This is a genomic window from Paracoccus sp. UBA889 (assembly GCA_002294185.1).
Lineage (GTDB): Bacteria > Pseudomonadota > Alphaproteobacteria > Rhodobacterales > Rhodobacteraceae > Paracoccus.
Map to the genome: position 1 here is coordinate 210707 of DBFD01000050.1, position 44117 is coordinate 254823.

The window sequence follows — 44117 nt, forward strand, 5'->3', positions numbered from 1 at the left end:
CGGCCGTGCTGGGCGCGGCCATCGAGGGTATCAGGGGCGGCCGGATGAAGGCCATCTCGCTGATCGATACCAAGCCCGCCGAAGCCCTGCCCGAGGTTCCGGCCCTGGGCGAGACCAATCCCGAATATGCCGATTACCTGCCCTGGGGGCCGTTCTTCGGAGTCTTCGTCAAGAACGGCACCCCCAAGGACGTGGTCGCCAAGCTCGTCGATGCCTATGCCAAGGGCGCCGAAAGCGAGGATTTCGTGAAGCTGATGGGCGATCGCGGCTATGTCATCGAAAGCCTGTCGGGCGATGCGGCAACCCAGTTCCTGTCGAAATGGCAGTCGCTTACCACCTGGCTGATTGCCGATGCCGGGCTGGCCAAGAAGTCGCCCGAGGAATTCGGCATCCCGCGGCCCTGATCTGCGGCTCGCGATGCGATCTTTCCCGGCCCACGCGGCCGGGAAAGTCCCTGCAATGACCTTCGGGAGGATCGGTCATGCACGACAAGCGCCACCGCAGCGCGGGCGAGATCGCCTTCAACGCGGTTCTGTTCATCGTCAGTCTGGTCCTGCTGTGGTCGGCCTATGCCATCGCGGGATTCGAATCGCTCAGCTCGCCCGGTGCGCTGCCGATGGCGGTCGCGCTGGCCATGGTCGTCAGTTCGGGCCTGGTCCTGCTGGATGGCTGGCGCCACACGCAGCGCGACCAGACGGGCTTTCTGAAGGACATCCTGCCGCCCGCGGTCATCGTGATGATGCTGTTCATCGCGGGATATGCCCTGCTGCTGGTCCCGCTGGGCTTTCTGCCGACCTCTTTGCTGTTTCTGACGCTCTCGATCCTGTATCTGCGCCGGGGCGGGCTGATCTTCGCGCTGGGCGTGTCGGCCTTTGCGCTGTTGCTGGTCTATATCGTGTTCCGGCTGATCTTTACCGTTCTGATGCCGTCGGGGATCGTCCCCGAGGCCGAGATGCTGGCCGCCTTCGGCCAATTGTTCGGAGGGGCCCGATAATGGAGGCCCTTGGCTATTTCCTGACCCCCTGGCTGGATCCGAAACTGCTGTTCCTGGTCGCGGCGGGCACCTTCGCGGGTGTCTATGTCGGCGCCATCCCCGGCCTGTCGGTCACCATGGCGGTGTCGATCCTGATCGGCTTTACCTTCACCTGGGACGTCTATCCGGCGCTGTGCCTGATGGTCGGCATCTTCATGGGCGGGGTCTATGGCGGATCGCGCACCGCGATTCTGCTGAACATCCCCGGCGCGCCCTCGGCCATCGCCACGGCGCTGGATGGCTATCCGCTGGCGCAGAAGGGATTGGCGGGCGAGGCGATCGGGATTTCCACAGTGATGTCTTTCGTCGGCGGGCTGATCGGCATCATCGTGCTGGCCGTCGCGGCACCCGCGGTCAGCGATTTCGCGCTGACGTTCCAGCCTCGGGACTTCATGCTGCTGGCGATCCTGGGCATCCTGCTGGTCGGATCACTGTCGGGCGAAAGCCTGGTCAAGGGCATCTTTGCCGGCGCCCTGGGGTTGCTGATCGGCACCGTGGGCATGGATCCGCTGACAGCCGAGGAACGCTTTACCTTCGGGTTCACCCAGCTTTGGGGCGGGATCAGCTTCATCGCCGTGATGATCGGCATGTTCGGCGTCAGCGAGGCGCTGGCGCAGTTGCACCATGTCGACAAGACCGCGGTGAAGCAGACCATCAGCCGCATCGTGCCGACCTGGTCCTCGATCCTGAAATACCTGCCGCTGTCGCTGCAAACCTCGTCCATCGGCGTGATCATCGGCGCCTTGCCCGGCACCGGCGGAGACATCGCGGCGCTGATGGCCTATGACCACGCCAAGCGCGTGACCAAGAACCCCGAAGTGCCCTTCGGCCAAGGCGCGCGCGAGGGTCTGGTCGCCCCCGAGACCGCCAACAACGCGGCCGTCGGCGGTGCCTTCATCCCGATGCTGACGCTGGGCATTCCGGGCGATGCGGTGACCGCGATCATGATCGGGGCGCTGTATATCCACGGCCTCAATCCCGGCCCGATGCTGATGATCGATCAGCCGCAGATGTTCTGGTTCATCACCGGCGCGCTGGTGCTGGCCAACATCTTCATGCTGATCTTCGGGCTGACCGGCATCCGCATCTTTACCAGGATCGTGGAAATGCCGCGCACCGTGCTGCTGCCGCTGATCCTGCTTTTGTCCATCGTCGGTGCCTATGCGGTCAACAACGCGATCACCGATGTCTACTGGATGCTGGCCTTCGGGGTGCTGGGCTATTTCATGAAATCCTATGGCTACCAGCTTGGCCCCGTGATCCTGGGCGTGATCCTGTCGCGGCTGCTGGACGAGAACTGGCGCCGGGCGATCATTTCCGAACAGGGCAGCGTCGCGGGCCTGTTCAGGGGCATCGCGACCAGCCCGCTGTCGCTGGTTCTGGCGGCGATGGTGGTGATGATCTTCGTCAGCCAGACCCCGGTCTGGCGCAGGTTTCGCCGCAAGATCGGTCTGGAAAGGATCGAACACGACCAGGACGCCCCCGGCTCGGGCGCGTAGGGAGGCTGGGAATGAAAACGGGCATTGCGACGGTTTCGATCGCGGGCAACCTGCGCGAAAAGCTGGCCGCCATCGCGGCGGCCGGCTTCGACGGGCTGGAGATTTTCGAACAGGATTTCCTGCAGGATGCGGCCAACCCGCGCGAGGTCGGCCGGATGATCCGCGATCACGGGCTGGAGGTGATGCTGTATCAGCCTTTCCGCGATTTCGAGGGGCTTCCCGCCACGCTGCGCGCCCGCGCCTTCGATCGTGCCCGGCACAAGTTCGACCTGATGGCGGAACTGGGCGCCGAGCTGATGCTGATCTGTTCCTCGGTCCATCCGCAGGCGATGGGCGGGATCGACCGCGCCGCCGATGATCTGGCCGAACTGGCCGAGATCGCCACCCGGCGGGGCCTGCGGATCGGCTACGAGGCGCTGGCCTGGGGCCGTCACGTCAACGACCACCGCGACGCCTGGGAAATCGTGCGCCGGGCCGATCATCCGGCACTGGGCCTGATCCTGGACAGCTTTCACACGCTGGGCCGCAGGATCGACCCGGACACGATCCGCCGCATTCCGGGCGACCGGATCTTTTTCGTCCAGCTTGCCGATGCGCCGATGATCGACATGGACCTGCTGTATTGGTCGCGCCATTTCCGCACCATGCCGGGCGAGGGCGATCTGCCGGTGGTGGATTTCATGCGTGCCGTGACGGCGACCGGCTATGGCGGGCCGCTGTCGCTGGAAATCTTCAATGACCAGTTCCGCGGCGGCAGCCCCGAAGGCATCGCGCGCGACGGCCATCGTTCGCTGATCTGGCTGATGGATCAGGTCCGCCGCGCCGAACCGGCGCTGCATGTCGATCTGCCGCCGATCCCGGAAAACCTCGGCGTCGAGGGCGTCGAGTTCATCGAATTTGCCTCGGACGCGGCAGAGGCCCCGGCGCTGGAAGCGGCGCTGACGCGGATGGGCTTTCACCGCGAAGGCGTGCATCGCAACAAGCGCGTCACCGTCTGGCGGCAGGGCGGCATCCGCATCGTCGTGAATACCGAGGAAACCGGCTTTGCGCACAGTTTTTTCCTGAACCACGGCACTGGCGTCTGCGATATCGGGCTGCGGGTCGAGGATGCGCAGGCCACCGTCGTCCGCGCCGCGGCGCTGGACGCCAGACTGTTCCACCAGCCGCCCGGCCCCGGCGAACTGGACATCCCGGCGATTCGCGGCGTCGGCGGATCGGTGCTGCATTTCATCGACGCGAAAAGCGGCCTCGATGATGTCTGGCGGATCGAATTCCAGGCCACCGGCGACAGCGCGACCGATTTCGGCCTGATCCGCGTCGATCATCTGGCCGAGACGATGAATTACGAGGACATGCTCAGCTGGACGCTGTTCTACACCGCCATCTTCGACATGGACCGCCGGCCGATGATCGACGTGGCCGATCCCGACGGGCTGGTGCGCAGCCAGGCCATCGCATCCCGCGATGGCGCCACGCGGATCACCCTGAACGGCGCCCAATCGCACCGCACGCTGGCCGGCGGTTTTCTGGCCGACAGCATGGGATCGGCCGTGCAGCATATCGCGCTGGCCAGCCGCGACATCCTTGCCAGCGCCCGGGCGATGGCGGGCGCGGGGTTCCAGCCGCTGGAGATCCCGGAAAATTACTACGACGATCTTCAGGCGCGCTATGGGCTGGACGACGACCGCATCGCCCGCCTGCGCCGCTGGAACATCCTCTACGAGGCCGAGGGCGAGGCCGAGTTCTATCAGTTCTACGGGCGCCCGCTGACCGGGGGGCTGTTCTTCGAGATCGTCGAGCGGCGCGGCGGGTATGACGGCTATGGCGCCGCGAACGCGCCCTTCCGCATCGCCGCGCTGAAGCGGCTGTTGCGTGCCAAGGACATGCCGCGTGCGTGATCGGGGCTGCCCCACCGGCCTCGCCCCCGCCGGCGCAGCCCCAACCCCGCCGGCCCCCTGCCAAACCCCGACGGCCCCGCCCCGCCTTTCGGCAATGTGTTCCCGGCACGACCCGATCTTGAACCGATCCTGAAGGACAGGAACCGATGATCTCTGGCCATACCAAATTGATCGCCCATCTTGGCGTGCCGACGGAAAGCTTCAAGGCGCCGATGATCTACAACCCCTGGTTCGAGGCCAGGGGCATCGACACCGTGGTCGTGCCGATGGGATGCGAAACGGCGGACTTTCCGGCCTTCATGCCGCTGCTTGCGCGCCTGCGCAACTTCGCGGGCGCGCTGATCACCATGCCGCACAAGGTCGCGGTCGTGGACCTGCTGGATCAGGTCAGCACCGCCGTGCGCATCTGCGGCGCCTGCAACGCCGTGCGCCGCGACGAGGCGGGCGCCCTGATCGGCGACATGTTCGATGGCGAAGGCTTTGTGCGCGGCGTGCTGCGCAAGGGTCGTGCGGTCGCGGGGGCCTCGGTCCTGGTCGTGGGCACGGGCGGCGTGGGCTCGGCCATCGCCGCCTCGCTGGCGGGCGCGGGTGCGGCGCGTCTGGCGCTGTTCGACATCAATGCCGCCTCAGCCGACCGCCTTGCCGCGAAGCTGCAAGAAGCCTGTCCCGCCCTGCGGGTCGAGACCGGCCGGAACGATCCGGCGGGTTTCGACATCGTCGTGAACGCCACGCCGATGGGCATGGCCGAAGGCGATCCGATGCCGATGCCGGTCGAGCGTCTGTCGCCCCGGACCTTTGTGGGCGAGGTGGTCATGAAACGCGAGGAAACCGCCTTTCTGGCCGCCGCCCGGGCGCGGGGCTGCCTGACCCAGATCGGCACCGACATGCTGTTCGAACAGATCCCCGCCTATCTGGAATTCTTCGGCTATCCGACCACAAGCGCGGACGAATTGCGCAGGCTGGCCAGGATCAGATACTGACTGCCGGGTTGCCTGCCGCAAGCGGGTTCTGTTCAATCCCGCCGGCACGGCAGCCTCAGGAGACAGCGCCATGACCCGATCCGAGGGCGATCGCGTCCTGACCGACAGCGACATCGCGGAACTGATCGCATGGCGGCGCGATCTGCATCGCCGCCCGGAACTGTCCGGCGATGAACGGCAGACCGCCGCGCGGGTGGCGGCGGCGATGCGCCATGCCGGGGCGGACCGGATCGCGACCGGGCTGGGCGGGTTCGGCGTCGCCGCGATCTTCGAGGGTTTGTCCAGGGGCTGCACGGTCATGCTGCGCTGCGAGCTTGACGGGCTGCCGATCCAGGAACAGGGGGCGCACGACTGGTGCTCGCAATCGGCGGGCAAGGGGCATCTTTGCGGGCATGACGGGCATATGGCGATCCTGGCCGCCGTCGCGCGCTGGCTGGGGCGGAACAGGCCGCCGCGCGGGCGTGCCATCCTGCTGTTCCAGCCCGCCGAAGAGGATGGATCGGGCGCGGCGAAGGTGATCGCGGATCCGCAATTCGCCGGCCTCGTGCCGGATTATGCGCTGTCGCTGCACAACATGCCCGGCGTGCCGCAGGGTCACGCGCTGCTGGCCGAGGGGCCGATGAACTGCGCCTCGCGCGGCATGAAGATCGCGCTGACCGGCCGCACCGCCCATGCCTCGCAGCCCGAACACGGCGTCTCGCCGGCCATGGCGCTGGCCGCGCTGGTCCCCGCGCTGACGGCGCTCGGGTCGGGCGGCCAGCAATCCGATCCCGCCTTCTCGCTGGTCACGATCACCCATGCCCGGCTGGGCGAGCCGGCATTCGGCATCGCGCCCGGCGAGGCGGAATTGCGGGCGACGCTGCGCACGCAGAGGGATGAGGGGATGGCCCGGCTGGTCGCGGCAGCCGAACGCACCGTTGGACAGGCGGCCGCCACCGCGGGACTGGCCCATGCGATCACCTGGCACGACGTGTTCCACCATTGCCAAAACGACCCCGAGGCGACCGCGATCCTGTCGCGCGCGCTTGCCGCCGAAGGGTTCGTTGTCGGCTCGAATGGCCTGCCGATGCGCGCCTCCGAGGATTTCGGCCGTTTCGGCGGCTGTTCCCGCGCCGCCATGTTCCTGCTGGGCGCGGGCCGCGATGTCGCCAGCCTGCACAATCCCGATTACGATTTCCCCGATGACCTGATCGAACCGGGCGCCCGCATCTTCATCCGTGCGCTGAGCGAGGTGCTGGGCTGAGCCAGGCTACAGCCGGAAACCCAGGGCCTCGATCTGCCGGGCATAGCCTTCGGACGCGCGCAGTCGGGCCAGCCTTTCGGCATGGCGGACCGTGATCAGATCCTGGGCCGCGCGCACGGCGGGCTGTTCCATCAGCGCCGCGCACAGCGCCCGCACCCGGCCCGCCATTTCGGCCGCGCCCTCGTCGCGCAGGCTGTTCTGATCATAGGTGCGGAAATAGGCGTCGTCATATTTGCCGTGATTGTTCAGGATATCGCCGCGCAGCCGGCGCATCAGGAATTCCTCGCCCGATTTCACGCCGTAATGGTTCAACTGCGCCAGTCCATAGCCTGCCTCGTCCATCTTCTGCTTCCATGCGATCCTGCGCCCGTTCAGCACCTCGCCCGAGCCATTCACCCAGCGCAGCTGCTTTTCGTCGGTCTTGAGGTATTTCGGCTTCAGATGCGGGCGGTGAATGGCCAGCTTCATCCATGGCTGATGGGTATAAAGGGTCTTGACGCCGTAGCCCTTGGCAAAATCGTCGTCGGCGGCGGCGGTAAAGCGCGTGGTCACGAAATCGTCCCGATAGCGGGCCTGCCCGTTCGATCCGAAAAAGCGCCACGTCACCGGCATCGCCGTCGCGCCGTTGGTCTTGATCACGTCGATCAGCGAATCGACCGAACCATCGCCCGTCCTGATCTGCAAGAATTCGTCGAGGTCGATCAGCAGGTGCCAGTCGGCACGGGCGAATAGCGGGTGGTTGCCGATTCGCGCGATCCCGCGCGGTTGCGGCGGCTTGTCGCGCCAGGCGCCGTTATCCAGCCGTGACAGCAGCCCCAGCCCGGCCAGCGCGTCCAGCATCTCGTCGGTGCCATCGCTGCAATCATTGGTCAGAAAAAGGATGTCGGTAAAGCCCAGCAGGTGATGATAGGCGACCCATTCCAGCAGATAGGGGCCTTCGTCCTTGGCCATCGTGGTCAGCACCACATTTCCGTGGCGCGAGGTATTGGCGGGGATCGGCAGGTTTTCCTGGCGCCGCGCGAGGTCGGCGAAAAACGTCGTTTCGTCGATCCGGTCCAGCTTTTCAAGCGGTCCCGCCCTCTTGCGCGCGACGGTCCTCGTGGCCTCGGCCTCGATCGCGTCGTAGTCGACAAAACCTTTCCGTTCCAGATAATGACCGATCCAGGATTTGCGCGGTGGCACCCCGCCGCGCGCCTTGCGGGTATGCTTGCGCATCCAGCGCGAATAAAGGTGGACGGCCAGCGCGCCGCCGTCCTCGATCAGTTCGCGGGCTCGGGCGTGATTGACGTTCTCGATCAGCAGCTTGCGTTTCTGGAAGCTGATCGGGAAAAACACATCGCTGGGCTGGGCATAGATGATCTCGCCGGTTTCCTGCGCAAAGTGCGTCAGCGCCCGGGGACCGGTCGTGCCCCAGGGCAGGGTGCCCAGATCCATGTCGCCGCCGCGATCGCGTTCAGCCTGCATCCGTCCGCGACGGTGGCCGGGCAGCCAGGGCGGAATCGGATAATCGGAGGTGAGGAATTCGGCCAGCAGATCCTTGGTCCGCGATTCGGGCGGAAATCCCATGACGGCATTGCCCAGCAGCAGCTTGTCGTCGCGTTCATGGCCGAGAAACCAGGTCATCCCGGCGCGGAAGGGCTGCATTGCGATGACATCGGTATCGACCCAGACGCGCGGCGTGTCGCGCACCATGACGGCGCGGAAGACATCGGCATGGATCGCGGGGCTTTTCGCCTTGGCATGGACGATGATGTCGTCATTGGGCCAGATCTCGCGGGCATCGCGCAGCACCGCGCCATCGGGCAGGTTCGGCACATGGCCGTAGGTATAGAGAACGAAATCGTGACCCAGTTCGACAAAGCTGCGGATCGAGGCGATTTCCAGCCATGACAGCGGCCCGTCGATCCACAGCGATCCGATCTGCGCAAGCTGGTCTTGGGTGCCATCAGGCGGCATGCGCTGGTCCTTCTGCTGTGTTCTCGTGCCCGGCCCGGTCGGAATTTGCCTACCATCGCTTTGTGGACCGGTCTTTCCACGGGGAACAATTTCAGCCGCCGGCGCTTCCGCCTGTCATGGTTCGCCAGGGCGCGATTTTGTCGATCCTTTCCGACACTGATGGGCCATCGAGACAAGTTCAAGCCCTGCCTTCGGCACCTATCCGCCCGGTCAGTTTTTGCGGTGTTTTCCTACCGCGCGAGACTCGGCTCTTCGCGCTATGGTTGCGATCTGCTCACCCCTTTTGATGAAGGAGGCTGCCATGCCCCGCGTACCGTCTTTCGGCATTTCAGCGGATCGCAAACCCGTCTTCGCGCCCGACGACATTCTTGCCAGCGACCGCTGGTCCGACTTCGACAAGGAGGCGATCGTGCTGGAGGCGATCGTCATCGACAACAATATCTCGGGCAGCGATGCGACGCTGCAGGTCCGCGCCCATGACGGCATGAACTGGACCATCGAACTGGGCCGCCGCGCCCGCAACATGGCGGCGGGGCTGACCCCGGCGCAGGCGTTGCCGGGCGATCCCGTCTCGGTCCGCGGCCGCCGCCTGCACCGTTTCGGCGAGAACCGGATCAAGGCGATGCACCTGACCATTGCCGGGCGTGATTTCGATCTCTATCCGGCCAGTCTCGAGGCATCGTGATCCCGCAGGGCCGCATGCCGGGCCGCGATGGAAACTGACCAGACGGCAGGCCGCCTCACGCCCCGACTGCGCGCCGGTCGCGTGGCCGGGGCGGCAGATCGGTCCCGTGTGACACCAGCGCCTCTTTCCAACCGTGCGCGCAGGCACTAGCTTGCCGCCATGCGCTGGACAATCCCGAATATCCTCACCCTTCTGCGGCTTGCCGCGGCGCCCGCCGTGCCGCTGATGTTTCTCTATTTTCATCGGCCCTGGGCCGATTGGGCGGCGCTGGCGATCTTTCTGGTCGCGGCCGTGACCGACTGGTTCGACGGCTATCTGGCCCGCGCCTGGAAACAGGAAAGCCGGTTCGGCGCGGCCATGGATCCGATTGCCGACAAGGCGATGGTGGTCATCGCCATCATCGTCATCACCGGTTATTCCGGCATGAATCCCTGGCTGATCCTGCCCGCCACGGTGATCCTGTTCCGCGAGGTCCTGGTGTCGGGCCTGCGCGAATTCCTGGGCGCGCAGGCGAAGCTGCTGAAGGTTACCAAGCTGGCCAAGTGGAAGACGACCTTCCAGATGGTCGCCATCGCGGTCCTGTTCCTGGGCACGGGGCTTGCCTTTGTCGAACACGGCGAGCCGCCGCTGGTGGGCGAGGGCAGGCTGCCCTGGTCCGACAGCTGGTCCGATCTTGCCAATCAGGTCGGGCTGGTGCTGATCTGGATCGCGGCGGTGCTGACCGGTTGGACAGGTTGGGATTATTTCGTCAAGGCGCTGCCCTATCTGAAGGATCCCGCGCATGATGCTTGATGTCCTTTATTTCGCATGGCTGCGCGAACGGATCGGCCAGCCTCGCGAGCGAATCGAGACCCGGGCCGCGACCCTGCGCGATCTGGTCGCCGAACTGGCCGACCGCGACGAATGGCACGCGTCGGCCTTTGCCGACATGGGCGCCGTGCGTTGCGCGATCGATCAGGAACTGGCCGATCTTGATGCGCCGCTGGACGATGCCCGCGAGGTGGCCTTTTTCCCGCCCATGACCGGGGGCTGACCCGTGTCGGCGCGTGTCCAGGCCGGTCCCTTCGATCTTGCCGCCGAGATGGAGAATTTCGGTCGCGGCGCCGGCGCCGTCGTCACCTTTACCGGCATCGTGCGCGACGATACCGGCCGGATGCTGGCGTTGGAGCTGGAATATTATCCCGGCATGACCGAGCGTGTGCTGGCCGAATACGGCGCCAGGGCCGCCGCCCGCTTCGGCCTTGCCGACTGGAAGATCATCCACCGCCATGGACGCCTGAACCTGGGCGAGCCGATCATGATGGTCGCCACCGCCGCCCGCCACCGTCGTGCCGCCTTCGAGGCCGCGGATTATCTGATGGACTGGCTGAAATCCCGCGCCCCCTTCTGGAAGCGCGAGATCGGCCCGGACGGCGCCGGCGCATGGGTCGCGGCGAAAGACAGCGACGAGGATGCGCTGAAGCGGTGGTGACCTTCGGCCTGCCGATATCCAGCCGCTTCGTCCGCCCGTGATCGCGGTCGCGCAATCGCAGATCGCGCAGGCGCTGGATGCGCTGGCCGACCGCGCGGAAGGTCCGATCTTCCTGCCTGCCAACCTGCTGGAGCGCGGCATCGGTGGCGATCATCCGCGCGCCCTGCATCTGTGGCGCAATGCAGGCTGGACCGCCTTCCTCGGCCTGTCGAATGCCGGCGTCTGCTTTCCGCAGATGCGCGATGCCGATTCGCAGGACTGGGACGCGCTGCCCGCGGTGCTGAAAAATCTTTCCATCACCGGTCTCAACGGCGAGGCCGCGCAGATTGCCCGCATCCTTGCGGCGCTGCGCCTCGACCGTCATCCGACGCGCCTCGACCGGATCGAACCGTGTTTCGCCCTGGCGCTGAACGATCTGCGGATGCCCGACGCGGCCGGACTTTCGATTCGCGCGCCGCGCAAGGCGGAACTGCCGCTTCTGATCGACTGGCGCGCGGCCTACCGGATCGAAATCATGGGTGACGACCCTGCGCAGGCGCGCGACAATGCCGTGGCCGAACTGCCGCTGTGGCTGGCCAGGGATTCGCTGCGGCTGGCCACCCGCGACGGCCAGCCGGTCGCGCTGACCGGTTTCAACGCGCGGCTGCCCGAGATCGTGCAGGTCGGCGGCGTTTATGTTCCCCCGACGCTGCGCGGTCAGCGTCTTGCCCGCCGCGCGCTGGCCCTGCACCTGGCCGAGGCGCGCGCAGCAGGCGCCGGCCGCGCCTTCCTGTTCGCGGCGTCGGAGGCTGCCGCCCGCACCTATACCGCGATCGGCTTTGTACCGGCGGGGCGGATGCGGATCGTGATCTTCGAACAGCCCGCCGAGGTCGCGCCCCGATGCGGCCGCTGATCCGCCCCGAGATTGCCGCGTGGCTGTCGCGCTGGTCCGAGGTTCTGGTCGCCGGCGCCATCGCGCTGGCGGGCCTGTGGCTGACGCTGCGCGGCGGCTGGTTCTTCGCCGCGCTCGGGCTTGCGATGCTGCTGGTCGGCGCGTCGCTGGCCATCGGCGCCCGGCGCAGGCTGCCCTTTCGCCGCCCGATCGAGGCGCCTGGCGTGGTCGAACTGATCGAGGGCGCGATCCGCTATTACGGGGCGACCGATCCGGGCGGCGAGATCGCGCTGCGCGATCTGGTCGAGATCCGCCTTTTGCGGCTGAACGGGCAGGCGCATTGGCGGCTGCGCAGCGCCGGAGGCGAGGCGCTGCTGATTCCCGTCGATGCCGCCGGGGCCGAGGTCCTGGCCCACGGCTTTACCGCGCTTCCGGGCCTTGACATGGGCGCCGTCTCGCAGGCGCTGGCGCATGTCAGCGAACAGCCCGACGCGACGCGGCTGGTCTGGCGCAGGCCCGATCACGGCGGGTTGACTTGACGGTCCGCTGTTGCCACCTGTGACCGACCGGCAATCCGCGAAAGGTCCGTCCGATGTCGATACCCCAGCAGGGCGGTGGCCCGATCGAAAGCCGCGATCAGCTTGCCGCCTATATCGCCTCGGGCGAGAAGCCGCGCGAGGCCTGGCGGATCGGCACCGAGCACGAGAAATTCGGCTATTGCAAGGATCACAAGCTGCCGCTGCCCTATGAGGGCGATTGTTCGGTCAAGGCGATGCTGACCGGCCTGCAGGAACGCTTCGGCTGGTCGCCGGTCCTAGAGCAGGGCAAGATCATCGGGCTGGAACGCGACGGCGCCAATGTCAGCCTGGAACCGGGCGGACAGCTGGAATTGTCCGGCGCTCCGGTCGAGAACATCCACCAGACCTGCGACGAGGTGAACGGCCATCTGGCCGAGGTGAAATCCGTGGCCGATGATATGGGCGCGGGCTTCATCGGTCTTGGCGCCGCGCCGATCTGGTCGCAGGAGCAGATGCCGATGATGCCCAAGGGGCGCTACCGGCTGATGACCGACTACATGGGCCGGGTCGGCACGCTGGGCACGCAGATGATGTATCGCACCTGCACCGTGCAGGTGAACCTGGATTTCGCCAGCGAGGCCGATATGGTCCAGAAGCTGCGGGTCGCGCTGTCGCTGCAACCGGTGGCGACGGCGCTGTTCGCCAATTCTCCGTTTCTTGACGGCAAGCCCAACGGGATGAAAAGCTGGCGCGCCCATATCTGGCAGAACCTTGACGAGGCGCGCACCGGGATGCTGCCCTTCGTGTTCCAGGACGGCTTCGGATACGAGGCATGGGTGGATTACGTCCTCGATGTGCCGATGTATTTCGTCTATCGCGACGGTCGTTATCTCGATGCTCTGGGCCAGTCCTTCCGCGATTTCCTGAAGGGCGAATTGCCGGCCCTTCCGGGCGAGATTCCCACGCTGTCGGATTGGGCCGACCACCTGACGACGGTTTTTCCCGAGGCGCGGGTCAAGAAATTCATCGAGATGCGCGGCGCCGATGGCGGGCCGTGGCGCAGGCTATGCGCGCTGCCGGCGCTGTGGGTCGGGCTGACCTATGACCAGCAGGCGCTGGACGCGGCCTGGGATCTGGTCAAGGGCTGGGACCACGAGACGCGCGAAGGGCTGCGCCGGGCGGCCGGACGCGAAGCGTTGCAGGGCGAAGCCGGCGGCATCCGCCTGCACGATCTGGCGCGCGAAGTGCTGGCCATCGCCGAACAGGGCCTGAAGAACCGCGCGCGGCAGGGCGCCGGCGGGCTGATCCCCGACGAGACGCATTTCCTGAACGCGCTGAGGGAAAGCGTCGAGACCGGCCGCGTTCCGGCGGACGAATTGCTGGCGAAACATCACGGCGAATGGCAGGGCGATCTGTCACGCATCTATGCCGAATACTCCTACTGACGATTGCGTGATCGCGCATCGCGTGTCACGCTGATCGGATTGTCAGCCCCGGAGTATTTGCAGATGCGCGATTTCTTCATCCGGTCGATGGAATGGATCGTCAACATATTCATCACGCTGGGCGCGATCGCGGTGGTGGTCAGCGGCCTTGTGGTGATGTTCAGCGATCAGGGCGGCTTCCTGCGCGGCCTCGCGGTTCTGTTCGGCGGCGCGATCTATCTGATCGTCGTGGGCGGGATCATCTATCTGGGGCTGGGCATCTACAACAACACCCGCCGCACCGCCGAGGCGGTCGAAGCACTGGTCAGCCGCCAGACCCCCTGAATTGCCGCCGGCGCGTCTGGCCCGGCTTTCGCCGTCGTCCGAAACCCTGCAGGGTTCGCGGTGGGCCGGCCGCCATCCGCCTTCCGATCGGCGCCGCGGCGCACGACAATATGACCTCATTCGCCGCCCGCCTTGCTTGAAACGGGCGGCAAGCGGTGGCAGGTCGGAAGCAAAGCAAGAAGGGGGCAGGCGATGCGGGCGGATCTGATGACATGGGTGCAGCGGCTGGTCGGTCTGGTCTTCGTGATCGGCCTGATTGCGCTGTCGGGGGCGGTCTTCGTGCAGATCCGTCAGTCCGAAGGCATTCCGCCGCTGTCGGTCTTCATGGGTCTGGTCGGTCTGTCGGTGCTGATTCTGCTGGCGGGGGCGTGTCTGTCGCTGATCTCGCTGGCCGGATCGGCCCGGCGCGGTGCCGATGCATTGCAGAAACTGGCCTGGCAGGGCGGCGGGATCAGCCCTGCCGCCGTGGCCTCTGCCACCACCACCAGCGCCGCATCGCGGCCGTTCACCACCGCTCCGATGGCCGACATCGCGACCCAGCCAGAGCCGCAGCCGCAGGGCCCCGTCGCCCCGTCGCGGCCTCTGCGCCCGTCCGGCCGCAGATTGGTGGCCGAGCGCTAGAACAGGATGATCCTGTTCGTGAATCGGCTGCGTTGCGCTGCATGTATTCCGGGCTGGCGAAGAAACGGAGTCGGAACAGGGTTGCGTCGGGAATCCGCCGAAGGATTCGGATGAGCGTCGCCTCGATCCAGGTGGTGACGCGGGCAAAGAAAAAACCCCCGCGCGATTGCATGGGGGTTCGTTCGTCTTGTCTGCGTTGAAGCCTTAGAAGCCGCGCGCAATCCGCTCGATGTCGCCGCGGCACAGACCGATATCGTCCAGCTCGCGATCCGACAGGCGGCTCAGCTCGCGCCGGGTCATGCGGGTGTCGTTCCACCCCGAGACCAGCGCGGCGATGCGTGCGACGACGTTGCCAACACCTCCGACAGCAAGGCTGCGGTTCGTTTCTATGGCCGACATCATATCACCTGCATTTCCAGTTTGCCCTCTCACAGGGCAGTGTTTCGGATGCCGGGTAGATAGGTCGCGCAAAGGCGGAATACCAGCCATGCGTCCCGCAAGGCCGATATGCAAGAAACGCAGGGATTAAAGCGGCTTGGGCGGTCCCGATGGTCGCAAAACGGTCACGGAATGTCGCTATGCCGGGTTCTTTTTCTGCCTGTCTGCGCGCCAGTCCCCCAGGGCGGCCTGCCACAGCGCGATTGCCGCAACGGCAGCGGTATCCGCGCGCAGGATCCGGGGGCCCAGGCTGATTCGGTCGACAAAGGGCGATGCCGCCAGACGCGATCGCTCGGCTTCGGAAAACCCGCCCTCGGGACCGATCAGGATGGCCCACGACCCCTGCGGCAGACCGGCCAGCGTCTCGGCCGGGCCCGCCATTGCCTCGTCCGCCCACAGGATACGGCGCGCGCCATCCCATCCGTCCAGAAGCCGCGCAAGGGGCTGAAGATCCGCGACCGGCGGCACGAAGGTACCCCCGCATTGTTCGGCCGCTTCGATGGCGTGGGCTTGCAGACGGTCCTGCCGGATGCGTTCGGAATTGGTGAAGTCGGTCTGCACGGGCAGGATGCGGGCAACGCCCAGTTCGGCGGCCTTTTCGACGATGAAATCGGTGCGTGCCTTCTTGATCGGCGCAAACAACAGCCACAGATCGGGCGGATCGCGCTGCGGGGCGGTCTGTTGGCCGACATCCAGCGTTCCGCCGCGCTTGCCCGCCTGCGCGATGCGGGCCGCGAATTCGCCATCGCGGCCGTTGAAGACCGCGATTTCCGCGCCCGCGCCCAGTCGCATGACCCCCGACAGGTAATGCGCCTGCGCGGGCGCCAGCGGCACGGCTTGCCCGGGCGCCAGCGGGTGATCTATGAACAATCTGATCCTTGCCATGATGGGCCAGACGCTATGCAAAGCCGGACCGAAAGGCCAGATGCCGTCATCGACGCGCCGAAGGGCAACTGGGTGGACCGATACGCGCCCGAGCGCTGGCGGCCCTGGCTGCGCCTCAGCCGGGCCGACCGGCCCATCGGGACGTGGCTGCTGCTGCTGCCCTGCTGGTGGGGCGTCGGGCTGGCGATGATGTATGATGCGCCGCGGCTCTTCGATCTTTGGATCGTGATCGCCTGCGCCATCGGCGCCTTCGTCATGCGTGGCGCGGGCTGCACCTGGAACGACATCACCGACCGGGACATCGACGCGCAGGTCGCCCGCACCCGGTCGCGGCCCCTTCCCTCGGGCGCCATCAGCCTGCGCGGCGCCTATCTGTGGCTGCTGGCACAGGGGCTGGTCGGGCTGGCGATCCTGCTGACACTGGGCCCGGCGGCGATCTGGATGGGCGTCATCTCGCTGGCGCTGGTGGCGATCTATCCATTCGCGAAACGCTTTACCTGGTGGCCGCAGATCTTCCTGGGTCTTGCCTTCAACTGGGGGGTGATGCTGGCCTATGCGGCCCATGCGGGCCAGGTCGATCTGGCCCCTGTCGTGGCCTGGCTGGGCGGCATCGCCTGGACCATCTTCTACGATACGATCTATGCCCATCAGGATGTCGAGGATGACGCCCTGATCGGGGTCAAATCCACCGCGCGCCTGTTCGGCAGAAACAGCCCCCGCTATCTGGCGCGCATCGCGATGCTGGCGGTCGCCCTGCTGGGGCTGGCCATCCTGCTGAGCCATCGCAATCTCTTGATCGCCGCTATCGGTCTGGCCGGCTTTGCCGCGCATCTGGCCTGGCAGCTGAAGAATTTCAAGCCGGATCATGGTGATAGCTGTCTTCGCCTGTTCCGGTCGAACCGCGATGCCGGGCTGATCCTTGCGCTGTTTCTCGCCCTTGCCGGGCTGAGCTGATTGCACGCCCGGCGGGCCGACGCTAGAGGGATGCGACCCGCAACAGCCGAAGGCCCATCGCATGGCACCCTTGCGCCGCAGGATTTCCCCGACTTTGGCCACGATCCTCGTCCTCGCTCTGGCGGGCGGGCTGAGCTGGTGGGGCGCGCGATCCACGGCGGCTTTCATCGAAGATCGGTCGTTGCAGGATGTCCAGGTCGCGCTGCGCAGCGCAGGATATGACTGGGCCGGGGTCGAGACTGACGGGTTGCAGGTGCGGCTGACAGGCACCGCGCCAAGCGAGGTGGACCGTTTCCGCGCCATGACGCAGGCCGCCACGGCAGTCGATTCCAGTCGCATCCTGGATCAGATGACCGTCGCCGCCGCCGAGGCGCTGGACCCGCCCGATTTCAAGGTCGAATTGCTGCGCAACCCGCAGGGCATTTCGCTGATCGGGCTGGTTCCGGCCTCGACCGACCGCAACGCGCTGCTGCGGTCGCTGCGCAGCGAAACCTCGGCGCCGAAAGTGACCGACCTGCTGGAGACCGCCGATTACAAGCTGCCCGAGGGCTGGCAGGCGGCGCTGGATTACGGCATCCAGGCTGCCCAGATGGCCGGCAGCGCCAAGATCTCGATCCAGCCGGGCGCGGTGACGGTGGCCGCGATCACCGACAGCCGCGCCGAAAAGGGCCGGCTGGAAACCGCGCTGAAACGCGCCGTGCCCAAGGGCGTCAGGCTGACCAGCCAGATCACCGCGCCGCGTCCGGTCATCGCGCCGTTCACGATGCGATTCGTCATCGACGGCGACGGCCCCAGGTTCGAGGCCTGCTCGGCCGCAACCGAAGACGGGCGACAGCGGATCCTTGAGGCGGCGCTGAGCGCGGGGTTGCAGGGCAAGCCGGGCTGCACCCTGGGCCTTGGCGCACCAAGCCCGGATTGGGACGAGGCCGCCGAGCAGGCCATCGCGGCGGTGGCGCGGCTGGGGCAGGGAACGGTCACGATTTCGGACGCCGACGTGGCTCTGACCGCGCCCGAGGCGGTGACGCAGGTGCGCTTTGACGAAGCGGCCGGTCGGCTGGAACAGGCCCTGCCGCGCGTCTTTTCGCTTCATGCCGAACTAGAGCGTGAATCCGGGCAGGATGCCGGGCCGGCGGAATTCATCGCCGCGCTGAGCGGCGACCGGGCGCTGTCGATGCGCGGCCGGATCGCCGACGTGCCGATGCGCGAGGCGGTGGACAGCTTTGCCCGCGCCCGCTTTTCCGAGGTGGACAGCAGCCTGCGCAGCGATGCGGCGGTGCCGGATGGCTGGACGGTGCGCGTGATCGGCGCGCTGGAGGCGATGGCCGTTCTGGAAAGCGGGACCGTTCAGGTCACTCCCGACATGCTGCGGATGGCCGGCACCTCGGGCGATCCGAATGCCGCCGAAAATGCCGCGGCCGCCCTGTCGAACCGGATCGGGGCCGGCGCGCGCTATGCCCTGTCGATCCGCTATGACCGCCGGCTGGACCCGGCGCTGGACCTGCCCGATGGTCAGGAATGTGTGCGGCGGCTGAACCTGATCATGTCCGAATCCGAGATCGGATTCGAGCCGGGCAAGTCCACCATCGCGGGCGATCCGCAGCCGACGCTGGCGCGGCTGGCCGAGGCGATGACCGAATGCGCGGATTTCCAGATCGAGGCCGGCGGGCATACCGATGCGCAGGGATCGCAAGGGTTCAACGCCGATCTGTCGCGTGCCCGTGCGCAGGCGCTGGTGGCGGCGATGGCCGAGGCCGGGATCGACACCGCCAACCTGACCGCACGCGGCTATGGCGAAAGCCAGCCCATCGCCAGCAACGACACCGAGGCCGGGCGCGAGGAGAACCGGCGCATCGAGTTCCGTCTGTTGTCGGAGATGCCGATCCGCAATACCCCGCTGCCGGTGCCGATCCTGCGCGAGGGTGTCACCAGCGAGCCGGTCGCGCCGCTGCAGGGACCGCCCGCGCCGGACATCGCGACCTCCTCGGGAATGGCGCCCGAAGGCGGCGCGGCCACGTCGATCGATGCCGTTCAGGGACCGCAAAGGCCGCAGGCGGGCGAAAGCCGTGCGGTTCCGGCGACCGTCGGGGTCAGCGAACAGGTTCCGGCACTGGACGATCGCGACGAAACCGTTAGGCTTCCGGTTCAGACGCCCGGCGCCGACACGCCCCGCCCCTCGCCCCGGCCCGAGGATGCCGCGACATCCGCGACCGGGCAGGAACAGCAAGACACCACCCCCGCGCCATAGCGAAAACCAGAGCGACCAGAACCAGAGCGCATGAACCGAACCGAATTCATCACCGTCACCGCCATCATCCTGTTCGGCGCCTTCCTGCTGGGCTGGATCGCAAGCTGGATCGTCCATCGCCTGACCCGGCGCACCCGTGCCGACATGTCCGAATTGGACCGAATGGCCCAGCAATTGCACGATACCGAAGAACAGCGCGACCAGGCCGTCGCGCGCCTGGAAGAGGTCGAGGCAGACCTGTCCAGCCGCCTTGCAGGGACCGAATCGGAACTGCAGGCCGCGATGGACGGGCTGCGCGAAAGCCGCGCCGAGGTCGAGGAACTGCGCGACTATATCGAGCGGAAACTGGTCCGCCGCTGAGATCGGTCGCGCAAGCCGGCGAGCCGTGCCGCCGATCCTCGCCCTGCGCGCCCGTCGTCCCAACCCGGCCTGCCGGCGTGCTGAACAAGGCGATGCGCATCAGGATCGCGCCTTTGCGACAAGGGCGGCAGCCGCCGATCGCGATCGTGACGCGCCCGCCGATCGGGCGGTTAGCGGAACATGACCTTGATGTGCAGGGAATGGCTTCTGCTCGACTGCTTTTCACCCAATGGATGCAGCCAATGTTTCAAGAAGGCAGGATACGTTTCGACCTGGAATCATACCGCTTTAGACCGCAGCCCGCCTGCGCGCCTCTGCCCTGATGTTGAAATAGTTTCCCGTCAGGATCAGCGTCGCGCCCAGGATGACCAGAGGTCCGATCGGCTCGTCGTAAAACACCATGCCGACCAGCGCGATCACCGGCAGGCGCAGGAAATCGAACGGCATGACCAGCGTCGCGGGCGCCAGCCGCAGGGCGTTGGCGATGCAGAAATGCGCCGTCAGCCCGGCCCCGCCGATCAGCGCGATCCACAAGGCCGTCTGGCCCGAGGGCAGGGCGACATCCCCGTCCAGCCCGGCAAGGAGAAAGCCCAGGACGGCCTGCATGACCGTCATCCACCACAGGATGCAGGCGACGCCGACCCGCGCGGTCAGCTGCTTGGTGAGGATATAGGTCAGCGCGAAACCCACCGCGCTGCCCGCCGCCGCGATCAGGCCCGGTGTCAAGGGCGCCGCGCCCGGCCGCGCCACCAGCAGGATACCCGCGAACCCCAGGGCGGCGGCAATCATCCGCGCCTGCGTCCACCGTTCGCCCAGAAAGAAGCGCGACAGCACCAGCGCCCAAAGCGGCGCGGTGAATTCCAGCGCGAAGACCTGCGCCAGCGGGATCGAGAAGATCGCGAAGAACCACAGGTTCTGCGCCGTGAAATGACAGATGTTGCGGGCCAGGTGCAGCCCCGGATCGCGCAGGTTGACGACATGCCAGCGGCCGCGCAGCGTGATCAGGCCGCCGACGATCGCGATCCCGACCAGCGAGCGCCAGGCCATGATCTCGAACGTGTCCAGCGACAGCGACACCGCGCGCCCGGCCACCGCCATCGAGGTGAAGGACGCGACCGCACCCAGCATCCAGACCGCCGCGACCAGCGGATTGGCCGGGTGCGGCGCCGGAATATCGGCCCGCGCGCTCATCTCGTGATCTCCGGCATCGGCCCGCATCCCCCTGGCCCGCATGGCTAGCGCGGCCTTGCAGCCGATGCAATCAGGCCGGCCCGGCCGGCCGGCGGGTCATCGTCAATGTGACCCATTCGCCCAGATCGTCGCGCCGGTCCAGCGCAAATCCCGCCGCCTCATAGGCCGCGATGACATCTTGCCCCTGATCGCCGAGGATCCCGGACAGGATGATCTTGCCGCCGGGCGACACATGGCGCGCCATTTCGGGCGACAGATCGATCAGCGGTTGTTTGAGGATGTTCGCCAATACCAGATCGAAGGGCGCGGCCTGTTCCAGGATCGGATGATCGAAACCCGTGGCCTCGATACATTCCACCCGGCCGTCCAGCCCGTTTGCGATCACATTGGCCGCCGCGGTATCGACCGCCACGCGGTCGATGTCGCCGGCCACGACCGTGACCGGCCAGATCCGTGCCGCCCCCATCGCCAGAACCGCCGTGCCGCAGCCGATATCGGCAATCCGATGCGCCTGGTAGCCGTCATCGGCCAGCCGGTCCAGCGCCTCCAGACAGCCCTTGGTGGTGCCGTGGTGGCCGGTGCCAAAGGCCATCGCGGCCTCGATGCACAGGGCCTCGACGCCCTGGGGCACCTTGTCGGCATCATGGGCACCATGGACGAAGAAGCGACCCGCCTCGACCGGTGTCAGTTCGCGCCGCACATGGGCCACCCAATCGACCTCGGGCAGTTCCGAGATCACGAAAGGCTCGGCCCGCCATGCGGCGGCCAGCAGCGCCAGGGCCACCTCGTCCGGGGCTTCGAGGAAATAGAGCCCGACCTCCCAGCGATCCGATCCGTCCTCGATCTCGAACACGCCGGCGCCGACGGGTTCGGGGGTCAGATCCTCGCAGGCCTCGGCCAGCGCCTCGGCGGGTTCGCGGCCGGCAAGATGGGTCAGGGCGGTGAAGGTGGGCATCAGATCGGGTCCGGGTTGGGCAGGGACGCCTCTACCCCTGTCCCCTTCAACCCGCAATAACCGTCGGGATTCTTTTCCAGATATTGCTGATGCGCCTCGGGGGCCGGCCAGAACGCGCCCTTGTCGATGATCTGCGTGGTGATCTTGCCAAAGCCCTCGACCGCCAGCCGGTTGCCGTAATCGATCTTCGAGGCCTCGGCGGCGTGTCGCTGGCTGGAATTGAAGACCATGATCAGGCTGCGATATTGCGGGCCAACATCGTTTCCCTGCCGGTCGCCCTGCGTCGGATCGTGGTTTTCCCAGAACAATTGCAGCAGATGATCGTAGCTGATCAGCGAACTGTCAAAGACCACGCGCACCACCTCGGCGTGGCCGGTATCGCCCTTGCAGACCTGCTCATAGGTCGGGTTCTCGGTCGAGCCGCCGGCAAAGCCTGCCTCGGTCAGCCAGACACCGTCCTGTTGCCAGAACAGCCGTTCGGCCCCCCAATAGCAGCCCATCCCGAAGATCGCCTGATCCAGGCCGTGCGGCACCTCGGCATCCATCGGCCGGTTGAAGATCGCATGAGTCGTCATCGTCGCATCCTTCTGATCGTTGTGCCATAACGCGCCTGCCCGCGCGCCGGTTCGCCGCGACAAGGCGCGATCTTTCCCCTGCCTTCAACCCCCTGCGAGGCGCGACGGCCCCGTGGCGTCGCGCCGGAAGGTGCAGGCCAGGACATGGCCAGCGGCGCGCGGCGGTTCAAGCCGCCTGACGGTTCCACCGGAAGCGGCGATGCCGCGGCCGCTAGCGGCGCGGATGCGCCGCGCGATAGACCGCCATCAGGTGCGCGTCGTCCACGCCGGTATAGACCTGCGTGGTGGACAGGCTGGCATGGCCCAGCAATTCCTGGATCGTGCGCAGATCGCCGCCGGCGGCCAACAGATGTGTGGCGAATGAATGGCGCAGGGCATGTGGCGTGGCACTGGGCGGCAGGCCCAGCGACGCCCGCGCCCGTCGCAACGCCCCGGCGATCTGGTCCTGTCCCAGGCGCCCGCCGCGCACGCCCCGGAACAGGGCCTGATCGGGCGCCAGCCGCCACGGGCATTGCGCCAGATAGGTTCCGACCGCCGCGCGCGCGGCCGGCAGGATCGGCACCTGCCGCTGCCGGCCTCCCTTGCCGGTGATGGTCAGCGCCTCGCGAAAGGGCCAGTCGCGCCCGTGCAGCGCCAGCGCCTCGGAAATCCGCAATCCGCAACCCCAGAGCAACGTCATCACCGCCACGTCGCGGGCCGCGACCCAGGGGCTGCCATGCCCGTCGGCCACGACTTCCAGCGCGTCCCGCGCCTCGGCCGGCGACAGCGGCCGGGGCAGCGACCGGGCGTATTTCGGGCTGCGGCTGGACAGCGCGGGCGACAGGTCGAACCCCTCGCGATCCGAGATCCAGCGCAGAAAACTGCGCACCGCCGATTGCCGCCGCGCAAGCGACCGTGGGCCCAGTCCCCGCGCCCGTTCGGCGGCGGCAAAGGCCCGCATGTCGGTCTGTCGCAGCGCGGCCAGCGATTTCGGCGTGGCGGGCGCGCCCTGATGGCCACCCAGGAAGGCCAGGAAGGCCAGCAGGTCGGCACGATAGGCCCGGATCGTATGATCGGAGCGGTCGCGCGTCGCGGCCTCGGTTTCCAGCCAGCGCGCCAGGGCCGCCGCCATGGCGGGGGCAAGGGCCAGCGGGCCGGGCGCCGCGGTCACGATTTCAGGCGGCCCAGCAGGATCAGCCGGAACACCTGCCCGAAAAAGCGCAGCAGGTCGGTGCCCTGCGCGGGCATGAAGCGCGCCGGATCGGCGCTGCCCATGACCAGCATCGCCCGCGGCCGCCGCGCGCCCAGATCCAGCGGCAGCAGCGCCTCGGACGCCACGTCGCGGCCATGGATCGGGCGGGTGATGGGCGAGGCCGGTCGCAGCACGATGTCGTCGCCGCGCGGCACCCGCCTTCCCGCAGTGACAATCCGGCCCAACGCGCCTTCGGGGGCGATCACCACATCCTCGGGCAGATGCGCGATCTCGGGTTCTTCCTCGACCACCAGCCGCAGGGTTTCGACCCGCAGCAGCGGCGCGATATCGGCCTGGAGACTGTCCACCAGCTCGGTCAGATCGGCCGATTCCATCAGCCCGACCACGGCGCGATGAACGACCGCCGTGCCCGACTGGTTGTCATAGGCGGCGGCGATGACGTTCTCGTGCTGCGACTCGAGCCGGTCCAGCCGGGTCTCCAGCGCCTCCATCGCACGGCCGCGAATGTCGATCACGTTCTCGCCGATCTCGGATTCGCGGGCGGCGACCAGCGCCCGCATCAGGTCGCGATCGGCCAGCAGGATTCCCGGATCGGCCAGCAACCGGTCTCGGGTTTCCGGATCCAGACCCGGATCCTGCTGTGCCTCGGCGGTCGATTCGACGCTCATTCTGCCCCTTTCCGCCGCCTTGCCGCGGCTGTTTCAGCCGATCTTCTGACCGGTCTTTTCCCAATCGGCAGTGAACTGCTCCAGCCCCTTGTCGGTCAAGACGTGCTTGGCCATCGCCTTGATAACGGCCGGAGGTGCGGTAATCACGTCACTGCCGATCTTGGCGACCTCGATGATGTGATTGACCGAACGGATCGAGGCGGCGAGGATCTGCGTCTCGTAGCCGTAATTGTCATAAATCTCGCGGATATCGGCGATCAGGTCCACGCCATCCAGGTGAATGTCGTCCAGCCGCCCGATGAACGGGCTGATGAAGGTTGCCCCGGCCTTTGCCGCCAGGATCGCCTGGGCGGGGCTGAAGCACAGGGTGACGTTGACCATCTGGCCTTCGCTGGACAGCGCCTTGCAGGCCTTCAGCCCGTCCCAGGTCAGCGGCACCTTGACGGCGATGTTGTCGGCGATCTTGGCCAGGTGCTTGCCCTCGCGGATCATGTCCTCGGCCTTCTCGGCGACGACCTCGGCGCTGACGGGTCCGTCCACGATATCGCAAATCTCGCGGGTGACCTCTTCGATGTTGCGGCCGGCCTTCAGGATCAGCGAGGGATTGGTGGTGACGCCGTCCAGCACACCCAACTCATTCAACTCCCTGATGGCATCCACATCGGCGGTATCGACAAAGAATTTCATGGCCCGGCTCCTCTGATAGGCTACGGGCCGGGTGATAGCGCAAAAGCCGTGGCCCGGAAAGGGGCGGCGGGCCGCGCCCGGGAATGGCGCGAAGGGCTGCGGCCGTCCGCGGGCGGGCGCAGCCATGATCGTGTCAGGCCATGCATGATCCGGGCATGCCTTGCATGCGATGTCACGCGCATGGCGGCGTCCGGGCGCCGGTCCCATGGGGCGGATGGGCGCGGCCGGGGCGGGGCTGATACAGTGCGGGCCGACCGCAAGCCCTGGACGGTCGAGAACCCCTTGCAACCTGCATCCCCCGGCGTCTTTATCGCGCATGATGCCCGACCCCGCCGCCTTCCTCGCCCCCCGATCCCGCATCGCGGTCCTGACCTGCGAGCCGGTCGGCGTGCTGGACTACCTCGCCCCCGAAGACGGCGTGCGGCAGGGTGCGCTGGTGCTGGTGCCGCTGGGGCCGCGCCGCGTTCTGGGCCTGGTCTGGGGCGAGGGCAGGGGCGATTTCGACCTGGCCAAGCTGCGCCCCGTGGCCCGGATCCTCGATGCCGAACCGTTCCGGCCGGGGTTCCTCGACTTCCTCAGCCGCGCCGCCGACTACACCCTGACCCCGCCGCCGCTGATGCTGCGCATGGCGACCCGCGCCCCCGACCTGGACCAGCCGCCCGCCGCGCGCCGGCTCATCGTGCCCGCCGGCGATCCGCCCGCGCGCATGACCGAGGCGAGAAGCCGCGTCATGGACGTCATCGCCCGCCACGGCGGCGCCGGTTTCGCGCCGTCCGAACTGGCCCAACTGGCCGGTGTCGGCACCTCGGTCGTCAAGGGCCTGGTGGCACAAGGCACGCTGGCCGAGATCCAGGCTCCTCGCGATACCCCCTATCCGCGCCTCGATCCCGGTCGGCCCGGCAAGCCGCTGGCCCCCGATCAGCAGGCCGCCGCCGACACCCTGCGCGCCGCCATCCGCAAGGGTGGCTATGGCACCACCCTGCTGCGCGGGGTCACCGGATCGGGCAAGACCGAGGTCTATCTGGAAGCCGTCGCGGAATGCCTGCGCGCCGGTCGTCAGGCGCTGGTCCTGCTGCCCGAGATCGCGCTGTCGGCGGAATTCCTGGACCGGGTCGAGGAGCGTTTTGGGGCGCGGCCCGGCGAATGGCACAGCGGTATCACCCGGACCGAACGCCGCCGGTTGTGGCACATGGCGGGCCGGGGCGAGGTCGGGCTGGTGGTCGGCGCCCGCTCGGCCCTGTTCCTGCCCTTCCACGATCTGGGCCTGATCGTCGTCGACGAGGAACATGACAGCAGCTACAAGCAGGAGGATGTGGTCTATTACAGCGCCCGCGACATGGCGGTGCTGCGCGCCTCGATCGCGGGGGCGCATGTGGTTCTGGCCTCGGCCACGCCCAGCCTGGAAAGCTGGGTCAACGCGGCCAGCGGCAAATATGCCCGGCTGGACCTGCGAAGCCGCTATGGCGAGGCGGAACTGCCCGACATGGCCGCCATCGACCTGCGCGCCGAGGAGATGCCGGCAGGACGCTGGATCTCGCCCACGCTGGAAGGGGCGGTCAAGACGCGGCTGGCCCGCGGCGAACAATCGCTGCTGTTCCTGAACCGGCGCGGATTTGCCCCGGTCACCGTCTGCCGCGCCTGCGGCGAACAGATCGGCTGCCATCAATGCGACGCGCGGATGGTCGAACACCGTTTCCAGAACCGCCTTGTCTGTCATCAATGCGGCGAGACGCGCCCCATCCCGACCGCCTGCCCCGCCTGCGGGGCCGAGGGCAGGCTGGCCCCGATCGGCCCCGGCGTCGAACGCATCGCCGAAGAGGTCGCCGCGACCTTCCCCGACGCCAGGGCGACGATCCTGTCATCCGACCTGTTCCATTCGGCCCGCGCGCTGAAGGACACCATCGCCCGGATCGCCGATGGCGATACCCAGATCATCATCGGCACCCAGATCGTCGCCAAGGGCCACAACTTTCCCCGCCTGACGCTGGTCGGCGTGATTGACGCCGATCTGGGCCTGCAAGGCGCCGATCTGCGCGCGGCCGAGCGGTCCTTCCAGCTGATGCGGCAAGTCGCGGGCCGGGCCGGTCGCCAGTCGGGTGCCGCGCCGGGCCTTGCGCTGCTGCAGACCCACCAGCCCGGCCACGCGGTGATCCGCGCCATCCTGTCGGGCCATGACGAGGCTTTCTGGGACGCCGAGGCCGCCGGCCGCCAGGCCGCCGGGATGCCGCCCTTCGGCCGGCTGGCGGGCGTGATCCTGTCGCATCCCGACCTTGGCGTGGTCAGCGATTTCGCCCGCCACCTTGCCGCCCATGCCGGACCTCTGGATCACGCCGGCGCCGAATTGTGGGGTCCGGCGCCCGCGCCCATCGCCCGCATCCGGGGGCGTCACCGGATGCGGATGCTGATCCACGCCCCGCGTCAGGCGCCGCTGCAAGCGGCCATCGCCGACTGGCTGGCGCCGCACAAGCTGCCGACCAACCTGCGGCTGGCGGTGGATATCGACCCGCAAAGCTTTCTGTAGGCCGCGCGCCGCGGTTCAGTTCTTCAGCACGATGCAGTTGCCGCCCAGCCGTTTCAGCCTGATGCAGAAGGCATAGGCCTCGCCCCGGCTTTCATAGCCGATCTGGGCGGTATAGACGGGCTGCGCGATTCCGCTCAGGCGCTTTCTGACATAGTCCACGCGCCTGCCATCCAGAAGCGGGCGCAGCGTCCGGTTCAGCCGCGCCACCTGTCCCTGCGCGACCGCGCGGCTGCGATGGCTGGCGACGATCACGCCCCAGGGAAAGACGCGCGGCTCGACGACGAATTCGCGCAGGCCGCGATTGCCGGCCAGCGATTCGCAGGCCGGCCGGAACGGCCGGTCGGGATCCAGAGCCAGCTTCAGGTCCGCCGTCTCGGGCGGATTGTCGCGCCAGCGCCATGCGTTGAATCCGGTGATCGCCTCGACATAGTCCTGCGTCTCGTAGGGCAGCACGGTTTCGCTGGCAATGAACCGCGCCGCCCGTGCCTCGCCGCCGTTATAGGCAATCGCGGCCAGCCCGATATTGCCCGTCATGTCCGTAAGATAGCGAAGATACCACGCCGCCTTGAAGATCGCCTGGGCCGGGTTGAACGGATCGTCCAGATCGTAAAGCCGGGCGGTTTCAGGCATGAATTGCGCGATCCCCATCGCGCCGACCGGACTGATCGCGCCCGGCTCGAACCGGCTTTCCTTCCACAACAGGCGGGCCAGGAAATTCGGATCCAGCCCGCGCTGCGCGGCATTGCGTTCCACCAGCTTGCAGACATCCGCCACATAGCGGGACCGCCGCACGCAATCGCGGCCGTCATCGGTGCAGCGGATCTCGTCGCTTTGCCGGGCCGGGGGGCGGCCGTGGACGGCATCGACGGCGGGCCGGGCGGCGACCGGGGCGGTTGGAAGAAGCAGGATCGCCAGGATCGCAAGGATGCGCGTCACGACAATCTCTCTTTCCGAAAGGAGCCTGCCTTGCGGCCCGGACTCAGCCCTTCTTCGCCTTCTTGCGGGTCTTCTTCAGTTCGACCGCCGCCTCGGCGATCTCGATCTTGGCCTTGTCGGCGGCGCGTTCGGCCTTGCGGGCGGCCTTTCTGGCGTCACGCGCGGCCTGCTTTTCGGCTTTCTTCGCATCCCTTTCGGCCTGACGGGCGGCCTTGCGTTCTGCGGTGCGGGCCTTTTTCTCGGCCTCCATCTGGGCCAGCCGCGCGGCCTTGCGTTCGGCCTTGCGCGCAGCCTTGCGCGCGGCCTTGCGCAGTGACTTCGCTTCGTTTGCGGCCGCCGTCGAGGCGTCGGGCGCGACCGTCGGGGCGGGCGGTTCGGCCGGGGCCGCGGGCTGGGCGGCGGGTGCCGGTGCCGGTGCAGATGCGGGCTGGGTCGCGGGCGCCTTGGCCTTCGCCACGCGGCGCGAGCCTGTGCGCAGGTCGGTCTTGCGGGTCTCGGCCTTGGCTCGCCCTGCCGGTTTGCGCGTGCTCGACGCGGGGGCGCGGCGCGCGGCCGACGATGCCACAGCGCGCGACGGCTTGTCCCCGGCGGGCTGCTGCCCTGCGGCCTTGGTAGCGGGCGCCAGGGGCAGCTTGCGCTTGCGCCGCTCGAGGTGAAGCCGACGCAGGGCCGTGGCCAGAAGATCGGCCGCACCGGGCCGGCCCTCGGTGACCGGGCCGCTGGCCCCGGTCATCTCGGCCTCGATCTCGGCTATCGCGCGGTACAGCGCCGCATCCTTCAGCGCGCCGATCGCCGGGGCGCGGCTGGCCGCGACCAGCGCGACCTGACCCGGCGTCAGGATTTCCTTTTCCAGCTTGGTGTAATTCGGCATCCCAATCCCCTGGACCCAGCGCAATACGCGTCGGAGGGTGCGAAAATTCGCGTCCCTTTGCAACGGCAAAGACCCCGGCGCGGTGCCGGGGCCTTGCAAGACGTCGCGTCGCGCGGCCGCCTCAGTATGCGAAGCCCATGCTGTCGACCGGCGCAACGCCGCTGGCGGTGATGACGGTGGTCGTCGGCGCCCCGCCCGCCGTGGCGCCGGGAACGCCGGCATCGGCCGCCGCCATGCCACCACCCTCGGGCTGGACGTAACCCTCGGGCGTTTCGCGCATCGGGCCTTCGATGCGCAGGCTCTCGGCCTGGCTGCGCACCTTCACCTTGGTGCCAAGTTCGACCTGGTTGAACAGATCCATGACATCCTGGTTGAACATGCGGATGCAGCCGGCCGAGGTGGCCTTGCCGATCGAGGACGGATCCATCGTGCCGTGGATGCGGTAATAGGTGTCGCGGCCGCCCTCGTAGAGATACAGCGCGCGCGATCCCAGCGGGTTGTCCAGCCCGCCCGACAATCCGCCGGCGAACTGGCTGTAAAGCTCGGGTTCGGTGCGGATCATGTTGTCGGTCGGGCGCCAGTCGGGCCATTCCTGCTTGCGCCGGATCGTCGCCGTGCCGCTATAGCCCTTGCCGGCGCGGCCGACCGCGACGCCATAGCGCATCGCCACGCCGGGCGCGGTGACATAATAGAGAACCCGCGCATAGGGATCGACGATGATCGTGCCGGGGTCTTCCGGACCGTTATAGGCGACCTGCTGACGCTGGTTGCGTTCGGTCAGATAGGCGGCGCGAACGGCCGGGATATTGACCGGCTCGCCCTGCGGCCCGGTATCGGTGCGGGCCTGATAGACCGCCGGAACCGGCGGACCGGCCAGCAGCGAGGCGGATGTCGTCTGGGTCGTGGGCGCGCAGGCGGCAAGCCCAAGGGCAATCGCCGAAGCAAGGGAAACGAGGCGCAGCATGCGTTCAATCCTTCATTTGTCGCGGACCATCGCCGGCAGAGGCGCGGCCGCAGGCAGCAAGAGTTCGTTCCGGATGTCACCGCCGGCGGCAGAACCGGCCGTGATTCCTGCATGAGGTCATCAGCCCGCCCCATGCGAACAGCGTCAACCCATGCACATTCCGATCAAGCCGATTCGGCCGGTCTTGTTGCCAATGGGCGTCATCTCGATCAAGTTTTTACGAAAAGGGAACAAATCAGCGTGCGTTTGGTTTCACGCAAGTGCGAGAATATGAACGCGAACTTTCAGAAAGGCAGAGTCCAATGGGTCTTATCGTTGCATTGATCGTCGGGGCCATCGCCGGGTGGCTGGCCGGTCTCATGGTGAAGGGGCACGGCCAGGGCGTGCTGATGAACATTGTGGTGGGCATTGTCGGCGCGGTCATCGCGGCCTTCCTGTTTCCTGCGATGGGGCTGGCCATCGGTGCCGAAGGCTCGATCATCGGCTCGATCATCTACGCCACCATCGGCGCGGTCATTCTGTTGCTGATCATCCGGCTGGTGAACCGGGCCTGACCCCGCGGGGGCGGCAACCTCACCGATGTCTCGATTCCCCCGGCCCCTCTTGGCGCCGGGGGCTTTCGCTTGGGGCCACGTCCTTCCGTCTCCGATTTCCCGAGCCCGGCGCAGATCGGCGAAAGGCCGGATCGCGTCGCAGCCTGCGATCCGCTTCGGACCGCATTGCCGTTCCGGGCCGGTCTGACTAGGCTGCGGGCAAACCCGATACAGGCAAAGTCTTGTCCGAGCCCACCGCGCCCCGCCCCTCGGCCCTCGCGCCGTTCCGCCATCGCGACTTCCGCATGCTCTGGAGCGCGACCCTGGTGTCCAATTTCGGCGGGCTGGTCCAGGCGGTCGGCGCGGCCTGGCTGATGACGCAACTGACCGACAGCGCGACGCTGATCGCACTGGTCCAGGCCTCCAACACGATGCCGATCATGCTGCTTGCCATCGCCTCGGGCGCGCTGGCCGACATCTTCGACCGCAAGACGCTGCTGGTCGCGGCGCAATGCCTGATGGCGGGCGTGTCGGTGATCCTGGCCATCGTTGCCTGGCAGGGCTGGCTGACGCCGTGGATGCTGTTGGCCTTTACCTTCCTGATCGGGGCGGGGCAGGCTCTTTACAATCCGCCCTGGCAGGCCAGCATGGGCGATCTGGTGCCGCGCGCCGACCTGCCCTCGGCGGTGACGCTGAATTCGGTCGGCTTCAACATGATGCGCAGCGTCGGCCCGGCCGCGGGCGGGATCATCGTGGCCGCCTTCGGTGCCGCCGCCGCCTTTGCCGTCAATGCGCTGAGCTATGTTCCGCTGCTGGCGGCGCTGAGCCGCTGGAAGCCCGGCATCGCCCCGCGCAACGCCCCGCCCGAAGCCTTCGGCCCCGCCGTCGCGGCGGGCCTGCGCTATGTCGCGCTGTCGCCCAACCTGATGCGGGTGATCCTGCGCGGCGCCCTGTTCGGCTTTGCCGCCGTCTCGGTGCTGGCGCTGCTGCCGCTGGTCGCCAAGAGCCAGCCCCAGGGCGGCTCGCTGCTGTTCGGCTTCCTTCTGGGTTGCTATGGGCTGGGCGCGATCGCCGGCGCGGTGCTGAGCCCGCGCATCCGCGCGCGCCACGACAACGAGATGATCGTGCGTCTGGCCTTCGCAGGCTTCGCCGGTTCGGCCATCGTGCTGGGGCAGACCGGTTCGCTCTGGCTGCACGCGCTGGCCATGCTGCCTGCGGGCGCGTCCTGGGTGCTGGCGCTGTCGCTGTTCAACGTGACGGTGCAATTGTCCACGCCCCGCTGGGTCGTGGCGCGCGCGCTGGCGCTGTATCAGACCCTGACCTTCGGCGGCATGGCGGCCGGATCCTGGGTCTGGGGCAGCGTCGCCGGGGCCGAGGGGACCGGCACGGCGCTGACCCTTGCCGGCTTCGTGCTGCTGTTCGGCGCCCTCATCGGCGTCTGGTTCAAGGCCCCCGAATTCGGCACCGCCGATCTGGACCCGGTGAACCGCTTTCGCGAACCGGCCCTGCGGCTGGATTTGCGTGGGCGATCGGGGCCGATCATGATCATGGTCGATTACCGCATCGCGCAGGACGACGTGGCCGAGTTCCTGCGCCTCATGCGCCAGCGGCGCAACATCCGCCGGCGCGACGGAGCCCGGAACTGGGCCCTTCTGCGCGATCTGGAACATCCTGACCTGTGGTCGGAAAGCTATCACATCGCCACCTGGGACGAATATGTCCGCCACAACCTGCGCCGCACCAAGACCGATGCCGAGGTCACGGTCGCGCTGCGCGCGCTGCACCGGGGCGAGGGCGATCCCGTCGTGCACCGCATGATCGAACGGCACAGCGTCAGTCAGCGGGATGACGTGCCGCTGATGGGCAAGATCGAGGTGCCCTGAAAGACGGGGAAAGAGGGGAAAGAAGATGAGACTTCAGGACAAGGTGGCCATCGTCACCGGCGGCGGCTCGGGCTTCGGGGCGGGGATCGCGCGGAAATTCGCGGCCGAGGGCGCGCAGGTCGTGGTGGCCGACATCAACGAGGCTGCCGCCCGCGAGATCGCGGCCCGGATCGGCGGCCGGGCGATCCGGGCCGATGTGGCGGATGCGGGCAGCGTCGGGGCGATGGTGGCCGAGGTCATCGACGCCTATGGACGGATCGACGTGATGGTGAACAATGCCGGCGTCACCCATCTGCCTACCCCGATGGAAGAGGTTTCCGAAGCCGATTTCGACCGGGTTCTGGCGATCAACTGCAAGTCGATCTATCTGATCGCGCGCAAGATCGTGCCGCTGATGAAGCAGGCCGGGCGGGGCGCCATCGTGAACGTGGCCTCGACCGCGGGGGTTTCGCCGCGGCCGAAACTGAACTGGTACAATGCCTCGAAAGGCTGGCTGATCACCGCAACCCGCGCCATGGCGGTGGAACTGGCCCCTTTCGGCATCCGGGTGAACGCGCTGAACCCGGTCGCGGGCGAAACGCCGCTGCTGAAAAGTTTCATGGGCGAGGACACGCCCGAGATGCGGGCTAAATTCCTGTCCACGATCCCGCTGGGCCGCTTCTCGACACCCGAGGATCTGGGCAACGCCGCCTGTTTCCTGGCCTCGGACGAGGCCTCGATGATCACCGGCGTCGCGATGGAGGTGGATGGCGGCCGTTGCATCTGATGGCGCGGCCGGCGTTTTGCACCCCGGCGGGTTATTCGCCGTTCAAAGCAGGCGGTTCGCCTTTCCCCGACCCTGGCAGCATATGAATTGTCTTGCGGTTCGGGCGGGGATGCCGATGACCGCCCCCGAAGCAGGCGCCTCATCCCGCGCGGATGAGGCGTTTTCCATTTTGCCTTGGTCGTGAAATATCCCCGGGGAGTCCCGAAGGGACGGGGGCGGAGCCCCCTTTTTTGTCTACACCTCGTCGCGCCAGCGGTTGACCAGCGGATAGCGCCGGTCCAGCCAGAAGGCCCTGGTCGAGATACGCGGGCCGGGCGCGGCCTGATAGCGTTTCCATTCGCTGACATAGAGCAGCGTTTCCACCTTCCTGACGGTTTCGGCGTCAAAGCCCCGGGCGACCAGATCCTTCAGGGCCAGATCCTTTTCGACCAGCCCTTCGAGGATCGCGTCCAGCACCTCGTAGGGCGGCAGCGAATCCTGATCCTTCTGGTCGGGGCGCAGCTCCGCCGAGGGAGGCTTGTCGATGATCTGCGGCGGAATCACCTCGCCCTCCGGACCCATCATCCAGTCGCGGTGATTGGCGTTGCGCCAGCGGCAGGTCTCGAACACGCGGGTCTTGTAGAGATCCTTGATCGGGTTATAGCCGCCGGCCATGTCACCGTAGATCGTGGCGTAGCCGACCGCGACCTCGGACTTGTTGCCCGTGGTCAGCAGCATCTCGTTGAACTTGTTGCTGATCGCCATCAGCATCACGCCCCGCAGGCGGGACTGGATGTTTTCCTCGGTGGTGTCGGGCGCGGTGCCGGCCATCAGATGGGCCAGCGCATCGGTCACCGCGTCGCGGGCCCCTTCGATATGGACGGTATCGAGCCGCGTGCCCAGACGCCGTGCACAATCGGCGGCATCATCCAGGCTGGCCTGCGAGGTGTATTGCGATGGCAGCATCACGCAGCGGACGTTTTCCGGCCCGATCGCGTCGGCGGCGATGGTGGCCACCAGCGCCGAATCGACGCCGCCCGACAGGCCCAGCACGACCTTGCGAAAGCCGGATTTGCGCAGATATTCGCGCAGGCCCAGCATCATCGCCTGATAATCCTGTTCCCAGGCATCGGGTTGCGGCGCCATCAGGCCCGGCTGGGCCTGCCAGCCTTCGCCCGTGCGGATGAAATCGACATGGGCCAGCATCTCGGTGAAGGGCGGCAACTGGACCGCCTTCCTGCCGCCGGGATTCAGCACGAAGCTGGCGCCGTCATAGATCTGGTCGTCCTGGCCGCCCACCATGTTGACATAGACCAGCGGCAGGCCGGTTTCGATCACGCGACCGACCATGTGGCCCATGCGCAGATCCAGCTTGTCACGATGATAGGGGCTGCCATTCGGCACGATCAGGATCTCGGCCCCGGTCTCGGCCAGCGTCTCGGTCACGTCGGGATACCAGCCGTCCTCGCAGATCGGCGATCCGATGCGGGCGGGTCCGACCGGATAGGGGCCGCTGATCGGGCCGCTGTCGAACAGGCGCAATTCGTCGAAAAGCTGCTTGTAGGGCAGGTGGTGTTTCAGCACGCGGGCGACCAGCTTGCCCTGCCTGAAGACGAACCAGGCATTATAGAGACCGTCGCCGTCGCGCCACGGACCGCCGATGGCCAGGGCGGGACCATCCGCACAATCCGCGCCCAGCCGCATGATCCGGGCCATGGCGTCTTCGGTGAAGGCGGGTTTGAGCACCAGATCCTGGGTCTGGTAGCCGGTGATGAACATCTCGGGCAGGGCCAGCATGTCGGCGCCGGCCTCGCGCGCGGCCTGCCATGCGTCGCGTGCCTTGGCGGCATTGCCGGGCAGATCGCCCACGGTGGCGTTCAACTGGCCGATGGTCAGGCGGAAACGGTCGGTCATGGCGTGGCCCCGGGCTTCTCTCGCGCCCGTGATAGGGGATGGCGCCGGAAAGGGAAAGTCGGGCTTTGCGCGCGGCGCGGCCATGGGTTAGACCTTTGGCAAAAGACGAAGGGCGTGGCGATGAAACGGGCAGCGGCAGCGGCGACGGCGGGTGCATTGGCTTTGGCGCTGATGGCGGGCGCAAGCGGCGCGGATGCGCAGGTCGTCACCAAGCAATACGATGATGGCGGTGTCTACGAAGGCACGTTCCGCAACGGCCGTCAGCACGGGCAGGGCACCTATACGCTGCCCAACGGCTATGTCTACGAGGGCGACTGGGTCGAGGGCGAGATCCGGGGGCAGGGCAAGGCCACCTTTCCCAACGGATCGGTCTATGTCGGCCAGTTCGTCAAGGGCAAGCCCGAGGGGCGCGGCAAGATCACCTATCCCGATGGCGGCACCTATGAGGGTGACTGGATCGCCGGCGAGATCACCGGCGAGGGGGTGGCGCGCTACGCCAATGGCAGCGTCTACACGGGCCAGTTCGTCAAGGGACTGCATCAGGGCAAGGGCACGCTGACCCAGCCCAACGGCTACAAATACGAGGGCCAGTGGAATGCCGGCGTCAAGGAGGGGCAGGGCCGGATCACCTATCCCGACGGCGCGGTCTACGAAGGCGGGATGCTGGCCGGACAGCGGGCCGGCAAGGGCAAGCTGACCATGGCCGACGGCATGGTCTATGACGGCATCTGGGCGGCCGGGCAAATGTCGGGAACGGGGGTGCTGGTCCAGGCCTCGGGCGACCGATACGAGGGGCAGATGCAGCGCGGCCAGCGCGAGGGCCAGGGCGTTGCGACCTATGCCAATGGCGATGTCTATGACGGCAGCTTCAAGGCCGACCGCCGTCACGGCAAGGGCACCTTCACCGGCACCGATGGCTATGTCTACAGCGGCGACTGGGTCGAGGGCCGGATGGAGGGGCAGGGCCAGATCACCTATCCCGACGGTTCGGTCTATGTCGGCCAGATGAAGAACGACCGGCCGGACGGGTCCGGCAAGATCACCTATCCCGACGGCTCGACCTATGAAGGGCAGTGGGCCGAGGGGGTGATCGAGGGCGAGGGCAAGGCCCGCTATGCCAACGGCATGGTCTATGAAGGCAATTTCAGGAACGCGCGCAATGACGGGCAGGGGCGCATGTCCTATCCCGACGGCTATGTCTATAACGGCGCCTGGAAGGACGGCCAGCGCCATGGCGAGGGTCAGGCGACCTATGCCGATGGAACGGTCTATACCGGTGCCTTCGTGGCTGGCCTGCGCGAGGGTCAGGGCAAGCTGACCACGCCGGACGGCTTCGTCTATGAAGGCGGCTGGAAGGCGGGCGAGATCGACGGTCAGGGCGTTGCGACCTATGCCAATGGGGATCGCTACGAGGGCCATTTCGCGGCCGGCAAGCGGCAGGGCCAGGGCGTGATGCGCTATGCCAGCGGGCAGGTTGCCGCCGGCGAATGGGAGGACAACCGCCTGATCGACGCCCAGCCCGCCCCGGCCAAGGGCGAGGCGGGCGGCGGCGGCGCAGCCTCCGGCGATGCCGAAGCGCCCGCGCCCGAAGGATGAATGGTCCCCCTCCACCGAGGTTTGTCCGCCCCGCGGGCCGGGCGCCTGTCGGCCCTGCCGCTTCGCCGGATCGCGATCAGCGAATCGCGAAGGGCTGCTGGAACGACAATTGCCGCTGCGCCAGGCTGGGCGGGGCGGCGGGGCAGCGCGCCCTGCGGACCGCGCGCAGAACCTGCTGATCGACGCGCGCGTCGCCCGAGGAGCCGTTGAGCGACGCGCCTTGCACGCGCCCGTTCCGGCCGACGACGAAATTCACCGCCATTCGTGCCCCGCGCCCGCCCGACACGCGAGAGACGCTGCGCGCCATGCAGGCGCCGATCTGCTGCCGCCAGCTTGCCTCGATCCGGGCCAGTTGCTGCGGGCTGATACCGCCGCCGCCGCCGGTAGCCTCAGGGCTGGCCTGCATCTGCCCGCCCTGACCCGCCTTTGCCGGCACGGCCTGCCGTTGCGGATCGCGCGGCTCGGGCTGCACCTGCCGCCGCGGTTCCGGCTGTGGCGTCGGGCCGGGACGGGCGGCCGGGCGATCCGAGGCGGTCAGCGTCAAGGCCGACGCGGCCTCGATAGCGGGCGGCTGCAAGGGTCGAAGGTCGGGCAGCGCCGTGCTGTCGATCTGCGCCGCCGGTTCCACAGGCGGCGGGGGCAGGTTCGGGCGGAGCTCGGGCGGGGGTGTCGTCGCAGATTGCGGCATCGCGTCCGCCACCAGCGGCGGTCCGGCGGCCCGCGGACGAATCGGCGCCTCCTCTGGCGCGGCTGGCTGGACGGTGTCGGGGACGGGCTTCGTCTGAACCTCGGGCGGGGCCGACCATTGCGACACCATCTGCCGGATCGCGGGACCGCCCGCCGACAATCGCGCAGGCGCCGCCGCGTCCCGCGCCTCGCCCCGCGCGGCGTCGCGCGGCAGCAGCATCGCGCCCGCCGAGACGTGCAGCGCGGCTGCAATGGTGATGAACCCGGCCATCTCGAGAAATCTGCGCACCAGCGTCAGCCCCCGCCGACCACGAGCCGCAGGTCCGCATCAGAAGCGGTGCGAAGGCGTTTCAGCAGGCGTGCGATCCGGACCCCCTCCACCGCCTCGTCGGCGCGGATTTCAAGCGGACCTTCATCGGTCCGCGCCGCGATCAGCGGCCAGACCGCCTCGCCGCGCGCCGCATCATAGGCCAGTTCGCCCCCGGCCGAGACATAGAGAACGCCCCGGGCCTGCGCGGGGATGTCCGATCGGCTGTCGGGCGGTGTCACATCGAATGGCGGCGCCGGCGCGATCTGCGCGGTGAGCAGGAAGAAGATCAGCAGCAGGAAGACGACATTGATCATCGGGATGATCGATTCGCCGCGGCGCCTGCGGGGGGGCATGTCGATGCGCACGGGCCTATTCCACAAGGATCAGGTCGTCAAATCCCGCGTCGCGCAGCAGGTCCATGACCGACACGACACGCTGAAGATCGGCGCCCGGCGCCGGCCGCAGGATCACCGCGCCGCCATCCTGCGGCATCAGCGGCGCCAGCGCCGCGGCAAGATCGGCGGCTGCGACCGCTACGCCGTTCAACGCCAGATCATCGGCGCCGATCCTGACCAGCCGCGGCGCGCCCTGCCATGCGCTTTCGCCGCCGCCGGCCCCGCCGGCGATGGGCAGGACCGTATCCATGCCGAAACGCGACGATAGCATGAAGAAGATCAGCAGCAGGAAAACGACATCGATCATCGGCGTCAGCGACATGCGCCGTGGATGCCGGCGCGGCCCGAAATCGAAGCCGCCGGTCATTCCGCCGCCTCGAACAGCCGGGCGGCGGGGCGGCCGGGTGCCGGCCTACGCACGAAGATCCGCGTCGCCAGATCCTCGAGATCGGCCTGCAACCGGTCGGCCACCGATTCGAACCAGCTCAGCGCCACGCCCGCCGGAATCGCCACGGCCATGCCGGCGGCGGTGGTCAGCAGCGCCTCCCAGATGCCGCCCGCCAGATCCGCGGGATCGGCCCGGTTGCCCGAGCTTTGCAGCACCTGGAAGGCCGCGATCATGCCCAGCACCGTGCCCAGCAGACCCAGAAGCGGCGCGATGGTCGCGATCAGTTCCAGCGCCCGCAATCCCTCGCGCGCGCGATACAGGGTCTGGCGGGCAATGCGGGTGGTTTCTTCGCGCGCGGCCTTTTCGCCGATGGCCGGATCCAGCGAGGTGCCTATCGCCGCCTGCGCCACGCGCGCGCGCGCCGAGGGGCGGTTCCTCACCGCGGCCAAAGCCTCGGCATGGCGGCCCTGCATCCACAATTCCAGCGCCCGGCGCGAATGGCGGCCGCCCCAGACGCCCAGACGCCACAGCGCCCACAGCTTCCACAGGATCACCGCCAGCGTGGCGACCGACAGCGCCGCGATCAGCCACATCGTCCAGCCGCCATCGCGAATCAGGCCGATCGGCGGCAGCGCGGCAAGGCTCGATCCTAGATCGGACATGACTCAACTCCGGTTCGGGGCAGGATTGGCGGAAAACCTGCGCGGGGCAAGCGGAACACTGGCCTTTCAAGTCGCGCTAGGGTTTTCGACTAAATTTGTCAAGTAATGCGGCGCGCGCATCGGCGGGGTCTTGCAGCGGCTCATGGCTGCGGGCAGGCTTGCGCGATGGAGCGTTTTCCCGCGATCATCCTGGCCGGAGGCCGCGCCACCCGGATGGGCGGCGGCGACAAGCCGCTGCTGGATCTGGGCGGTCGGCCGATGCTGGCCCATGTCATCGTGCGGCTGTCGCGGCAATGCGGTCCGCTGGCGCTGAACGCCAATGGCGATCCGGCGCGATTCGCCGCGTTCGGCCTGCCGGTTCTGGCCGATGACCTGCCCGGATTTCCCGGTCCGCTGGCGGGGATCCTGGCGGGGATGGAATGGGCGGCGGCCGTCGGGGCGGCCAGCGTGGTCAGCGTCGCCGCCGACACCCCCTTCTTTCCCGCGGATCTGGCCACGCGCCTGGCGCGCGCGCGGACGGATGCCGGGCCGGTCATCGCCGCCACGCAAGATGCCTCGGGCGCGCTGGCCGATCATCCGACCTTCGGCCTCTGGCCCGTCGCGCTGCGCGATCCCCTGCGCCGGTTCCTGAAGGCGGGACAACGGCGGCTGCGCGATTTCGCTGCGCGTCACGATGCCGGACGCGCGGTCTGGAAAACGGCCGCGATCGATCCCTTCTTCAACATCAACACACCCGAGGATCTGGCGCGGGCCCGCGCCGGCCCCGGCGAAAGGAGCTCCGGATGACGAAACGCGGAATCGATCATGTCGCGCTGACCGTGCGCGACCTGCCCGGCATGGCGGATTTTTACCAGGCGGTCATCGGCCTTGCGCCGCTGGGCGGCGACGGCGAAACCCGCCGGCTGGGCGCGGGCGGGCGGCTGCTGCTGGAACTGCGCGCCGATCCGGCCGCGAAACCGCGCGATCCGCGCCATGCGGGGCTGTTTCATACCGCCTTCCTGCTGCCCGGCCGCGCCGATCTGGCGCGCTGGTTGCGTCACGCGGAAAGCACCGGAACACGGTTGAGCGGGGCCAGCGATCATGGCGTCAGCGAGGCGCTGTATCTGGATGACCCCGAGGGCAACGGCATCGAAATCTATCGCGATCGTCCCGCGGACCAATGGAATCGCGACGGCGACCGGATCGGGATGTTCACCCGCCGGCTGGATCTGGACGATCTGGCCGGCGTGGCGGACGGGCCGTGGCGGGGGGCGCCCGAAGACAGCCTTGTCGGCCATGTCCATTTGCAGGTGGGCGAACTGCCGCCGGCAGAGGATTTCATGCGGGGCGATCTGGGGCTGAACCGGACATTCGAGGCTCCGGGCGGGGCCTGGTATGGCTGGGACGGCTATCACCATCATCTGGCCTGCAATGTCTGGAACAGCCGCGCCGCCGGCCACCGCGATCCGGCGATGGCCGGACTGGCCGAGGTGGTGCTGGCCGATCCGGCGCGTTCGGGCGCGGTGATGACCGATCCCTGGGGTACGCGCTTTCGCGTCGCCTGACGCTTGCAACCCGGCAGCGCAGGACCGAGGCTGAGCAAGGCGAAATATGCGACGGAAGGGCCCGGCGATGGCGATCAAGACCGCTCAGGATATCCACGATTTCTGGTTCTCGGACCAGATGCGCAGCCACTGGTTCAAGAAGTCGGACCAGATCGACCGCCGGATCATCCAGCTTTTCGGCGAAACCTACGAGGCGGCGCATGGCGGCCGGCTGGACCACTGGATGCGGGATCCGCAGGGGGCTCTGGCCCTTGTCATCGTGCTGGACCAGTTCCCGCGCAACATGTTCCGCGGATCGGGGCGCAGCTTTGAAAGCAACGATCTGGCGCTGCGGCATGCGGGCGCCGCGCTGGATCATGGTTTCGATCAGCAGGTGGAGGCGACCGCGCGGCAGTTCTTTTACCTGCCCTTCATGCACAGCGAGGATCTGCAGGATCAGGATCGCGCGGTCAGGCTTTACGAGGCTCTGGGCGACGAAAGCTCTTTGCGGTTCGCCCGCCAACATCGCGAAATCATCGCCCGCTTCGGCCGCTTTCCGCATCGCAACGCGGTCCTGGCGCGCGAATCGACACCGGACGAGACCGAGTTCCTGAAAACCCATCAGGGGTTCTGAACCGCGACGCGGGCGCGAAACGCCTGCGCCGGAAACGAAAAATCCCGCCGCTCTTGCGAACGGCAGGATTTTTGTGGTGCCCAGGAGAGGACTCGAACCTCCACGCCTTGCGGCACACGGACCTGAACCGTGCGCGTCTACCAGTTCCGCCACCTGGGCAGGTGGTGAGCGGGGTCTCTAAAGCCAGTCGCCGAGGGCGTCAATGGGGCCGCGCGAAAATTTTCGCCGCCGCTTCACGTCGCCGCGCGGCCCGGACCGCGCCGGGCAGGCTGCGGCTTGTCGGCGGGCGCCGGCTTGGCTATTGATCGCAGCGACAGGCGGCACGAAGGAGGCAGCGCTCATGGCGAAACTGGTCACGATCTATGGCGGGTCGGGCTTTGTCGGCCGACAGGTCGCGCGGCTGATGGCCAAGCGCGGCTGGCGTGTGCGGATCGCCGTGCGCCGACCCGACGAGGCGTTGTTCACACGCACCTACGGCGCGGTCGGTCAGGTTGTGCCGGTCCTTTGCAACATCCGCGACGAATTGTCGGTCCGCGCCGCGATGTCGGATGCCGAGGCGGTGGTCAATTGCGTCAACATCACGCAGGCGCAGGGCAAGAGCACCTTCGACAATATCTTTGATGAGGGTGCGTCCCATATCGCGCGAATTTCGGCCGAGACGGGGGTGGCGCGGATCGTCCACATTTCGGGGATCGGCGTGGATCCCGACTCGGACAGCCGCTATGTCGCAGCCAAGGCGCGGGGCGAGGCGGCGGTGCTGGAACACCGGCCCGATGCAGTGATCCTGCGGCCCTCGGTGATCTTCGGGTCCGGCGACAACTTCTTCAACCGCTTTGCCGCGATGTCGCGGCTGGGGCCGGTCATGCCCATCGCGGGGGCGAGGACGCGGATGCAGCCGGTCTTCGTCGATGACGTTGCACTGGCCGCGACAAAGGGCGCCACCGGAGAGGCGGAACCCGGAATCTATGAACTGGGTGGCCCCGACGTGATGACCCTGCGCGAAATCGTCGCCCGGACCCTGACCGTCGTTCACCGCCGCAGGCTGGTCCTGAACATGCCGTTCTGGATCGCCCGGATCGGTGCGACGATGCTGGACGGGGCGCAATACGTGTCTGGCGGGATGTTCACCAATACCGTGCTCAGCCGCGACCAGCTTGCGCTGTTGCGTCAGGACAATGTCGTTTCGCCAGAGGCCAGAGGTCTGAAGGATCTGGGAATCCAGCCGACCGCCGTCGAGGCGGTGCTGGACGATTATCTTTGGCGCTTTCGCCCGTCCGGGCAATATGACGCGATCAAGGATTCCGCCAAGAACCTGCGGAGCCTGTGATGGAATCCGATCCGATTGGCGCTGCGGTCCTCGGGATTCTCGAGGGCCTGACCGAATTCATCCCCGTTTCCTCGACCGGCCATGTCCTGCTGGCCGGGTATTTCCTGGGCTTCGCCTCGCCCGGCCGCGCCTTCGAGGTGATGATCCAGCTTGGCGCGGTGCTGGCCATCCTCAGCGTCTATTCGGCGCGGATCTGGTATTACCTTTCCACAGCACCGCGCGACGCCAGGTCGCGCCGCTTCATCGCGGCGGTGCTGCTGGCATTCGCTCCGGCGGTGGTCGTCGGCGTCGCGGCCTACGATATCATCAAGAAGGTCCTGTTCGAGACACCCGTGCTGATCGCCGTCATGCTGATCCTGGGCGGAATCGTGCTGCTTTTCGTCGATCGCTGGGCAAAAAACCCGCGCTATCAACGGGCCGACGAGTTCCCGCTGTCGATGGCCTTCAAGATCGGTGTGATCCAGACCCTTTCGATGATCCCCGGTGTCTCGCGGTCCGGTTCGACCATCGTCGCGGCGCTGCTTCTGGGGGCGGACCGGCGATCGGCGGCCGAATTTTCCTTTTTCCTGTCCATGCCGACGATGCTGGGCGCCTTCGTCTATGACTTCTACAAGAATCGCGATGTGCTGGACGCGGCGGCGATGGGGGACATCGCCATCGGCTTCGTGCTTGCCTTTCTGACGGCGGTCCTCGTCGTGCGGTGGCTGCTGGGTTACGTCTCGCAGAACGGTTACGCGCTGTTCGCCTGGTGGAGAATCGTCGCCGGAAGCCTTGTCCTGCTGGCGCTTGCGGCTGGTAGGTAAGTGTTACTGACCCAAATCCGGCTCGGTTTGGTCAGGTTTTGTCGTGCAGGGGCAGAAATCTTCAATTTAGGTCAGTGTAACTGACTTTTATTTCCCGCGCCCTTGGTTTATGCGGGCTGCGGGAGTTTCTGTCTTTGGAAGGTTGCGCAGCCATGGCCACGCAGAAGATGTTGACATTCGTCTCGACCCCGCGCGAGATGCCGGAAAAGCGCGCCGCGGCGGAACGGGCCGAGGATTTTCACGAAATCTACCGCGAATACGCCGCCGCCAAGGCTGCCGAGCAGGCCGGGCGATGCAGCCAGTGCGGCGTGCCCTATTGCCAGAGCCATTGCCCGCTGCACAACAACATCCCCGACTGGTTGCGGCTGACCGCCGAGGGCCGTCTGGAAGAGGCTTACCGAGTCAGCCAGGCCACCAATACCTTCCCCGAAATCTGCGGCCGCATCTGCCCCCAGGACCGGCTGTGCGAGGGCAATTGCGTGATCGAGCAATCCGGCCACGGCACCGTCACCATCGGCGCGGTCGAGAAATACATCACCGATACCGCCTGGGACCGGGGCTGGGTGACGCCGTCGGTCCCGCGTCGGGAACGCGCCGAAAGCGTCGGCATCATCGGCGCGGGGCCGGGCGGCCTTGCTGCCGCCGACATGCTGCGCAAGCAGGGATTCCAGGTCACCATCTATGACCGTCACGACCGCGCGGGCGGGTTGCTGACCTATGGCATCCCCGGC

46 protein-coding genes and 1 tRNA gene are annotated in these 44117 nt (G+C 67.4%); 29 read left to right on the forward strand and 18 right to left on the reverse strand.

Annotated features, from left to right (window positions below; translation table 11 throughout):
- The 6 genes from B4L36_RS10730 to B4L36_RS10755 all read left to right on the forward strand — a co-directional run.
- Positions 1 to 404: tripartite tricarboxylate transporter substrate-binding protein (locus tag B4L36_RS10730; protein ID WP_292956669.1), on the forward strand; the 404-nt coding region annotated here is incomplete at its 5' end.
- Between the two features lie 77 nt (positions 405 to 481).
- Entirely contained in the window at positions 482 to 994 is a 513-nt protein-coding gene (locus B4L36_RS10735) for a tripartite tricarboxylate transporter TctB family protein (protein ID WP_292956672.1), read from the forward strand.
- Positions 994 to 2532 (forward strand): tripartite tricarboxylate transporter permease, encoded by a 1539-nt coding sequence (locus tag B4L36_RS10740; RefSeq protein ID WP_292956675.1) that lies wholly within the window; start codon positions 994 to 996, stop codon positions 2530 to 2532. Before B4L36_RS10735 ends, B4L36_RS10740 begins: the two co-directional genes overlap by 1 nt.
- 11 nt (positions 2533 to 2543) lie before the next feature.
- On the forward strand, positions 2544 to 4430 hold the full coding sequence (locus B4L36_RS10745; protein ID WP_292956678.1) for a bifunctional sugar phosphate isomerase/epimerase/4-hydroxyphenylpyruvate dioxygenase family protein: 1887 nt from the start codon (positions 2544 to 2546) through the stop codon (positions 4428 to 4430).
- 146 nt (positions 4431 to 4576) lie between these two features.
- Entirely contained in the window at positions 4577 to 5410 is an 834-nt protein-coding gene (locus B4L36_RS10750) for a shikimate dehydrogenase family protein (RefSeq protein ID WP_292956681.1), read from the forward strand.
- A gap of 70 nt (positions 5411 to 5480) precedes the next feature.
- The gene (locus B4L36_RS10755) at positions 5481 to 6653 is read left to right on the forward strand and encodes an amidohydrolase (RefSeq protein ID WP_292956683.1); all 1173 of its coding nucleotides are present in this window, start codon (positions 5481 to 5483) and stop codon (positions 6651 to 6653) included.
- A 6-nt stretch (positions 6654 to 6659) separates the two neighbouring features.
- On the opposite strand, the gene B4L36_RS10760 is transcribed toward B4L36_RS10755, so the two are convergent.
- Entirely contained in the window at positions 6660 to 8609 is a 1950-nt protein-coding gene (locus tag B4L36_RS10760; RefSeq protein ID WP_292956686.1) for a glycosyltransferase family 2 protein, read from the reverse strand.
- 301 nt (positions 8610 to 8910) lie between these two features.
- On the opposite strand from B4L36_RS10760, the gene B4L36_RS10765 reads away from it, so the two are divergent.
- The 9 genes from B4L36_RS10765 to B4L36_RS10805 all read left to right on the forward strand — a co-directional run bounded on the left by B4L36_RS10765 (position 8911) and on the right by B4L36_RS10805 (position 14544).
- Positions 8911 to 9294 (forward strand): hypothetical protein, encoded by a 384-nt coding sequence (locus B4L36_RS10765; RefSeq protein ID WP_292956689.1) that lies wholly within the window; start codon positions 8911 to 8913, stop codon positions 9292 to 9294.
- A gap of 159 nt (positions 9295 to 9453) precedes the next feature.
- Positions 9454 to 10086 (forward strand): CDP-diacylglycerol--glycerol-3-phosphate 3-phosphatidyltransferase, encoded by a 633-nt coding sequence (gene pgsA / locus B4L36_RS10770; RefSeq protein WP_292956692.1) that lies wholly within the window; start codon positions 9454 to 9456, stop codon positions 10084 to 10086.
- Positions 10079 to 10327, forward strand: coding sequence for a molybdopterin converting factor subunit 1 (moaD, locus tag B4L36_RS10775; protein ID WP_292956804.1), 249 nt, complete (start codon positions 10079 to 10081; stop codon positions 10325 to 10327). Before pgsA ends, moaD begins: the two co-directional genes overlap by 8 nt.
- A gap of 3 nt (positions 10328 to 10330) precedes the next feature.
- Positions 10331 to 10765 (forward strand): molybdenum cofactor biosynthesis protein MoaE, encoded by a 435-nt coding sequence (locus B4L36_RS10780; RefSeq protein WP_292956695.1) that lies wholly within the window; start codon positions 10331 to 10333, stop codon positions 10763 to 10765.
- Between the two features lie 37 nt (positions 10766 to 10802).
- A complete protein-coding gene (locus tag B4L36_RS10785; RefSeq protein ID WP_292956698.1) occupies positions 10803 to 11657 on the forward strand; it encodes a GNAT family N-acetyltransferase in 855 nt (284 codons plus the stop codon).
- Positions 11645 to 12175, forward strand: a complete 531-nt coding sequence (locus B4L36_RS10790; protein WP_292956701.1) for a hypothetical protein — start codon at positions 11645 to 11647, stop codon at positions 12173 to 12175. The genes B4L36_RS10785 and B4L36_RS10790 overlap by 13 nt, the downstream gene beginning before the upstream one ends.
- A gap of 53 nt (positions 12176 to 12228) precedes the next feature.
- Complete coding sequence (locus B4L36_RS10795; protein WP_292956704.1) at positions 12229 to 13599, forward strand: glutamate--cysteine ligase; 1371 nt, start codon at positions 12229 to 12231, stop codon at positions 13597 to 13599.
- A gap of 3 nt (positions 13600 to 13602) precedes the next feature.
- Entirely contained in the window at positions 13603 to 13923 is a 321-nt protein-coding gene (locus B4L36_RS10800) for a hypothetical protein (RefSeq protein ID WP_292956706.1), read from the forward strand.
- A gap of 192 nt (positions 13924 to 14115) precedes the next feature.
- A complete protein-coding gene (locus B4L36_RS10805) occupies positions 14116 to 14544 on the forward strand; it encodes a hypothetical protein (protein ID WP_292956709.1) in 429 nt (142 codons plus the stop codon).
- A 204-nt stretch (positions 14545 to 14748) separates the two neighbouring features.
- Here B4L36_RS10805 and B4L36_RS10810 read toward each other — a convergent pair whose 3' ends face one another.
- Entirely contained in the window at positions 14749 to 14943 is a 195-nt protein-coding gene (locus tag B4L36_RS10810; protein ID WP_292956712.1) for a DUF1127 domain-containing protein, read from the reverse strand.
- 177 nt (positions 14944 to 15120) lie between these two features.
- Entirely contained in the window at positions 15121 to 15867 is a 747-nt protein-coding gene (locus B4L36_RS10815; protein WP_292956715.1) for a 16S rRNA (uracil(1498)-N(3))-methyltransferase, read from the reverse strand.
- 15 nt (positions 15868 to 15882) lie between these two features.
- On the opposite strand from B4L36_RS10815, the gene ubiA reads away from it, so the two are divergent.
- The 3 genes from ubiA (at position 15883) to B4L36_RS10830 (ending at position 19426) form a co-directional block, all read left to right on the forward strand.
- On the forward strand, positions 15883 to 16821 hold the full coding sequence (gene ubiA, locus B4L36_RS10820) for a 4-hydroxybenzoate octaprenyltransferase (RefSeq protein ID WP_292956718.1): 939 nt from the start codon (positions 15883 to 15885) through the stop codon (positions 16819 to 16821).
- A gap of 61 nt (positions 16822 to 16882) precedes the next feature.
- Positions 16883 to 19066 carry an OmpA family protein gene (locus B4L36_RS10825; RefSeq protein ID WP_292956721.1) on the forward strand — a complete coding sequence of 728 codons (2184 nt, stop codon included), beginning with the start codon at positions 16883 to 16885 and terminating at the stop codon, positions 19064 to 19066.
- A 30-nt stretch (positions 19067 to 19096) separates the two neighbouring features.
- Complete coding sequence (locus B4L36_RS10830; RefSeq protein ID WP_292956724.1) at positions 19097 to 19426, forward strand: hypothetical protein; 330 nt, start codon at positions 19097 to 19099, stop codon at positions 19424 to 19426.
- 288 nt (positions 19427 to 19714) lie between these two features.
- Here B4L36_RS10830 and B4L36_RS10835 read toward each other — a convergent pair whose 3' ends face one another.
- From B4L36_RS10835 to fsa, 6 genes are all read right to left on the reverse strand, one after another.
- Positions 19715 to 20659 carry a DMT family transporter gene (locus B4L36_RS10835; RefSeq protein WP_335661260.1) on the reverse strand — a complete coding sequence of 315 codons (945 nt, stop codon included), beginning with the start codon at positions 20657 to 20659 and terminating at the stop codon, positions 19715 to 19717.
- Positions 20660 to 20687: 28 nt separating this feature from the next.
- Positions 20688 to 21572 (reverse strand): 50S ribosomal protein L11 methyltransferase, encoded by an 885-nt coding sequence (locus tag B4L36_RS10840; protein ID WP_292956727.1) that lies wholly within the window; start codon positions 21570 to 21572, stop codon positions 20688 to 20690.
- Complete coding sequence (msrA, locus tag B4L36_RS10845; RefSeq protein WP_292956730.1) at positions 21572 to 22147, reverse strand: peptide-methionine (S)-S-oxide reductase MsrA; 576 nt, start codon at positions 22145 to 22147, stop codon at positions 21572 to 21574. Before msrA ends, B4L36_RS10840 begins: the two co-directional genes overlap by 1 nt.
- 211 nt (positions 22148 to 22358) lie before the next feature.
- Positions 22359 to 23258, reverse strand: coding sequence for a tyrosine recombinase XerC (locus B4L36_RS10850; RefSeq protein ID WP_292956809.1), 900 nt, complete (start codon positions 23256 to 23258; stop codon positions 22359 to 22361).
- A gap of 35 nt (positions 23259 to 23293) precedes the next feature.
- On the reverse strand, positions 23294 to 24007 hold the full coding sequence (locus tag B4L36_RS10855; protein ID WP_292956733.1) for a DUF484 family protein: 714 nt from the start codon (positions 24005 to 24007) through the stop codon (positions 23294 to 23296).
- Between the two features lie 33 nt (positions 24008 to 24040).
- Positions 24041 to 24694, reverse strand: coding sequence for a fructose-6-phosphate aldolase (gene fsa / locus B4L36_RS10860; RefSeq protein WP_292956736.1), 654 nt, complete (start codon positions 24692 to 24694; stop codon positions 24041 to 24043).
- Positions 24695 to 25013: 319 nt separating this feature from the next.
- Between fsa and B4L36_RS10865 the strand changes: the two genes are divergently transcribed.
- Positions 25014 to 27215 carry a primosomal protein N' gene (locus B4L36_RS10865; protein ID WP_292956739.1) on the forward strand — a complete coding sequence of 734 codons (2202 nt, stop codon included), beginning with the start codon at positions 25014 to 25016 and terminating at the stop codon, positions 27213 to 27215.
- A gap of 15 nt (positions 27216 to 27230) precedes the next feature.
- Here B4L36_RS10865 and B4L36_RS10870 read toward each other — a convergent pair whose 3' ends face one another.
- The 3 genes from B4L36_RS10870 to B4L36_RS10880 form a co-directional block, all read right to left on the reverse strand.
- A complete protein-coding gene (locus tag B4L36_RS10870) occupies positions 27231 to 28151 on the reverse strand; it encodes a lytic transglycosylase domain-containing protein (protein WP_292956742.1) in 921 nt (306 codons plus the stop codon).
- Positions 28152 to 28194: 43 nt separating this feature from the next.
- Positions 28195 to 29022: a hypothetical protein gene (locus tag B4L36_RS10875; protein WP_292956745.1), complete on the reverse strand. Its 828-nt coding sequence runs from the start codon at positions 29020 to 29022 to the stop codon at positions 28195 to 28197.
- A 121-nt stretch (positions 29023 to 29143) separates the two neighbouring features.
- A complete protein-coding gene (locus tag B4L36_RS10880; protein ID WP_414692170.1) occupies positions 29144 to 29986 on the reverse strand; it encodes a L,D-transpeptidase in 843 nt (280 codons plus the stop codon).
- A gap of 302 nt (positions 29987 to 30288) precedes the next feature.
- Here B4L36_RS10880 and B4L36_RS10885 point away from each other — a divergent pair, with 302 nt between their 5' ends.
- The 3 genes from B4L36_RS10885 to B4L36_RS10895 all read left to right on the forward strand — a co-directional run bounded on the left by B4L36_RS10885 (position 30289) and on the right by B4L36_RS10895 (position 33168).
- Complete coding sequence (locus B4L36_RS10885; RefSeq protein WP_292956748.1) at positions 30289 to 30540, forward strand: GlsB/YeaQ/YmgE family stress response membrane protein; 252 nt, start codon at positions 30289 to 30291, stop codon at positions 30538 to 30540.
- A gap of 221 nt (positions 30541 to 30761) precedes the next feature.
- Positions 30762 to 32402, forward strand: a complete 1641-nt coding sequence (locus tag B4L36_RS10890) for an MFS transporter (protein WP_292956751.1) — start codon at positions 30762 to 30764, stop codon at positions 32400 to 32402.
- A gap of 25 nt (positions 32403 to 32427) precedes the next feature.
- Positions 32428 to 33168, forward strand: coding sequence for a glucose 1-dehydrogenase (locus B4L36_RS10895; RefSeq protein WP_292956754.1), 741 nt, complete (start codon positions 32428 to 32430; stop codon positions 33166 to 33168).
- Positions 33169 to 33402: 234 nt separating this feature from the next.
- Here the strand turns inward: B4L36_RS10895 and B4L36_RS10900 are convergent, their stop codons facing one another.
- Positions 33403 to 35061 carry an NAD+ synthase gene (locus B4L36_RS10900; protein ID WP_292956757.1) on the reverse strand — a complete coding sequence of 553 codons (1659 nt, stop codon included), beginning with the start codon at positions 35059 to 35061 and terminating at the stop codon, positions 33403 to 33405.
- Between the two features lie 120 nt (positions 35062 to 35181).
- On the opposite strand from B4L36_RS10900, the gene B4L36_RS10905 reads away from it, so the two are divergent.
- Complete coding sequence (locus tag B4L36_RS10905) at positions 35182 to 36657, forward strand: 2-isopropylmalate synthase (RefSeq protein WP_292956760.1); 1476 nt, start codon at positions 35182 to 35184, stop codon at positions 36655 to 36657.
- Positions 36658 to 36733: 76 nt separating this feature from the next.
- Here B4L36_RS10905 and B4L36_RS10910 read toward each other — a convergent pair whose 3' ends face one another.
- Genes B4L36_RS10910 through B4L36_RS10925 form a run of 4 tightly spaced genes read right to left on the reverse strand, consistent with a single transcriptional unit; the run spans position 36734 to position 39099 of the window.
- Positions 36734 to 37615 (reverse strand): energy transducer TonB family protein, encoded by an 882-nt coding sequence (locus tag B4L36_RS10910; protein WP_292956763.1) that lies wholly within the window; start codon positions 37613 to 37615, stop codon positions 36734 to 36736.
- Positions 37616 to 37638: 23 nt separating this feature from the next.
- A complete protein-coding gene (locus tag B4L36_RS10915) occupies positions 37639 to 38007 on the reverse strand; it encodes a biopolymer transporter ExbD (RefSeq protein WP_292956766.1) in 369 nt (122 codons plus the stop codon).
- 16 nt (positions 38008 to 38023) lie between these two features.
- Positions 38024 to 38416 (reverse strand): ExbD/TolR family protein, encoded by a 393-nt coding sequence (locus B4L36_RS10920; RefSeq protein ID WP_292956769.1) that lies wholly within the window; start codon positions 38414 to 38416, stop codon positions 38024 to 38026.
- The gene (locus tag B4L36_RS10925) at positions 38413 to 39099 is read right to left on the reverse strand and encodes a MotA/TolQ/ExbB proton channel family protein (RefSeq protein ID WP_292956772.1); all 687 of its coding nucleotides are present in this window, start codon (positions 39097 to 39099) and stop codon (positions 38413 to 38415) included. The genes B4L36_RS10920 and B4L36_RS10925 overlap by 4 nt, the downstream gene beginning before the upstream one ends.
- Before the next feature lie 165 nt (positions 39100 to 39264).
- Between B4L36_RS10925 and mobA the strand changes: the two genes are divergently transcribed.
- The 3 genes from mobA (at position 39265) to B4L36_RS10940 (ending at position 41256) form a co-directional block, all read left to right on the forward strand.
- Positions 39265 to 39885: a molybdenum cofactor guanylyltransferase MobA gene (mobA, locus tag B4L36_RS10930; protein ID WP_292956775.1), complete on the forward strand. Its 621-nt coding sequence runs from the start codon at positions 39265 to 39267 to the stop codon at positions 39883 to 39885.
- Positions 39882 to 40643, forward strand: coding sequence for a VOC family protein (locus B4L36_RS10935; protein WP_292956778.1), 762 nt, complete (start codon positions 39882 to 39884; stop codon positions 40641 to 40643). Before mobA ends, B4L36_RS10935 begins: the two co-directional genes overlap by 4 nt.
- A 67-nt stretch (positions 40644 to 40710) precedes the next feature.
- Entirely contained in the window at positions 40711 to 41256 is a 546-nt protein-coding gene (locus tag B4L36_RS10940) for a DUF924 family protein (protein WP_292956780.1), read from the forward strand.
- Positions 41257 to 41330: 74 nt separating this feature from the next.
- Here B4L36_RS10940 and B4L36_RS10945 read toward each other — a convergent pair.
- Positions 41331 to 41415 (reverse strand) — tRNA-Leu (locus B4L36_RS10945).
- 181 nt (positions 41416 to 41596) lie between these two features.
- Between B4L36_RS10945 and B4L36_RS10950 the strand changes: the two genes are divergently transcribed.
- From B4L36_RS10950 to B4L36_RS10960, 3 genes are all read left to right on the forward strand, one after another.
- Positions 41597 to 42583, forward strand: coding sequence for a complex I NDUFA9 subunit family protein (locus tag B4L36_RS10950; protein WP_292956783.1), 987 nt, complete (start codon positions 41597 to 41599; stop codon positions 42581 to 42583).
- On the forward strand, positions 42583 to 43386 hold the full coding sequence (locus tag B4L36_RS10955) for an undecaprenyl-diphosphate phosphatase (protein WP_414692171.1): 804 nt from the start codon (positions 42583 to 42585) through the stop codon (positions 43384 to 43386). The genes B4L36_RS10950 and B4L36_RS10955 overlap by 1 nt, the downstream gene beginning before the upstream one ends.
- 152 nt (positions 43387 to 43538) lie before the next feature.
- Positions 43539 to 44117, forward strand: a 579-nt coding sequence (locus tag B4L36_RS10960) for an NAD(P)-binding protein (RefSeq protein WP_292956789.1), incomplete at its 3' end; no start/stop codon positions are given.

Excerpts from the sequence above, each read along its gene's own strand:
- mobA (WP_292956775.1), top strand. The coding sequence starts at position 39,265 with ATGGAGCGTTTTCCCGCGATCATCCTGGCCGGAGGCCGCGCCACCCGG.
- B4L36_RS10760 (WP_292956686.1), bottom strand. The coding sequence starts at position 8,609 with ATGCCGCCTGATGGCACCCAAGACCAGCTTGCGCAGATCGGATCGCTG.
- B4L36_RS10910 (WP_292956763.1), bottom strand. The coding sequence starts at position 37,615 with ATGGCCGGGTTCATCACCATTGCAGCCGCGCTGCACGTCTCGGCGGGC.
- B4L36_RS10850 (WP_292956809.1), bottom strand. The coding sequence starts at position 23,258 with ATGGCGGCGGCCCTGGCGCGCTGGCTGGAAACCGAGGCCGCGACGCGC.
- B4L36_RS10915 (WP_292956766.1), bottom strand. The coding sequence starts at position 38,007 with ATGCCCCCCCGCAGGCGCCGCGGCGAATCGATCATCCCGATGATCAAT.
- B4L36_RS10825 (WP_292956721.1), top strand. The coding sequence starts at position 16,883 with ATGGCACCCTTGCGCCGCAGGATTTCCCCGACTTTGGCCACGATCCTC.
- B4L36_RS10805 (WP_292956709.1), top strand. The coding sequence starts at position 14,116 with ATGCGGGCGGATCTGATGACATGGGTGCAGCGGCTGGTCGGTCTGGTC.
- B4L36_RS10940 (WP_292956780.1), top strand. The coding sequence starts at position 40,711 with ATGGCGATCAAGACCGCTCAGGATATCCACGATTTCTGGTTCTCGGAC.
- B4L36_RS10875 (WP_292956745.1), bottom strand. The coding sequence starts at position 29,022 with ATGCCGAATTACACCAAGCTGGAAAAGGAAATCCTGACGCCGGGTCAG.
- B4L36_RS10865 (WP_292956739.1), top strand. The coding sequence starts at position 25,014 with ATGCCCGACCCCGCCGCCTTCCTCGCCCCCCGATCCCGCATCGCGGTC.
- B4L36_RS10905 (WP_292956760.1), top strand. The coding sequence starts at position 35,182 with ATGAAACGGGCAGCGGCAGCGGCGACGGCGGGTGCATTGGCTTTGGCG.
- B4L36_RS10815 (WP_292956715.1), bottom strand. The coding sequence starts at position 15,867 with ATGGCAAGGATCAGATTGTTCATAGATCACCCGCTGGCGCCCGGGCAA.
- pgsA (WP_292956692.1), top strand. The coding sequence starts at position 9,454 with ATGCGCTGGACAATCCCGAATATCCTCACCCTTCTGCGGCTTGCCGCG.
- B4L36_RS10900 (WP_292956757.1), bottom strand. The coding sequence starts at position 35,061 with ATGACCGACCGTTTCCGCCTGACCATCGGCCAGTTGAACGCCACCGTG.
- B4L36_RS10790 (WP_292956701.1), top strand. The coding sequence starts at position 11,645 with ATGCGGCCGCTGATCCGCCCCGAGATTGCCGCGTGGCTGTCGCGCTGG.
- B4L36_RS10810 (WP_292956712.1), bottom strand. The coding sequence starts at position 14,943 with ATGTCGGCCATAGAAACGAACCGCAGCCTTGCTGTCGGAGGTGTTGGC.
- fsa (WP_292956736.1), bottom strand. The coding sequence starts at position 24,694 with ATGAAATTCTTTGTCGATACCGCCGATGTGGATGCCATCAGGGAGTTG.
- B4L36_RS10765 (WP_292956689.1), top strand. The coding sequence starts at position 8,911 with ATGCCCCGCGTACCGTCTTTCGGCATTTCAGCGGATCGCAAACCCGTC.
- B4L36_RS10830 (WP_292956724.1), top strand. The coding sequence starts at position 19,097 with ATGAACCGAACCGAATTCATCACCGTCACCGCCATCATCCTGTTCGGC.
- B4L36_RS10745 (WP_292956678.1), top strand. The coding sequence starts at position 2,544 with ATGAAAACGGGCATTGCGACGGTTTCGATCGCGGGCAACCTGCGCGAA.
- moaD (WP_292956804.1), top strand. The coding sequence starts at position 10,079 with ATGCTTGATGTCCTTTATTTCGCATGGCTGCGCGAACGGATCGGCCAG.
- B4L36_RS10835 (WP_335661260.1), bottom strand. The coding sequence starts at position 20,659 with ATGCGGGCCAGGGGGATGCGGGCCGATGCCGGAGATCACGAGATGAGC.
- B4L36_RS10755 (WP_292956683.1), top strand. The coding sequence starts at position 5,481 with ATGACCCGATCCGAGGGCGATCGCGTCCTGACCGACAGCGACATCGCG.
- B4L36_RS10885 (WP_292956748.1), top strand. The coding sequence starts at position 30,289 with ATGGGTCTTATCGTTGCATTGATCGTCGGGGCCATCGCCGGGTGGCTG.
- B4L36_RS10840 (WP_292956727.1), bottom strand. The coding sequence starts at position 21,572 with ATGCCCACCTTCACCGCCCTGACCCATCTTGCCGGCCGCGAACCCGCC.
- B4L36_RS10750 (WP_292956681.1), top strand. The coding sequence starts at position 4,577 with ATGATCTCTGGCCATACCAAATTGATCGCCCATCTTGGCGTGCCGACG.
- B4L36_RS10740 (WP_292956675.1), top strand. The coding sequence starts at position 994 with ATGGAGGCCCTTGGCTATTTCCTGACCCCCTGGCTGGATCCGAAACTG.
- B4L36_RS10795 (WP_292956704.1), top strand. The coding sequence starts at position 12,229 with ATGTCGATACCCCAGCAGGGCGGTGGCCCGATCGAAAGCCGCGATCAG.
- B4L36_RS10855 (WP_292956733.1), bottom strand. The coding sequence starts at position 24,007 with ATGAGCGTCGAATCGACCGCCGAGGCACAGCAGGATCCGGGTCTGGAT.
- B4L36_RS10735 (WP_292956672.1), top strand. The coding sequence starts at position 482 with ATGCACGACAAGCGCCACCGCAGCGCGGGCGAGATCGCCTTCAACGCG.
- ubiA (WP_292956718.1), top strand. The coding sequence starts at position 15,883 with ATGCAAAGCCGGACCGAAAGGCCAGATGCCGTCATCGACGCGCCGAAG.
- B4L36_RS10950 (WP_292956783.1), top strand. The coding sequence starts at position 41,597 with ATGGCGAAACTGGTCACGATCTATGGCGGGTCGGGCTTTGTCGGCCGA.
- B4L36_RS10925 (WP_292956772.1), bottom strand. The coding sequence starts at position 39,099 with ATGTCCGATCTAGGATCGAGCCTTGCCGCGCTGCCGCCGATCGGCCTG.
- B4L36_RS10935 (WP_292956778.1), top strand. The coding sequence starts at position 39,882 with ATGACGAAACGCGGAATCGATCATGTCGCGCTGACCGTGCGCGACCTG.
- B4L36_RS10880 (WP_414692170.1), bottom strand. The coding sequence starts at position 29,986 with ATGCTGCGCCTCGTTTCCCTTGCTTCGGCGATTGCCCTTGGGCTTGCC.
- B4L36_RS10895 (WP_292956754.1), top strand. The coding sequence starts at position 32,428 with ATGAGACTTCAGGACAAGGTGGCCATCGTCACCGGCGGCGGCTCGGGC.
- msrA (WP_292956730.1), bottom strand. The coding sequence starts at position 22,147 with ATGACGACTCATGCGATCTTCAACCGGCCGATGGATGCCGAGGTGCCG.
- B4L36_RS10955 (WP_414692171.1), top strand. The coding sequence starts at position 42,583 with ATGGAATCCGATCCGATTGGCGCTGCGGTCCTCGGGATTCTCGAGGGC.
- B4L36_RS10920 (WP_292956769.1), bottom strand. The coding sequence starts at position 38,416 with ATGACCGGCGGCTTCGATTTCGGGCCGCGCCGGCATCCACGGCGCATG.